This is a genomic window from Planctobacterium sp. R6 (assembly GCF_055755215.1).
Genome location: NZ_JBVTQY010000019.1, coordinates 1 through 57,671 on the forward strand (window position 1 = coordinate 1; position 57,671 = coordinate 57,671).

A 57,671-nucleotide genomic window follows, 5' to 3' on the forward strand; every position below is an offset into this window, starting at 1 on the left:
GAATCTGAGCGCAAACTAATCTGACGAGACACCTAACCAAAAACTGGTATTCGTCAGATCAGATGCCGACTTCTACATTTTACTTCCTAACTACCTAGATAAGCATAGGTTATCTTCAAACGTTCATGACCTAACTCTTGGCTAATTTGCTCACGGACTTTGGTATCGTGCTCATAATCAGTGGGCGATAGCTCTCTTCTATGCGGGCCGCCGTCGGCAGGGCATTTCCAACCTGTAAGCTCTAAATAACGCTCCCTTGCGTAATGATGACGCAGTCCGTGATTTTTATTTAATCCAACTCGAATTGTTTCGCGGTCGTACTGTTCCATTTGTGACTTATAGTTTTTGTCAGGTTCGATAAGTGCGCCTTTAGTAACAGCGGCAATATCACGAATAAGTTGTCGTTGAGATTCTTTTAAGATCGGAATTTTGCGGTATTTGCCACCCTTAGCCCATGAACCTTTTATTTGTAGAGTGTTAGCGTCTACCAAAGCATAAGATAAGCTGAATTTCATGCACTCCTCTTTTCTAAGCCCAAACTCTTGCTGCAAACGCAGGGAAAGCTTGATTAAGTCACTCTTGATCTTGGCATGCTTATCCATGTCTAACGTTTTTGACTTGCCAATGGGGTTGTTGCGAACTCTTGGAATGCCGTAATCATCATTGCTACGTGAACAGATATTAGGTTTACCTATTTTTTCGGCAATCCAACGCAGTGCGGCCATTCTGTTTTTTATTGTTTTTGGTGCTATACCTTCATCTTGCCAACGTGTAACAAGATGATTGATATGCTTGGTTTTAAGGCCGGACGGGTCTTTTAATCTATAACCATGCTTGAGTAGCTGCTTCGCGGCAAGGTTTAAAACTTTGCTACGGGTAGCTCGGGTGCTAAAGCTACTTTCGCGGTGTGTGTCGTTTACCATTTGGTGAAGACGATATCCTAATTGGCTCATTTCATGTTCCTCATAAATTTAAAAAGTAATTTTGAAAGTATTGAGAAAAACACCAAACCGAAGACCAGGGGGCGAAATGCCAAAAAAGGTAAGTTTTAAAGCCATATGAACGGTGCATAACCGAGCATATTGTCATAGGACATAAAGGCTAACTGGTCTAAAGCAACAAAGCTGAGCCGTGTGATTTCTGTTGAAATACAGCGCGAACTACTGTGGCTTATATATGTGTTGTTTATAGTAGGGTGGTCGTGTGACCCATAATGCTGCGAATGCAGCTTCTCAGGAACGTGTTGCGGGCAGTGAGAACGCCCTTTTTCTTGATGTTCATTTCGAGCTAGTTCATAAATAAAATTATCACAGTGATCAGAGATTGCAACACCTTTTTGACACGCTCAAATCTTCATCCCTCTTCTGGCCCTGTAATTTTTCAAGGCGGATGGGTGTCGAGGCATCATGAGCAGTGGCCTCGACGGGCGACTCTGCGAGTCGTCCCTACCTCTTTCGAGTAGGGACGACTCATTATTGATCCCCAAGCCTTTTAATGATTACTTTAAAGCTATTGCCATCTCGGTCATCAATAAACTCAATATCAGGATAAGCTCTAATTGCACGCTTTACTCCACTACCAAGCCCTCGATAAGGTAAAACTTTAGGGGCAAAAGACGCCAAAATTGGATTTCTAACATTAGAGTTGCCCATTTTAATGTTTTCTATCGTTAAATTATTGGGCAAGTGGCCGGGGCTTATGATTTCAATTCGATCGGCAAACACCAAAACCTTAATAGGTGCGGATACAAAGTAATCGCGATGAATAAGCGCGTTGGCAATAAGCTCTTCAAGCACTATTCGCGGAATTTCTGGTTCACCTACGGAGTTGATGCCTTGTTCATTCTGTACATAGCGAATATTAGCCAAAACAAAACCTAGTGCCTTCTGGAATACATCCGACAGTTTGCCGCTAAGATCCTGGCTGTCGATATAATGCTCATCTTCTATATCAACGCCTGGAAAGGCCACCGCTTTTACAATAAAAATTGGTAAGCGTATTTGTGGTCGTGACGCAAACAACAAAGTGCCGCAGATGTTGAGCTGCCCATTTTTTGCCAAGTTCATATTTTCAAGCAGTTGAACGCGAGGTACGTCTTGATCTTCAACTCGTTCGCCATATTCCCTCTCGAAAAAAGCATCAAAAAATTCTTGGTCTATATCTGCAACTGAACTTCCGCCTACAGGGATTTCATCAGCATGTATCAGTGCAGCTTCTTGAAACATTCTTTGGAGTTCTTCACGCGCCGTTACTCTGCGCTTATCGGACCCACTTTTAACCCAAACAAATCCTTGTGTGTCCATATACGGTTTGCTGATTCCTTGATCTACATGGACAACGATTACCAATCCATCTGGTAATTGGATGTTTTCTGTAACGGGGTTTATTGGTGGACGAACATTATTTGTCGCAGCGTTAGCTACAACTTGATTGATTCGGCCTATATCATCTCTAGTCAATCCAGACCGAGATCCATCTCCATTGTTTACGCCAATAAGGATTAGTCCTCCTGCACTGTTAGAAAATGCAACCATTTCTGCCCCCAAGGACGAGGCGTTATTCACATCTGCTTTAAACTGATGCCGGCTATCTTCATCACGTGCAATAATGGCTAAGAGTTCTTCGGTTTCCATGCTTCATATACCTGCTTACGTTTCTCGAAGGCTTCGGCACCTCCTTCCATAATACTAACAATGCGCTGCTGAACTTCAGCACAGTCAATGCTGCCCCTAACTAGTGCGATATGGTCATCTTGATACTCACAGGCAATCACCTGTTCAGCATCACCCAGCACCGGAATATTCGCGTTGTGTGTAGCGAAGATAAACTGGGTAGAAGGTTTAAGCTCTCTAATCAGCTTGATGACATCGTCATAGATGGTTTGGTTGTCCAAATCATCCTCAGGCTGATCGATAATCACCACGTCATTTTCCTGTTGACTTAAAACAAACAGCATCAATGCCGATGCCCGTTGTCCCAAAGAGTGGTGCGCCAATGCTTTGCCGTGATACTCGATGGTAAACACATTCGGCACTTGCCAAGTTAATAAGGCTTCCAGGTTGTCTTCAAAATACTGCCAGAAGGTATCAAAAGACCCGCCAAGCGTGCTTTTTAGCTTTTCAACATCTCGATAGACCGAAGCAAAATCATTGTACTCATCCACCACGCTTTGCAACGTTGCCTCTCGAATACGGCTCCCTCGAAACAAATCTTGTATGTGCTTAAGCATGGCAGCCTTATTCGCCTTAAATTGCGGAACAATTTTAAGTGGCGAATCAACCCGATTTATCTTGGTCAGCACCTGCTCAATAATTCGATATTCTTCAAGCCATAAATCGTTAAGTTGTGCTAACTCACGTTCCAACGATTGATTCAAATCCGCATATTGCTGCTCGCTTTTGGCTAAAACAGCTAACATCTGCTCCGATTGATCTAATAAGCTCTTTAGCTGCTTAAACTCCTGCGGGCTAATCGCTTGAGCACCTGCTTGCTTAAGTTCTGTAGCCAGTTTTCGCTCAATCTCAGCAAACTCTTCCTTAAGCGCCTGCTTTTGTTGTATGAAGCCTGACAACTTCTGTTGCAATTGGGCAATTGTGTTTTGGCCGCTGAGAACCGTTTGCTTGATGCCATCAAAGCCGGTAATCAACTTCTGATAGGCTGCAAAAAAATCATCAAAAAACGCCTGATTCTGTGCAGATTTATACAACGCCTGATTTTTCAGCTCATCCTCAAAGCTAGCTATAAAACTATTGAGTTCGGAAAGATAATGCTCGGCACCTTGAATGACTTGCTGTGCTTTTCGTTCATCCCGCTCAAAGTCAATTTGCTTTTGCAGCTTGGTTTCTACACCATGTTGCTGATAGAACTTGAGCTTAAATTCGGCATCTTGCTTTTTCTGCAACCATTCTTGCTTTTGCGTAGCGGCTCGGGTGAGGCGTTTAATCTGATTAATCGCATCAACCACCCGCTGACGACCCTGCTCTATTTTTTGCCTGACAGGAATCAGTGCTTCACCTAACAGCTTTTCAATTAAGTCTTTTTCAAAACCAGCGCCCGTGCTGGAAAGATCTTTCTGGCCAAAATAAATCGGCTGGTGCAACACCGTTTCACGCACAGAGACTCCAGGTTGCAGTTGGCCATTCACGTACACATCTGGACGCTCACCCAATATGCGACGAATTTGATAGGGCTGGCCACGACGGTCAATGGCATCGATCGTAATTTTTCCGCCACTACGTAGTAAATGCTTTACGAGACCTTCTTTGTATTCCACATCCGACGACTTAGCACCAAAAGGAATATTTAGCGCGTAGCGTACCCCCTCCAATACGGATGATTTGCCACTGCCTCGGATACCAATCAGGGAATTGAGCTCAGGTGAAAGGCAAATTTCCGTACCGCCCAAGGTGCCAGCACCCTCAAAGCGAATTTTCTGAATATACGAGTGCTTAAAGCTGGGCAGCGCAGCACGGACTCTGGAGGCTTTATCGCGCAGCGCAAACTTGACCGCCTCAAAGCTAAATGAGCCAAGCTTTAGGTAACTGGCTTCTTTACGAGCTGTCATATCCGCGAGATTCTTAGCGTCGCAACCTTCTACTTCAGCCGGATATAAATTACTTAACGCCTGCTGGATTTTTGCTCGCTCATCGCGGGTGCGCACTTTCTGAAAAGCCAAGGCTCTGCGTCGCACTGCCGCGTTATCAAATAGCTCTTTTATCCGCCCTGGAGTAAGACCGCCCCATAAGCCGTTTGGAGCTTCAACATGAGCAAAAATGATAAAATAATCTTTGTGAAACTTATCCAGCTCACGAACCGTTTCGACAATATCGTGATTCGAGCGCGCATTTTCATCTTCAAAGTTCGAGATGCCAGCAAAGGTTAGACTGAGAAAGGACTGAATGTGGTTCGTTTGTTCTTTGTTGCTAAACCACTCATCCGAAAATACCACTAAGGTATGCACACCGGACTGACCATCCTTGATGGATAGCTCAATGCCCGGCAACAAACCTATGCCTGTTTTTTTGGCTTTTTTGCGCAGCGCCTTAAATTCATTTATATCAAATTTATTGTGGTTGGTGATAACCCCAAGACCAATACCAGCATTAGCTAATGCCGCGACATACTGGTTTGCAAAGTCGTTATCTTCACCACTATAGGTAAACTCTTTATCGGCGCGAGTATGGAGGTGGAAGTCTGCTTTTAACCATTGGCTACCATACGAAAAAATAGAGTTATTCATTTACAACCTACCTTATTTAAAGGTGTTTTTTTTATCATTGTGTTTATTTGTGCCGGCATAGCGCTCTTCTTTATATATTTGAAACTGTGTAATGTACGCAATCAGGCTCAACTCAACTTTTTATGCATGATTTATTATTCATTAACTTTTACTTGCTCAAAAAGCTCGTGAAGCTCACAGTCAAATAAAACGCAAAGCTTATCTATTGCTATAAGATCTACCTTCTGAGCCGTTTCACGATAAAGTAATGTAATTGTATTTCTACTTAAACCAGTTTCTCTGGCAACATCAGCTATTCGCATTTTTCGCTCACCCATGAGTCTTGCGAGGTGACACTTGATCACTGTTTGCTCCAAACAAATATGTTTACTTTCACCAGAATAACACTCAGCACTTAAGAAGCAATTTTTTAAGTTGAAATAACAAAATTACACATTAACCCCTAAACCACTTCGTTCAAATCCTGTAAAGCCATAAATCGGAACCCCGCAAGCGGGGCCCCCTTGCTACGCAACCCTTCGGGCGATTTCTAGCTTGACTGGCTTTTCTCTGCGTAGTCTGTGTTGGCCATGAGGTATGGCGCGCCTTTAGGCGGCAAGCGCCTAAAACTTACCAACCTCATAGCAAAAGGGGCTTCTATGAAATCTATGGACTTTATAAACAGGGCTAAAAAAGTAGAATTTGCTAATATAGCAAGGTCGGCAAAACCGATTGAACGTACCACTCTTAAACACGTTCGGGCTAGCGATAAATGTTACCTGGTTAAAGCAGGCAGTAAATTACAATTCTGGATCATTCGTGATGATTGCTTGTTATCTGTGAATGTTTCTCTGCACTCACCATTTTGTGTTTGTACCGACGCTGATAGTTAGTTATGTTTCCCATATCCCAACTTTCCCAGTTAGAAATTGAGCATTTTTTTAATTTTTTTCATAAATTTTTTCGATTTCTTTATGGTGAGTACACTGGTGAGTAAGAGGACTTAAAAACGGGTCAAAAGCACCTTGCAGGCCTTGATATCACTGAAACAGTGAAATTTAAAACGATAAACAAATTCATAACCATCCATCAGGTGAGCCAAAGCCAAGTCAGCAAGATTTTCATTTACGGAACAAATTAAATAAGCCGCAAAGATGTTCAGTATCGATGTGCTTGACCATGTTGTTATTGGATATGAGCGTTTTGAAAGAGCTGTCAGAGATTAAGCCCTGTTAAAATCAGGGTTTCAACCAAATTCATAGTTACCAAAAAATTACACGAATTTCGTTACCAGGGGCGATCCCCAATCAAACGTGGCTACTTATTAAAATGAAATTTAGGGAAAATAGAGGTGTTGGCTATTTATCTGGTAAAACAGAAAATAGTGAGAAGTTATTCACCATCTAGCCCACGTATTTAGTGGAGATGGTGGCCCCACCTGGACTCGAACCAGGGACCTAACGATTATGAGTCGTGCGCTCTAACCAACTGAGCTATAGGGCCATTTTCTTCTTTGTCGCACTAGTGTGCGTTGTAACCATCCATGGTGAGCCATTCCAGCTCAGACTTCCTGTCTTCGCGTAAATTTCTCTCGACGTGATGTTAAATCACCTCTCGTCCTCTTCGAGGACCGAAATTTACCCAACTGAGCTATAGGGCCATTTCTGAATCGCTTATTGAGTGGGAGTGGTTCCCGTTAAGCGCTGCGCAGTATAGCAGTTTTATTTTTGTTGTCATTAGTTTGTCAACAAGTTGCTGCCAACTGCGCATTTTTACGGCAATTTAGCCGATTTTAATATTGAGCCTTCTGCTTAACATTATCAGTGTTCCGCCAATTAGGTACCACACAGGTAAACTGCCACCACCACCAGAAGATGAGGGCGGAGGTGTTGCCGGAGGTGGCGTGGTGGTTTGCGTCGCCTCTACTGATAAGGTGATTTGTTGGCTGCTTTGCACCGCAAAATCATCACTGGCGGTTACCTGAAGTTGTACTTCTTCCGCCGGCATGGTGAAAAATACATTTTGAGTGTCACTGTCGTTGAGTGTCACTGTGGGGCCGGAAATTTGTGTCCATTGCCACACCAGCACGTCACCTTCTGGGTCCACGCCATCGGCGCTGAGTTCAACTAACGCGCCCTGTTCGAAACTCAACGCTGACAATTCGTTGACCACCGGCGGCAAATTGCTGTCGTCATCGCGAATAACAATAGTGATACTGCCATTACTCCCAATAAAATCCTCATTATCTGCACTGAGTTGTAGCACATAATTTTCAGTTGTTTCTGTGTCTTCGTCGTTTACGATTTGAAACTCAATACTTTTACTTCCGGCTTCACCATCGGCCCAGGTCAGGCTGCCGGACGTTAGTTCCAAATCACTTTGTGTACTGTTGGTGAGAGCGTAGTCTACGGTAATACTTTGCTCGCTACCGTTTAATCGGTTTAGTGTGACCTGTCCGCTGCCCTGAGTTTCCAAAACTGTCAGGGTGTCACCAGAGAAGCTGATATTGCCGTAGTTGATAACCCCGGGTATTCTGATTTCACTCAGATAGGTATCACCCAAAGTGGCACCATTGGTGGGGTTCATCAGACGCAGGAACAGGCTTTCACCGGGTTCGCTGGTGTTTTCGTCATCGAGTGCGCTGATGCGAATGGTGCGACTGTCGTTTTCACCTTCGGCCCAGTTTAGGTCGTCCATATCAATCTGATAATCATTGCTGGTAGTAGTACCGGCAATTAATTCAACACTGACACTGGCAGCGCCGACAAAGTCTTTGTTAACCTGAATTTCGATACTGTTGCCTTCTTCTACTGTCACTTTACTGGTACTAAAGCTGAAACCGCCGCTGCGGGTTTGGTCCCGTAATACGTACAAGCCGCTGTTAATGTCACTAACCAAAATGAGGCCGCTTGGCAGGTAGGGGTATACGCCCCAGGCGCCGTTAAATGTGCTGCCATCTGAAATGGGGTAAGTATCAAAAAAACCGACGGTTTGCGGGTTTGTGGCATCGGTGATGTCTAAGATGGTTAAGCCACGTTCGTAATTAGACATGTAATACCGATTACCGCGCACAAAGCCGTTGTGATCGATTGCTTTGGTGGTACCTGTCCAGGTGCCAACTCGTACCGGGTTACTTAAGTCTGTGATGTCGAATACATACAGGGTTGAATTCAGGCCGCGGTTGCGTTCGTCCAGTTCATCGTGAACAAAGATATAGTTGCGATTTTCGCTCCACCAACCTGAATGCACATAACTGGCTGTGTCGTAGGTGGTGGTGGCCAGTTGTCTGGCATCATTGAGGTTGGTGTGATCCCATAAACGAAACTCCGCCTCGTTAAAATCCAACATCAGGGTACAACCGTATTGGTTGGCATTAATACATTGGGCCTGGCGTTCGTCGGTGATGTTTACTGATGAAGCGTCATGGGTATACAGCAATGCGTTCGCCATGGTTGGGGTGTATGCCGCCTGAGGCTGTGTTGGCTGCTGTAATGAATAGGTGCGCATCGCACCATTGTAATTGGGCTGACCAAGGATATGTAAGCCAGGGCTGTTGTTGAGGCCGATATTTAAGGTGTAATCCACATTACTGATATACACATTATGCGCACGGGTGTCAGTATTGGTGGTGTTGGCAACGGTCAGGCTACTGGGCAGGTCATTTAAATCTAAAATGGTCAGGCCTTCGGTGGCATTGTCTGCCGTCAGGTAGGCATAGGCCTGCCATAACCCCCGATCTGAATCGAAGTATTGGTACACCTTGACGTCGCGCCAGGTCGTGGCTTGTTGGGTAATTTTACCCACGACTTCGGGATTCTCAGGGTCGGCCAGGTTGACCACTGATACACCGTTGCGCAATCCAATGATGGCATACTCACGACCGGTATTGAGATCCACATGACCCCAGATGTCATTTGCGGCAGTATCTGGAAATTCTGACAAGGGTACATGGCTTACCAGGTCCACGTTGTTGCAGGCAAACTGATCGGCAGTGCCGTTTTCACAGGTCAGGCTTTGTTGCCTTTGTGCCAACGCTGCGAGTTGTCCGTTGGCTTTTTGTAACGCGCCGGAAAATTGCTCTGATTTGCTATCCGCAATTACCTGAAAGCCTTTTTTCTGTGCCAACGCCCGATACTCAGGCGGGACACCAAGCAGTGTGGTTTGGTTTTTGTCAGGGGCGTGTACCTGGTAATGATCGGTGGTACTGTAACCGGCAAAGACCGGGTTGATTAGGTCATCCAGATGCAATAAATCAGCCGGCGACGTTACCTGATAGCTGCCTTGCGCCACCAGAATTTTGTCGCCCTTTTTGGCCTGAAGTTGAGCATAAGCAATGCTTTGACAAGGACGAAAGCGATTGGCGCAATCGCCGCTGTCTTTACCAGACTGAGCCACAAATCGGGCTTTGTCGTGTTCAGAGTGGGCTATTGCAGAAGGGGGCACCAGACTAGTGGCGAAAAATCCAGCGACAACCCCGGTGACAACCAAAGTACGCAAGTTTACTCTGTACCTCCAGCGTCGCTGCGTCTTAGTGAATGCCGGTAAATAGGTGAATGTTGTCATAACTTTACTGTCCTTCTGAGTGCGTTAACCGCAACTGAATACCAGTCTCGTACCAAAGGCTGTGCAGTCTTACCTATGGTCTATATACTGTTCGAGTTTGTGTTAGGCTGTGGGCCGCCATCAATGCGTGTTTCGCACACCTTGTATTACTTTAAGATAGTCAATTTATCAGGAATGTCAGTGAAGGAAAAACTTTTCGCAGCAGTCATGGTTAGTTTATTACTAATGGTTTCTGCCTGTAATCGTAAACAAGACAACACACAATTGCAGGTCGCTTTGTGGTATCAGGGAGCGCAGGTTAACTGTCAGGCTATACTAATAGATAGCAACCCTTGGCAACTGGATACACTGGCATTTTACCTCAGTGATGCGAAGCTCGTCTCTGCTCAAAGCAGCTATCCGGTCAGGTTTTACAGTGACGTACCCGAGTTACAACTGATCCGATTAGATTCACACAACTGCCTGGGGCAGGTGACGTTGCGAACAGAAAAACCCTTCTCCTTCGGGGATTATCTGGCTTTTACTTTGGGCGTGCCGTTTGATGTGAATCATCGCAACCCGGTAACCCAACCTATGCCGCTGAATATCCCGGACATGTTCTGGACCTGGCGCAATGGCTACAAGTTCCTGCGCCTGGACATGCACACCGAAGGTGATAACTGGGCGTATCATTTGGGCAGTGTTGGTTGCCTCTCTGACAGTGCCGTACGCGCGCCAAAATCCGCATGTGCGCGACCTAATCGTCATCAGTTCCACCTGACAATTCCCGACGCAGAGTCATGGACATTGGTGCTGCACCTGGACAGGCTGATTGCAGATATGAGTCTTTCACAACAGAACCGCTGCGTAATGCATGGCGAGACTGAGCCGCTATGCGAGCATTTGTATCGCAATCTGAGTGCAGCAAGTCCGTCGATATTCAGTTTGGAACCGGTGCAGTGAGCTTAGGCCGGGTAATATTATTAATTTTTTTGTTTTGCTGTCTGACTGCATGCCAGAAAGCACCGACACCCTGGCAGTGGCAGATACCTGACGGGTTTCCCAGGCCGCAGGTGCCTGACGATAATCCGATGACTGCGGAAAAGGTTGAACTGGGCAGGCAACTCTTCTATGACCGCAATTTATCCGCTAATCAGGTGCAGTCCTGTGGCAATTGTCACCAGCAGCAGTTTGCGTTCAGCGAACCATTGCCTCATTCCAGTGGCAGCACCGGGCAAAAGGTACGACGCAACAGCATGCCTTTGGTTAACGTTGCCTATAATAGTCATTTAACCTGGGCCCACAGTGAGTTGACCACTTTGGAGGCACAAATTCTGATCCCCATGTTTGGCGAAGAGCCAATTGAACTGGGAATTACTGGCCATGAAAATAACGTATTAGCCCGATTTGACAATGATAAATATCGACCACTGTTTGCCGCGGCTTTTCCGGGAGAATCCCTCAGTTTCGAGCTAATTGTTAAAGCCTTAGCCAGCTTTGTGCGCAGTCTGACGTCATTTAATTCCGCCTTTGATCGCTACGCCTACTATGGCGAAGATGACGCCCTGAGCGAATCCGCTTTACGCGGGATGGAGTTGTTTTTTTCTGAACGCCTGGAGTGTCATCACTGTCATGGCGGTTTTAATTTTAGTCAGGCCAGTAAACACGCCGGACAGGCATTTGATGTAACGGCGTTTCACAATACCGGTTTGTATAATGAAGATGGCGCGGGTGCCTATCCTTCCTCTGATATGGGCTTGCTGGAGATCAGCCTTAAACCGGAACATATGGGACAATTCAGAGCACCGACGCTGCGCAATGTCGCGGTGTCAGCACCTTATATGCACGACGGCAGTGTTGCAACCTTGCAAGAGGTGATTGCGATTTATGCTGCTGGCGGCAGAGGCGAGGGCATAAACAACCCGTTGAAAAGCCCGTTTATGCACGGATTTATGCTCAATACCCAAGACTCGCAAGATTTACTGGCGTTTTTACACAGTTTAACCGACGAGGATTTTTTAACCAATCGACAGCACGCTGATCCCGGTGCAGAACCATGATTTCAGTCAGCCTTTAAACTGGCTTTCTACCCGAAAGTGTTGATCAATAGTGACATAAGGTGCGCCGGTTTCGGCGATCCATTTTTTGCCTTCTTCCTCACCTTTTAACATGGTGATGGTGGCAAGAGTACCGGCCACAATGCATTGTTCTGCCCAGACACTAACCCCGGAAAGACCGTCCACCGGCCAACCTGTGATCGGATTAATGATGTGACTGTACTTTTTATCGTTCAGCACAAAACAGCGGGCGTAATCACCACTACTGGCAAGACCACCGGAGTGCAGCGCAATTTTCGCAACAGGTTCTCCTGGGATTGCCGGATGGCTGATCCCAATTTCCCAGGGTTTGCCATCAGGGTGCGGACCGGCTGCAGCGATATCGCCGGCCAGATCTACCAGTCCGTGACGAATCCCCACTTCGCCAATAAAGTTAGCCAGTACGTCTGCAGCGTACTCTTTTACGATACCGCCAAAGTCCAGTTCCATGCCGGCAACGGGTAAGCGAAAGGCCGTTTGCTCCATTGGTAGCTTTGCAAAACCGATTTTATCCAGGGTGCGGTTTATGTCTTCCTGAGAGGGGATTTGGGGATTTTTGAAATCCCAGATTTGGCGCAACACGCCTGAGGTAATATCAAACAATCCGTTGCTTTCCCGGTGAGCAATGGTGGCGTATTGCATCAGTATCCAGGTTTCAGTGTCTAATTCAAAAAGCTGCTCACTGCCAGCCGCCTTATTGATTTTGCTAATCAGGCTATCTGGTTGGTAGCGAGAATATTTTGCTTCCAGTCGGGCCATTTCTTCTACACAGGCGTTTTTGGCCTGGTTGAATTGTTGCTCTGAATCGCAATAAAAACTGAGTGCGCAGGGGGAGCCCATAGCCTTAAACTGAAAGTCAAATAAATCCATATAATCTAAAACGTAAAATCGACACCAACGCTGATCAGGGTGAAATCCAGCAGAGCAGGGTGTTCACTGTCAGCATCTGCTAAAAAGTGACCGCCACCGCTGGTGTATTTCTCACCACTGAGCATAAGTGCCCAATTTTCAAAAGCCTTTGTTATTTTTAAACCATAGGTTACTGCACCGTATTCTGACAGTCTATAGTCGGTAGAGTAATTTCCGTCGGCTCTGACTTCAGTGTGAAAGGTTTCATAAAAAAAGGCGGCTGACTGTTCATAAAGTCGAACTGACGGCACAATTTGAATGCCATAGTCCCAATTTTGGTACCAGGCTAAATCCAGCGTGTTTGAGCGAATATCCCAGTCATCGTCGTAGAAACGGTAATCCACATGGAGGGCCGCATTAACATCATCAAAAAAGTAGCGGTTTTGCACCGCCAGGGTTCGGGATATACGTTTGTCCGGTCGGGCATCGCCAATCAGCGCCCCTTCCACAAAGACCTGTTTGTACGGATCGGACAGATAACCGCTTTTGCGCGATAATCCAAGCGCAATTTTTAACAGCCACTGCTTGTTCATGATTCTGGCATAGCTTGCCAGGTAGGAGTTGCTGTGTTTGCTTTGTTCTGATGCCGGTCGGGTTCGGTAAATCTCGGCATCTACCGGGTTAATATCGTCGTTGCTGACATCCGCAGAAAATGCCCAGGTCGTTAGCCGATCGTCAGATTCTTTTGCATAGCCAACCGAAAAACTTTGGCTTTCATAGTCATCTTCAGAAGAACGCGCTGCGCCAAGGGTCAGTACATCTCTGTCCAGGGCTATCTTAAGAGACGCAGACAGATCTCTGCGGGTATCTTCGATAGACGCGCCACTCATGACTTGTTTGGGCGCTTCTCCTGGTAACTGAAAGGTATACCAGGGCGAAGCGCCAGACATTTTCTCGTGTTGAAAATCCACATTCAGTTGGGTGTTATCGCTAAGCGGTGCCACCAGACGAAATTGATTCACTTCGATGTCGTAGCGTTCGTATTGCTGGTTTAAGACGCTTTCCACCGGGACTGCAGATTCCTGGTAATTATAGTGGCGCATACCGAGTTGAAAATCCTGAGTAATTTGCTGGGCCTTTGCCTGCAAGGCAGGCAGGCAGGCCGCCGCAGCGGACAAAGCCAATAATGCATTGTTGTTCATGCTTGTTATCTCATCTGTTTAATTGCAGCCACAGCCACCACCGCTGTTGGTTGCGCCGCCGGAAGAGGCTTCTTTGCTGAAATAAACATGGCGATGAAATGCAGCCTGCATGGCGTCTGGTTCAAAAGCCATTTCATTTTTCGCAAATCGCCCTTTTTCCCAGGGTTCTACCGTGGTGACACAGGCCGAACAGAGAAAGCATAAGATTACGCAGAGGATTTTCTTCATGGTGTTCCTATCAGGTGCTCGATTTGTTGGATTTTTTTCTGTTTTTTGCGCTCATTAAAACCAATGTGCCGGCCTCGTATGATGCCATCTTTATCAATGACGAAGGCAACGGGCAATCCGGGTAATTTTAAGCTTTCAGCAAGTTGTTTTTCGGGATCGGTATAGATAGCGAAATCAGCGGGTATTTCGGCTAAAAATCGTTTTGCGTCATCGGCAAACTCGTCCATATTGATGGCGACAACTTTAAAGTCTTCGGTGGCGTATTTTTTTTGCAATTCATTCATAAACGGGAAGGACTTTTTGCAGGGTTTGCACCAGGACGCCCAGAAATCCAGATAGACAACCTGGCCTTTCAGTTGCGCGGTAGAAATTTGTTGGCCGGTTGCAAAATCGATTAAGGTTACTTCCGGCAAGGGCGATTCAGCATGGGCCTGACAGGCCGCCAGGTAAAATAAGGCTGCACTACACAGTTGACAACAAGCCGATAAAATTCGTTTCAAAACAATACTCCGTTATTTACTTAATCGCGGTTCAGGGGTGACTTTCAGTGCGCTGCGGCATGGGATTGCCTTTTTTCTGTTTGCCCTGGTCGCGCCATACCCAGGGCGGCACCCTCAAGGCATGCGCTTGTGACCATAACCCTTTTGCAGAATTCATCGCGTCACTCTGCGCTTCACTATAGGCTAACTGTAGCTCATAAGGCATTGGTTTGGGAGGAAGCCAGGCAAATCCCGTTTTAATCATGGCAAGGTTGATATTTTCGCCATCTACGATGATTTCGCCTGCCTCAGAAATGTGCATGTATTTGTCATAGACTTTTGAATGCAGGAACATTTTGGCTTCCCGGCCGTAAGGTTGTTCTCTTTCCGGAGCATCAATAAACTGCAGTTCTAAAGATTCAGTTGCGCCTGATGCGTGCTGCACCAGCAGCGTGTCACCATCAACAACCTGAATCACTTTACTGCCAGATACTGAAACAGGGTTGCAGGCAAAGAGGCAGGCCTGAAGTGCTAAATACCATGAAAATTTGTAAAATCCTGTCATGATGTCGGGTCTGTGTGCATTGAACACAATAACTTTAGCCTTGCAAATTGTGCGGGACAACATTATTGCCACCGTTTGGTGACTGGTTCACAAAATGCTTTATTGCCACAATGGTGAAAATTCCAACAAACTTTCAGCAAAAGCCTTAAATAAGTTGCGTTTTGAAGCACTTGCAGCTAAATAATAAGTGTTAAACCTTAATTATTCTGTTATCTTTTTTAGAGTTATTTTGTTGACTACAGACTGATATAAACGACAGAGCCTTAGAATTGGAGTAGACAATGACCGAAAGGCCTTACCTTGTAAGTGGTAGAAACACCATAATTCATAAAGTCCGCAAATTGGACTTAATTATTACCAATGGCGAAGAGCAGCCGCCAATCATCGTCACTCATAAAGGTGTGAAAAAATACACCGGACGCGTGCCTGAAAACAAGCGTGAAGCCAAAATGATGGACGCCGAATTGGTGGATCTTACTTTGGGTGAATTGTTTGGTGACGAAAAAACGTTGCTGTTCGTGCAAACCATTAACGGCAAAGAATACAAAGTGGATTACAGCAAGTCTGATACGCCACTGTTTGTTAAAATTCATCAGGACAGCGTGATTTAATCTATCGCCTCTCAGTCCAGATACCCGTTTGAAACCCCTGACAAAGGGGTTTTTTATTGCCTGCAAGTTACTACTGAATGGTGTTTACCCATTGCTTCGGGCATTCGCTGGCAAATCCTTTGATGTATTTGTTTTTACCTTTGAGTTGCCGCGCTTTGCTTTGGTCAAAGATGTTTAAGCGGCAGATATCAATAGGGGTCACTTCGGAGGCATTGACCGTCGGTACAATCGTGGCTCGTTGCAGCGCCTCTGCTATCAGTTCAGAGCAAAAGAACTGGCTGAAATCTTCCCGGTTGTGCCCGATTGCCACCAGAGGACCAAACAAACGCGGAATATCAAAGGCAGACAGCAAAGCCTGTTTAACATCATAAGGTTTAAATATTTGCGTATGTAAAAATCGATACCAGTGACTTTGTTTCAGAATTAACTTGTCTCTGGCAGCCTGATTCAATGGAAACCACCACACTTCGCCCGGGTAATATTCAATACGCTCACATAACTTATTGACCATGACCCCGGATTGACCATTCAGACGGGCGGCTTCAATGATGTTCTGCACAGTTGGACGGCCTGAATGATGCAGATTTTCGACATCCAATACCATGGCCACATGAGTAATGCTGGAGCGGGTAGCCAGTTTTACAATTCTGCTGAATTCACTTTTACCACTAAAGGCGATTAAATCTCCTGGCTGGATAAATTGTTTTATCTCCTGGTAATTACGCCGTTTAAGTTGCATTGTGGTAAAAATACTTCATTTGGTTATTTATTGGGGCGTTACGATAAACAACCTGTTATTCGCGGTCAATTATCTTAATTTTCCGGTACTTTAACGATCTGTCTTATGCTCCCGCAAAACATCGAAATTTTACTGATAAGCCATCATGGTCTGCCTAAGCTGAGAACAGAGTTAAACCTGAGTTTGACTTATCGCAGAACAACAAGTGAGGGTATCATGAAAAAATTAATATTAACCGCAATTGCAGCCACTTCCGTGATGATTTCCGGTGCAAGCTTTGCCGGGGATAAACTGGTGGAATACAAACTGGAGAATCTTTGTAAGGCGGTAAAGTCGGATAATCGATTTGATTTGTACAAAGCGATTAAACGCAATAATTTGCAAGCGGATGAAGTGGTGGAGGGGTTAATGTGCAATGGTGAAGATCCTATCACTTTTGCAAAATTAAACGGTGCGGAAAAAACGGCTAATCTGCTGATTGAACGCTCCGGATTTAATGGCAAAACCGTTATTATTGAAGATTTGGCAAAGAACTAAGTGGCTGGATGTAACAATCTGTAATTAAATTACATTTTATCAGCTATTTTTGTTGTTTCATCTCAGATTGATATTTTTGTCATATTTAATCAGTAGAATTATTTTTGTTGGGCGTAGTGACCCCAACTAAACAGTATTCAGTCTCGTAAGAGCGATACATGTTTTTATCCTGGACAAAATAGAGGGCACAGCCCTCTATTTTTTTATCTGTTTTATATACCTTGCCCGAAAATCTTTTTTATACCTTAATCTTTGGCGTTGCGCAGAACCGAGATTCCTTTGTTATGAGACGTTCGCGAAAGCACTGGCAATACTTCAGTTGAGTGCCTGATTTCGCTGCATTGTGCCAATCACTGTTTGAATAACTGTTAACTGGGATCGGTCGCAAAGATGTAACCATCCATAAACAGGATTCTGTTTTTTCACAGCTTGTAACATCCCACTTTTGCTACTCCGGTGCTTTTGTCTACGCTTGATCTGGGGGAACAAATTCGGAGTTTAGTTGCAGGGGCATACACTGATGCAAAAAGCGTGTTTAAAGGTTTTAATTGCTGATGACGAGTTGTTGGCAAGACAAGGGCTAATGAGTCGCCTTTCCGGTTTTTCCCAACTGGAAATTTTACCACTTTGTGAGAATGGCAATGACGCCTTAAACAGTATCCGACAGCATCGTCCTGATGCGGTTTTCCTGGATATCGAAATGCCGGGATTAACCGGTATCGATTTACTCAATAAGTTACTTCAGGAAAAGGTACAACTGCCTTATGTGGTGTTCACCACAGCCCATCAAAATTTTGCATTGGATGCCTTTAATTTTGAATCCTGTGATTATTTATTAAAGCCCGTTGATGTTGAGCGCCTGACCATTTGTATCCAGCGAATTGAGAAAACCATAGAACAACAAAAAGCTTTTGCGCTGCAGGAAAAACTACAACAATTATTAACCCGAAAAACCGGTAAAACCCTGGACGGTTTTATAGAAAACCTGGAAAACGAGCATCATTGTCATCTCAATGATTTGCAAAACTATATTTCCTTTAAATCCGGTACTGAATGGATAAAAGTTGCCTTACAGGATATCGACTGGATTGAGGCGGTAGGGGATTATATGTGTTTGCATATTAATGGTAAGCAGCAAATTATACGCAAAACCATGAAGCAACTGGAAAGTGAACTGGATTCTGCTCATTTCCCCAGAGTGAGCCGTTCGGCGATGGTTAATGCTACCAAAATTTGTAAGCTATCGCCGAATTCCAATGGGGAATATTATGCACATTTATCTTGTCAAACTGTGGTGAAAGTAACACGGAAGTACAAATACAAACTGGAGGAAATTCGCCGTAAAAAAGCGTCTTTCCATTAAAGATTCGCTACTAAAATGTCGGTTATCTGAGCAACCGGCATTTATCGCCTGAAAAACGAACAAATTGCAGGAATATATTCATATATTCGACTAAAGTCGCATGGTAGTCTGTTCGATAAGTCCATATAAGTCTTTGGGTATTCCCAAATAAGCTGCTATCTATATGTATAGTGTCAGTTTTTTATTTCACGCATCTGCCAACAGGGACACAAGAGAAAAATTATCGGTATGTTTTCAGTATTGATTTGTGATGATTCAATGGTTGCCCGTAAGCAAGCCGCCAAATGCTTGCCCGATGACTGGGAAGTGCAGATCCATTTCGCCAAACACGGTGGCGAAGCAATCGATGCGTTGAAAGAAGGCAAAGGCCAGTTGCTGCTGCTGGATCTGAATATGCCCATCATGGATGGCTATGAAACCCTCGAAAATATCATCAAAGAAGGTATAGATACCAAGGTTGTTGTGGTATCCGGTGATATTCAACCTGAGGCCCACGAACGGGTGAAGGCACTGGGAGCCTTAGATTTTATTGAAAAGCCGGTTAGCAAACCCGTTCTCAAAAAGATTTTGCTGGCCAATGGTGTACTGGAAGAAGTCAAAGAAGAAGTTAAAAACGAACCGGCAGTGGATGCCTTAGATCCGGATATTCGGGATTGTTATCAGGAAATTACCAATATAGCGATGGGGCAGGCGGGAGATCACCTGGCGAGAATACTAAACGTGTTTGTTCGGCTACCCATTCCCAATGTAAATCTGATTGAAGTGTCTGAGCTGCACATGATGTTGCAGGACATCGAGTTAAAAGATTCGGTTTCAGGCATATGCCAGGGGTTTGTGGGCCCGGGCATCAGCGGTGAGGCCCTGTTTATTTTAAGTGATTCCAGTTTTGGCGATGTTGCCAGAATTATGGGGATCAATGGCCAAGTCGATGATCAGGTGCAATTGGAATTGCTGATGGATGCCGCCAATATTTTGATCGGGACCTGTCTTAATGGGCTGGCGTCACAACTGGATTTGTATTTTAGTCAGGGACATCCGGTCGTTTTGGGCCAGCATCGCAGCATTTCGGAATTAATTTCCAGCAACAAATTGCGCTGGAAGCGCACGTTGGCAATAGAACTGAGTTATGGTTTGGAAGGGTATAATGTGCATTGCGACCTGGTACTGTTGCTGACAGAAGAATCCATGAAAGCCATGAATTACAAGCTTTCTCACCTCCTTGAAGATTGATGATGCAATGGAAGAATTAGACGATTTAGATGATTTAGCCGAATTCCATTGGATGATGGATATGCTGCAAACGGTGGACGTTGGTATCGTTGTTCTGGATACCCAATTCCAGATACGGGTGTGGAATGCTTTCATGGAGAGTCACAGCGGATTGTTGCCCAGTCAGGTACGGGATCGAAATTTGTTCCAGTTATTTCCTGAAATTGACCAGGCCTGGTTGCGCAATAAATGTCGTCCGGTGTTTGAGCTAAAAAATAGGGCGTTTATTACCTGGGAGCAACGTCCTTATATTTACAAGTTTCCTAATTATCGTCCAATAACGGGCACAGAAGACTTTATGTACCAGAATGTCACCTTGTCCCCCCTGACGGGTGCCACCGGAAAAGTAGACCATATGTGTATGATGATTTACGATGTCACCGATGTGGCAGCCAACAAAAAGCGCGCAGAAGCCGTGGAAGTTACGCTCAATGAGCTTAAGGAAAAGACCGGGCATCGCAGCAAGTAGTCACGCCCAACACAATGTCGCAGCGCGACTTAACCCTATTGTAAATGTGCGGTCACGCAATTTGACGTGATTTTTGTTGTGCTTGTCGGAATCGAAATGCAAATATGCCACTTATCTGTGAAAATAAAATGGTCGTGGTAGCGGTTTAGAACGGATGATTAGATTAGTAATTTTATTTCTGGGTGCAATAAGTTTGTCAGCACGTGCCGACCTCAAATGTGAGGTGGATCTCAATTATGGCATGGTGGTGACAGATAAGAGTATTCGCATTATTGACGAATCCCGAACTCTGTACCAAATCAACCATGATCATCAATTGATCGTGGCGGGGAACTGGATTGAGTTAAGCGAGTCACAAGCCGAAAAACTGAAAGAACTGGCAGACGGTATTCATTACTCTGTACCTAAAATGATTATATTGGCCACCGAAGGGGTGGATTTAGCTATTGAGACTGTGGAGCATGTGTATGTTGGCCTGGTGGGCACTGACCACAAGAGTTTTGATAAACTCACCTCGGCGCTGGACAGGGTAAAAGAAAAGGTTAAAAAGAAATTTATTCACAGCCATGGCAACTATTATATTGGTCCGGGGAGCCTGGAGAATGTGGATGATCTTGTCGATCAGGAACTGGAAGCGCAAATAGAAGAAGCCATTAATACCTCATTGGGCGGCGTATTGTCAGCTATTGGTGGGTTAACTCCTGGCAATGATGAGAAAATGGAGTTGCGCATGGAAGAATTGTCCCAGCGCCTGGAAGTGATGGGAAATGAAATAGAGCGCACCGTCGGTCCTAAAGCAGATAGCCTGCGCAAAAAGGCGCAGTGGTTCTGCAATAAAATGGGCTATCTTGATCGGGTGGAAAATGAGCTCAGAAAAGAAATATCCCAGCTCAGTAAGATTGACGTTATTGTGGTGGGCCAGGGGTAGTCGTTAGTCATCTGCGTGAATACTGCTGTACGACTTGTATGGATAAAATTATGGTCTATTCTTTATACCGACTATTCTCATTAGGTAAAGGAAAACACCATGTCAAAACTCTCAGAAGCGCTCAATAACCTCAAAGATACCGCTGCAGATTTCTCCTCGCTGACGGTAACCACCTATACCGGCAATTTGTCGATAATGTTTCAAAATTCGCAAACCGTAGCTGACGGTGATACGCCCAGCCTCAGTAATATTGATTTAGACAGGTTGTTTACCTATGCCATTGGCAACGCTAATGTGACAGCCGATCCCGAAAGTAAAATCACGTTAAAAGCGATGAATGTCCATAAAATTGATGGTGATGCGGTATTGTATCGTGATGAGCAGATTAGCGACGATATTGAAAAGGCCCACAATCAGGCGGTAACCGCAGGCAGAGAGACCCGGGAAGGAATTCTGAATCTGATAAAAAAGATTGTCTCCTGAACGCCTTGTTTGCTTGTGATGCGATAAAATTGCCACTGCAGATGCAGGGGCAACCTACTTCAGACATCACATCGGCCAGATTGTTTATGCAATCCAGACTAACGGCATAGGGACTTGTATATGGATGTCAACGGATCATTCGACAGTATTGTTAAGCATCAGCAACAGGTGCAGCAGGCAATATCTGCAAAAGTTTTGGGTACACCCATTCAGGGTCAAAACAATAATCTGGCACTGTTAACTGAGCCGGTAGGTGAAGTAATATGCGAACGCTTGTACCGCCTGCAGTATCTGTCTGGCGAGCAGTGGCAAGCCTATCAACTGGCGCTGACTCAGTATCGCGCCGCTAGTATACAACCGTTACAGCAATGGCAAAGTGAATTTGCATCGGCGCTGGTCAGTTTGCAACGGGAAGCCGGATTAAAAGTCGATCGCTGGTTTGGCGCTAAGACCTTTCAGGTAATTCAGCAAGTCTTTACTTTTGAAGAACCCACACACATTGCGTTTTGGTTTAAACATCAAAACCGGGATTTTATCAACCGGGCAATCTTCCAGCGTCTTTATGCTATGGCGGTTTTACCGGGTGAAATGCCGAGACTCTTCGACAATGCCGCGCCTGAATTCGCGCATCAACAGCTTGAACAATACATTAAACAAGGGTTGCAACTGTGGTCAGCCGTATTGAGAGCCTTTGACGTACCAGCTACTACGCTAAGTTCCGACTATGAATTGGTAAACTGGTTGTTTGACGTAGAAGGTTTGACCCGGCATTTGTCGGCCCATCGTTTACAGCTAAAAAACCGTTTTGACCGGGTCTATCTTGACCCTCATTGGGAGACGTTGCCTCTACAGGCACTGCCTGATTTGAACGACACGCAACGGCAGTCATTAGCCTTGAGGGTTATGTTGGCGCAGTCCCGCGTTGAGCTTTGGTTACAGGGTTACGCATTGGGTAAGTCTGCAGATGAGGGTGTATTTATGCCGGGTGATACTATCAGGTATCATTTTTATAGCCCGGCCTTTACCCCTATGGGGGGATTTGGCACACAGCTGATTGGTCCGGGATTGCGAAGGCAGATGGCATTTTGGCGTGATAGCCATCATCTGTTTTCGGCGATTTCCGCGGATGACCTACCACCGGGCCTGCGCCTTGATCGCAAGGTAGTGACACCGCTTCGTATTGCAAAAGACATTAAACAAAAACACCTGACCCTGGCCAGTATGGCATTGCATACTATTCATTGTGCAGCTGTGTTGGGAGCGTTGCCGCAACCCGACGAGTTAGAGCAACAAAACCGGTTGCAGGAAGAATATTTGAAACTAAAACCAGAGCATAAAACGACGCAAGTCTGGCAACAGGATCGACATTTTTTTGCTACCGTTTTAGACGGAGTTAAGCGCCTGTCACGTTGGTTGTGGGACAAGGTTAAATCAATATTTCAGGCGGTCACTGAAGCCGTGCAGCGGGTTGTACGTATGGTGCAGGCAATTGCCAGCAAAGGTCTGGCTTATTTTAATCGGGTGATTGATATTTTTTGTGCGACTGCCTGGTGGGTTACACAAAAGATCTGGGTAAACGAAGAAACTTTAGTGGTGGTCAGAGACAGTGATTTTGATATTGGTTTTTTAGCAGCCCCTGACTGCACTGAGGCAACGTTGCAGCAAGCCACTGACAAAATTCAGCACAAGGTCACTATGTTTCGTGCCGGTTGCATTTTGCTCTCTTTATTAATGGAGGTTTTTAAACTGGTTCTGGCTGGTGTAGGTGGTATTGCGAAATGGAAAATCGTAGACGCGGTTTGGGCTATCGCCAATTTCTATCGCGCATTATCTGAAGAAGATATCGCCTACCTTGATAGTGCGATGGCAATGGAGCTGGTGTAAATCACTGTTCAGATTCACAAATTCTTACTAATCAGGCTCCAATTGATTTTTTATCTTGTGTTTTAATACCGACACTTTAGCAAATTGTATTTAGTGACAGGAAGGCAGCGTGAAAACAGCGATTTTAGGGGTATTTTTATGGAGTTTTTTCAGCGTTGCCAATGCGGCCAGTCTTTGTGCTCGAGATTGTGCTTTTGTGCTCAAAGAGCAGTCCGGGAAATCAATAACCATTATCAATAATGAACGTGTTAATCAGGCCTTCACGCCGTATTCAACGTTTAAAATCCCTAACACACTCATCGCATTGGAAACCGGCGTTGTAGAGGATAGCTCACAACTGCTTAGCTTTGATACCAATACCTACCCAATAAAAGACTGGTGGCCGGAAGTGTGGCACAAAACCCCTTTGAATATCCGGACTGCTTTTCAAAAGTCGGCACTGCCTGTTTATCAGGCCATCGCTACGCAAATTGGTGTGCCACGAATGCAGCACTATATAGAGCAGTTCGGTTATGGGAACCAGGATATTTCTTCCGGCCTGGATAGTTTTTGGTTGAACGGTAGTCTTAAGATTTCTGCTATGCAACAGGTAGAGTTTTTACAACGTATGTATAGCGGACAATTGCCGGTTTCGGAATCTGCCTTAGCCCTGTTTAAACAGGTGATGTTAGTGGAGCAAACAGAGAAATACACACTTTATGCTAAAACCGGTGGCGGGCCTGTCGCAAAAGACATAGTGCTGGGCTGGTATGTGGGTATCGTTGACCGGGGCGAAGAGGTGTATTACTTCGCCCTGAATATGGACGGCAAGCGCTTCAGCGAAATTCAGCAAAAGCGCATTGACGTTGCACGATATCAATTGCAAGAGGCGGGTGTACTCTAATATTTATGGCGGACTTATTGCAAAAATAAGTTCACTCTAAGAATAAACTCAGTAGTTCATTGAGATAGCGTTTACCTAATTCGGAAACCTGCCAGTGATGGGTGGTTTCCGTTAGCAATCCTTTTTGCAGTGCTACTGCCAAACGCGATGCTATGACTTTGCTGTCTGACGACAATCCGGTGCGCTGTTCTAATTCTTCTTTGGGACAAGGTTCCAGCAAGCGAAAGCGGTTCATAAAGTATTCAAAACCCAGATCATCGGCTTGTACCTGGGTTTCTTCGAATAATTTATTGCGGGTTAAATCCATATAGCCTTTTGGATGCTTTACTTTCGCAGTACGCACAATGCGATTGTCTGCTAAGGTAACCTTACCATGTGCACCGCAGCCTATACCCAGATAGTCGCCGAAGCGCCAGTAATTAAGATTATGCTGACATTGTTGACCAGCTTTACTGTAGGCGGATATTTCATATTGCTGATAGCCAGCAGCCCGCAATAAAGCATCCCCCTGTTCCTGAATATCCCAGAGAATTTCGTCTTCCGGTAAAGCCGGTGGTTTGGAGTAAAACAGCGTATTTGGCTCTATGGTAAGCTGATACCAGGACAAATGGGGAGGGTTTAATGCAATCGCTTGCTGTAGGTCACTTAACGCATCCTGCAATGACTGTTCAGGCAATCCGTGCATAATATCAATATTAAAGGAGTTCAATCCCACACTTTGGGCGATACCCGCTGCTTTCACTGCCTCCTGGCTGTCATGGATACGTCCTAGTCGGGCGAGTTTCTGATTATCAAAACTCTGTACACCAATCGAAATCCGATTGACACCAGCTTCGACGTAGCCCTTAAAACGCTCGGCTTCTACGGTACCCGGGTTGGCTTCCAGAGTAATTTCAATATCCTGAGCAAATGGGATCTGTTGTTGCACACCTTGCAGAATATCTGCAATGCCTTTTGCCGAAAATAAACTGGGCGTTCCACCGCCGATAAAAATACTGTGGATTTCCCGGGGTGTTTTATTCAGATCTAAATAAGCCGCGATATCCTGTTGCAGGTCTTGCAACAGGTGCATGATATATTCCTGTTCCGGTAAATCCGCGTGTGACTGACCCTGTTTAATGCCATGGGAATTGAAATCACAATAGGGGCATTTCTGAACACACCAGGGAATGTGAATGTAAAGTGATAATGGTGGCACGGACTGGGCTTTCTGACTAAGGTTGCTGAACTAATACACCCGCGTCAATTAACTGGGGTAATAGTAACTGAATGGCGGCACCGCGATGGCTGATTTTGTTTTTTTCCGCTTTGCTCATTTGTGCCGCACTGCGTTTTTGTTCTTCTACCCAGAATACCGGGTCATAACCAAATCCATCTTTACCGGTTGGTTGCGCTAAAATCTCGCCGCGCCAGATACCTTGTGCTATCACCGGTGTCGGATCGTCAGCGCTTCGCATAAACACCAGGCAGCAGTGAAACTGTGCACCTCGTTGCGCATCTGGGCGCTCAGCCAGGGTCTTGAGCAGCTTGTCAATGTTGTCGCTGTCGCTGGCGTTTTCACCAGCAAACCTTGCAGAGTATATGCCCGGCGCTCCGCCGAGGGCGTCTACGGCCAAACCCGAATCGTCTGCAATCGCCGCCAGACCCGTTTCTGAGGCGGCATGACGGGCTTTGATAATGGCATTTTCTACAAATGTTTTACCGGTCTCTGCAACTGACGATACATTAAAATCTGATTGTGGTCGCAGAACAATATCAAAGGGTGACAACACTTCTGCCAGTTCTTTTACTTTGCCCGGGTTCCCGGTAGCTAATACAAATTCTTGTGGCATCAATGGTCCTATTTCTTCGCTTTTGCTTTGCTGTTTTTCTTTGTTGCCGTCTTTTTCTTTTTGGGCTTTTTAGGCGCGACTTTGGCTACTTTGTGTTTTGGCTCCAGGCCTTTTACTTTCTGGGCTTTGATAATGTCACCGGTGAAGCGGCTGATCTTGCCCATCATTTCCATTTCGTGCGCTTCCACCAGGGATATCGCATTGCCTTTTTTGCCGGAACGGCCGGTACGGCCAATGCGGTGTACGTAGACATCGGCAGAGCGGGGCAAGTCATAATTGATAACGTGACTGACATCGGGTATATCAATGCCTCTGGCGGCCACATCGGTGGCTAACATAATCGGGCTGTCACCATTTTTAAAGGCGGCGATGGCTTTGATTCGTCTGTCTTGCGGCATTTCACCTTGCAAAAATACATAACGTACATTTTGTGTTTGCAACCATTCAGCCAGCTCTGCCAGACGTTCACGGGTTTTGATGAACACGACGCAACGGTTAACCTCGTCACTTTGCAAATAGTGCAACAGCAACTGACGTTTGTGCTCCAACGTATCGGCAAAATGGATCCATTGCAGAATTTTAGGGCGCTCTTTGCGCGAAGGTGTTGTTTCCACTGAAACCGGATCATTGAGTACGGTTAAAGCAAAGCGCTCGACGTCTTTGCTGTCTAACGTTGCAGAGAATAAATGGGTTTGTTTGCGCCAGCGGGCTTCAGCACAGATTTGACTGACCACTGAGCCAAAACCCATGTCGAGCATGCGATCTGCTTCATCCAGAATTATCCATTCCAGTTCCCGACAATCAAAGGCTTCACGCTCGATATGCTCAAACAGTCTGCCCGGTGTCGCTATGACGATATCAACATTACTTTCCAGTAAGTCCAGGTCTGAGCCGTAATTAATGCCACCAATAATTGTACCGGACGTAATATCGGTGTAGGTGGCTATTTTTTGCGTTTGTTCATGCACCTGCAGTGCCAGCTCACGTGTTGGCGTCAGGATCAGAATACGGGGACCGTGTGGTTTTTTCGCCGGATAATCCAGTAAATATTGGCATGCGGGCAAAACAAAAGCGGCGGTTTTCCCGGTTCCGGTAGGTGCACTGGCTAAAACGTCCTTGCCGTCCAGTGCCGCCGGAATGGCTTCCATCTGAATACTGGTGGGTTTACTAAACCCCATTTCTGCGACGGCACGGCAAAGCTCGTCGTCCAGCTGTAAATCTTCAAACATGCATTAACCCATTAAATTTTTGCCGGATTATACCTGTTTTGCAGGGCTATGTTCGATTAAAAGTGCCAGGTATAAGCGATATTCGCGAAATCCATACCAGGGTTGTTATCATTCAGACCGCCATTAGAGTAATGCATGTAACGCAAGGCGACAGATTCCCGCAAGTTTTCCCCAAATTCGAAGATGATGCCAAGTCGATCTTCAAACTGGTAATGTGAGCCAATATCTTTTCCGGCAAAACGGGTATCTTCCACCAGGGAAACGCCAATACCAAATTCCCATTTGACCGGGTACTTGTCGTAAATCCGGGCAAACTCTTTACTAAATACCGGGGAAATAGCGAAAGCAAAGTTACTTTCATGACGCACCGGATCGCCAAATTCCCAAAAATTAAGACTAAATTCCCAGTACACGTCCAGGGTGCCCAACCACCTGAAGCTGTCAATTTGGGTAACCACAGGCCGGTATCCGAGACGCAAGCCTTTTAAATTGCCTTCTCCATGAAGGTACTCAATAGAAATAGCCTGATCGTAATTGTCCTCTAAATGCCACTGTTGCGCACTTGCCGGAAAAACCGCTGCAGTAATCAACATCAGGGTTGCTAAAAAAACGTTGTGCATTGTGAAATACCATTCAAATTCATTATGTACCGAATGGTATATAAATTAAATGCAAAAGATTAGCGGTAAAAATAGATGATTAAGTTCTAAAATATTGAATTAAAATTACTTGAAATGGTATTTACGTTATTTTAACGAATGCTTTGCTCAGCCTTAACCTGTGCAACAATTTGGCAACGTCGCTCGCTGAGTTCCTGCTTTATTGCCGCACCTTTAAATCCGTCCGCAATGATATTTTGCACATTGACCTGCAGCGCCGCGTTGAGGCAAGTTAGCAGGTAAGGCGCCTGAGGATAGGGGCGATGTTCAAAGCCGGTACGTCCTTTGGCATCGGCCTCACAGGCAAGCAACATATCCTGAAAGCGGTCAGGCTTGCGCCAGGCATCGACACTATCAAACAATTTAATGATGGTTTGCGGCCTTAATTCAAAGGCTTTGTGGACTTTGCCGTGATGTTCACAGGTTAATTTTGCCAGGTCCGTTTCCAGTTTAGGGGCTTTAATACGTTGGCATAATTGTTCAACCAGTGGCAGCCCGGCTTTTTCATGTCCATGATGACTGGGCCAGAATTGTGGTCTGGTGAGCCCTTTTCCTAAATCATGCAACAATGCGGCAAAACGCACGGGAATACGCTCACTCAACATGGCAGCTTGTTGTAAAACCATCATGACATGGACACCTGTATCTACCTCAGGATGCCATTTTTCAGGGTTAGGCACGCCCCACAGCGCATCCAGTTCCGGGAACCAGTCTTGCAAGCCGTTGCAACTGCGCAGGGTCTCAAAATAAACCTCTGGGTTAGGTTCTGACAGTGCTTTGGCCGTCTCAACCCATACCCGTTCTGCAGAGAGTGTTTTCAGTTCATGGCTTTGTGTAATTTCGGTCATCAGTGCCAGGGTTTCCGGGGCTATTTTGAACCCGTACCCGGCATAACGCGCCGCAAATCGGGCCACTCTGAGCACTCTTAATGGATCTTCAATAAAGGCATCAGAGACATGGCGCAGGATTCGCTGTTCTAAATCTTTCTGACCACCATAAGGGTCGATGAGAACACCGTGCTCATCTTCAGCCATTGCGTTGACAGTTAAATCACGACGGATGAGATCATCCGCTAAGGTCACGCTGGAGGAGGTATCAGTGTCAAAGCCCGTATAGCCTTCGCCCGATTTTTTTTCTTTGCGGGCGAGGGCATACTCTTCTTTACTTTTTGGGTGTAAGAATACCGGGAAATCTTTGCCAACCTGTTGATAGCCCGCCTGTAACATCTCCCTGGAAGTCGCTCCTGTGACTACCCAGTCTCGGTCTTTTACCTGGCGACCCAGGAGTTTGTCGCGTACAGCACCGCCCACCAAATACACTTGCATTATTTTTACGTTTTCTTCATCGCAGATTCATGATTAAGGTTTATTATGCCGGAAAATGTGAATTTTTACTTTTGATGTTTTGACTTAATAAACACAAATCGTCAGGATAGCCAACCAGAATGATTTGATTCAGTGGAAACCGGACAAGCAGATATGTATCTGAATTACTTTGGGTTAAAGGATAATCCCTTTTCTATAGCACCAAACCCCGAATATTTGTTTATGAGCCCCAGACACAGAGAGGCCCTGGCACACCTGACTTTTGGGCTGAGAGAAAGTGGCGGTTTTGTGATGCTCACCGGGGAAGTGGGTACAGGTAAAACCACCGTAGCGCGTAAACTGTTGCAGGATTTACCGGCAACAACCCAGGTCGCAATGATATTAAATCCAACCTTGTCTGCCATTGAACTGCTGGCGACAATTTGTGATGAACTTGGCATTGAATACGAGCGCCAGCTTTCCAGTCTGAAGTACTTTACTGATTTGATACTAAAAAAATTAAGTGATAATCACCAAAACAATAAGAATACCATTCTTATCATTGATGAAGCGCAACACCTGATGCCGGAAGTACTTGAGCAATTGCGATTGTTAACCAACCTGGAAACCAACCGTGAAAAGCTGATGAAGGTTGTGTTAATTGGGCAACCAGAGTTGCAACAGTTGTTAAAACGCAATGAGTTACGCCAGTTGGCACAGCGCATCACTGCCCGTTATCACTTATTACCGCTGACGTCTGGCGAGGTAAAGGAGTATGTTGCCCACAGATTACAGGTAGCCAATGGTGATCGTGGGGTATTTAGCCACGGCGCATTGCAGGCAGCCTATCAAATTACAGGGGGGATCCCCCGGGTCATCAATTTATTGTGCGACAGAGCTTTGACCATTACGGCCAGCAAACAAATGCTATCGGTTAAGCGGCACATTTTGGTGGCTGCGGCTCAGCAAATCTTAGGTGAGGATGTGGTTAAACAGCGTCAGGGTAAACAGCAAACCTTAATGCTGGTGTTGCTGTTTCTGTTAAGCACGACGTTGGGTTTTGCCATGGGGAGTTGGTATGGCTAAACAAATTGGTATTCAGGCGCTGCAGCCTGGCATGTTTATCCTGGGCATTATTGAGCAAAATGGCCCGGTCAGGATCAAAAAAACAGGTCTGGTAACCAGCCAGGAAATGGTTCAGGGGCTGGCAGAAATGGGGGTTGTCTCGGTTGCGATTGATCCGGAAAAAACCGTAGAACTGGAAATCGAAGATACCCACCACGTTTCGCAAACACAGTTTGTGATGCAGGCCAATGAAGAATCGCCACGCCAGGATGCAGATAATCAGTTAACCGAGCAGTTTAATCGCAGCCTGTTTATGCCTTCTTTGCAAAAAGTTCCCTCGGCCTGGCGATATTATGGCACTCAGGTTGGGATAGCGGCATTGGTGGTCTTTGTCGGATTTTTCACCGGCTGGTTTGCCAGTGGCTTCGCGAATAAGAGCAGTAGCCCAGTTAGCGTCTTAGAACCGGTGCAGGATACTGCCACTTTGGTGGCTGATAAACCTCAGAATCCGGCACAATCCGTACCGGTAAAAGACACTGTGGCTGACAATACGGCGCAAACTCAACCTGGCAGTATTGTAGCCGCAGTTGAACCGGAAACGACGGATAAGACGCAGGAAGAGACGGCGGCGCAAAATGTCAGTGAATCTGTTTCTCGCAATCTTGCCTCTCAAAATGTGCCATCATCAGCCGATACAGAAGAGACTGTTGCGGTGACAGAGGCAGCACCAGCGGCGGCGAGTTCTGCAGTGTCACCAGAGTTGATGAAACGTTTTGAAGCGGCGATGGCGGATTTGGAAAAAGAGTCGTCGCCAACGTTAGCGGATGACGGTGAAACCCTGGAATATGGTCGTGCAGAAAACACCTATAATTCCACTGACATTCAGCGGGTTGACCAGTTGCCAGCCCGCATAATGACGCGCTTGCCCAGTATGTCTTTTTCAGCACATATGTATGCCTCTAATCCCAATGACCGTTGGGTGAAGTTAAACGGTATCGAAATGGGCGAGGGGGAATGGCTTGATGACAAGTTATTTATTGAACGCATTGAACCACAGCATGTGATCTTAGTGTTTGAAGGGCACCAGTTCAGTATGCGGGCTTTATCCGAATGGTAACATGGCGCTAATCAAAGGGGTTTTGGTTTGCAAGAGAGTGAAGCCAGAGCATATTTTTTACGGGATATGCGCAAGGCAAAAAACAACGTTGAACGCTTTTATAAAGCTCAGCACGAGTTCGGCTCTAAAAAGCACGTACAACAGTTTTTAACGGATTTTCGTCAGGCTCATGCTGGCATCACTATTTTTGAGTATCGCAAGCCCACCCGTCACCCCTGGCACTTTCACCATACGTTCTTTTATATCGAACCCAAAGCAATTGAAGAAGACGGCATCGGAAAGCTGCTATTAGTTCAGCAAACCACGCTGGATTCAAAAAAGTTAGTCAAAGGTGATCTGAGCGACATTCTTGAGGTACAGGTAACCCGCGATTTAATGCTGCATGAGCACTTTTTCACTCGTTTAATTCAACGGGCAGAGTTATCCGGGCTTAAAGCCGCACTCAACCTGACGGCACATTCTCTGGCAGAAGTGTTGGTTCAGATAAAATTTGCCCTGACTCAGTTTGAAGAGGGACAGACGCTACACCTGGTGTTTCCTGACAAAGTATTCATTGTGACCTGCGAAAAGGCACAGGCATTATTGATTTTTAAAACGGTCATTTTGGCCGAATTTATGACAGAGCGACAGTTGCGGATCTATTCAGGCGCGATTGCCCAGGCAAAAGTCTCTGAAAATGGCTTTGTATCACTGCGTGAAGATGAAGAAGCTTATGAATTATTGTTCTGAGCTTCATTTTTGCGGATTTCCTCTCAGTCATTCCTCACCTTCAACAGCTTCTGAGTGATTGTTTGAAAATTTTATTAAAGTTTTTTTAAAGGGCAGCCGATACGTCTCACAGGTAGGTTTTTATTTGTGAGTGAATCTGATGGGATCAAGAGTTGTACCCTCAAACATTTTGCGTTTATGGTTTTGGATGATCGACAGTTCTGGCTCTGTTGAGTTAGAGCAAAGCGCCACCGAATCTATTTTGAAATTTTACACCGATATGAATGTCGCCCGCAAAGAGCTGGAAATGCCCGCACACTTTTGAGCTTTCCGATAACACGGCTTGTTCTGTTCCGGAACAAGCGCTGTAGCGTTTTCTTTTTTACCTGTTCCTGATTTTTACCTTGTCTTTGCTGACCTTGCCCCAATACACTATCTGAAACGTCAAGTTTAAACCTCAGAAGGAGAAAGTAATGACGCCGATTGATATAGGTATCAGTGAGCAAAATCGTTTGAAAATTGCCGATGGCCTGAAGCGTTTACTGGCCGACTCATACACGCTGTATTTGCAAACCCATAATTTCCACTGGAATGTTACCGGACCGCAGTTTCGTGAGTTGCATTTGATGTTTGAAGAGCATTATACCGAACTGGCAGTAGCTGTAGACGATATCGCTGAACGCATTCGAACTTTGGATGTACCGGCACCTGGGACATACAAAGAATTTGCGCAACTGAGCTCGATAGACGAAGTGGATGGTGTACCGGAAGCCGGTAATATGGTGGATATTCTGACTCGGGGACATGAGCAGGTGGTGAGAACTGCCAGAGAAGTCCTGGCGCTTTCTCAGGCGGCAGATGATGAATCTACCTCGGCGTTGGTGTCTGATCGTATGCGAATTCACGAAAAAACCGCGTGGATGCTAAGAGCCACCAGAAAACAGTAATCAGCAATGTTCAGGATGTTGTCGCTAAACAGCGACTACATCCTTAAATGGCACCCAGAAAAATATCCCGGAAGAATTTGGTCAGGTTAATTTTAAATTCATTGGGTCTGACGGTGCACTCAATCTCATCTGCTACTTTTGCCAGATCGACTCGCTTTAACTCAGTATGGGCGCCACTGGTGACACTGTAAAAGCACATGACCAATGGTTTAATAGGCTCGTCTTTGTTGGCTTTGACAATGATTCCTAATTTGCCACTTTTCAGTTTGACCAATGAACCAACCGGGTGCACACCAATACATCGAATGAATTGCTGTACCAGTGATTGGTCGTATTTTCCGGAGGTATCGGATAACAACTTTTTTAGCGCTGCAGTTGGTGTATAGCCTTTGCGATAGGGACGATCACTGGTCATGGCGTCATAGCTGTCGATGATCGCGGCCATGCGGCCGTAGGTGTTTATCTGATCGCCTTTTTTACCTTCCGGATATCCCGAACCATCAAGTCGTTCATGATGATCCTGAATGACGCTCAGCACCACGTCGGAGACGTTTTCTTCCTGAGAAACCAGCTCTACCCCAAAATCCACATGCATTTTAATCATTTCCTGATCTTCAGCGTGGAATTTATCGCCTTTTTGCAATAGCTCTTCCGGAATGGTAGCCATACCAATATCCATCAGAAAACCACCCAGGCAAAGGTCTTCGGTCAGTTCTTTGTCGAATCCCAGGTGTCGGGCGAAAACCCCCATGTATATGGCGCTGTTGACGCTGTGCTCCCAGATGTAATCCGGGGCGTCTTTAATTAAAGAGACACAAGATAATGCATTGGGGTTTTCAAAAATACTGTCGATAATTTCTGACGAGACTTTGCGGATCTCTTCAATATTTGTTTGTTCGCCGTTACGCACTTTGTCGAGCAACTTACAATGAACCTGTTTTGCCTGATCGTGTAAGGTTTGCGATTGGTTTAGTGAATCTGAAAGCGACTTTTCCGGTGCTTTGTCTGCAACTGATTCCGTTTCCTGCGCTTGTTCTGGTTGATGTTTGGCGATTTCCTCAAGATTACTTTTACTGTAATCCACTTCCAGTTCCAGAATGCCTTTTTTCTTGAGCATGGCAATGAGTTCAGGGCGTTTTATCAGACCTTGAGATTTGACTTTCAGTTGACCACTTTGTTTGGTCACACGGCTGACAAACATCCCTGGCAGGAGTTGATCTATAGGAACGATAGCGATTTGATTTTGCTGCATATTATCAATTCAATCTGTCAGGTAAATGCGAATGTTCAGGTATTAATCGAGAAGTATTGCCAATATCAGGGATATTGGCAATGACACATTAGCATAATACTGAAAAAGATTGTGTTTGAATTATGCTAACCAGGCGGGAATGTGGGATTCGTAGTTGGCTATTTCGGTTTCACTTTCCATGGTTTGACCAATAGCATCAAGACCTTTGATCAGGTTTTGCTTGTGGTGGGCTTCAATGTCGAAGCTAAAGGTATTGCCATTGCATGACAGGGTTTGCTCCGGCAGGTTAAGTGAAATCGTGCAATCCGGGTCCGCCTGAACCGCAGCAAATAAACGGTCCATTTGCTCTCCTGGCAGTGCGACAGGCAGCAATTGATTGTTCATGCAATTGCCGTAAAAGATATCGGCAAAACTGGTGGCAACAACCACTTTAAAGCCGTAATCAGTCAGGGCCCATGGGGCGTGTTCCCGGCTGGAGCCACAGCCAAAATTTTCCCTGGCTAATAATACACTGGCACCCTGGTGTTCTGCTTTGTTCAGTACAAAATCTGGATTGGGTTCCTTTTCTTCCAGGTCCAGATAACGCCAGTCATGAAACAGATGTTTGCCAAATCCGGCTCGGCTGACAGAGGTCAGGAACTGCTTTGGTATAATCTGGTCGGTATCCACGTTAGCACTGTCCAGTGGCACAGCTGTACCGGTAAATTCTGTAATCCCGCTCATATTATTCTGCTCCATATTGTCTGACATCTACAAATTTGCCATTCAGGGCGGCTGCCGCAGCCATTGCCGGACTGACAAGGTGAGTTCTGGCACCTCGTCCCTGGCGGCCTTCGAAATTGCGGTTGCTGGTAGATGCACAACGGTCGCCCGGTTGTAAGATATCGTCATTCATCCCCAGACACATTGAGCAGCCGGGCAGACGCCATTCAAAACCGGCATTAATAAAGATTTCATCCAGCTTTTCGGCTTCGGCCTGCATTTTTACCTGAGCGGAGCCCGGTACCACAATGGCGGTGACATTTGCCGCTACTTTACCTTGTTTGGCGACTTTAGCCGCAGCCCGTAAATCTTCGATACGGCTGTTGGTGCAGGAGCCAATAAATACATTGTTGACGGCTAGTTCAGACAGCTTTTGGCCGGCCAGAATGCCCATGTATTTTAACGCTTTGGTGGCGGAATCTTTTTCAACCGAATCATTAAAGTCGTCGGGGCCAGGGATCGGACTGTTAATGCCGATGACCTGACCTGGGTTGGTGCCCCAGGTGACTTGTGGTTCAATCGCTTCGGCCTTTAGTATCACTACCGTATCGAAATGAGCGTCAGGATCTGATTTCAGCTCTGCCCAGTCTGCAATGGCGGCTTCCCAGTTGTCTGCTTTAGGTGCATAGTCGCGACCTTTAATGTAATCAATGGTGATCTGATCCGGTGCAATGAGTCCGGCTTTAGCGCCTGCCTCAATGCTCATGTTACAGATGGTCATGCGCTCTTCCATACTCAGCGCTTCAATGGCACTACCTGCATATTCAATAACATGACCAGTTGCCCCGGCGTGTCCAATTTTGCCGATGATGGCAAGAATAATGTCTTTGGCCGTAATGCCAGGTGGCAATTGACCCTGAACATCCACTTTCATGGTTTTGGCTTTGCTTTGTTTCAGGGTTTGCGTAGCCAGAACATGCTCAACCTGAGACGTGCCTATGCCAAACGCTAACGCACCGAAGGCGCCGTGGGTGGCGGTATGAGAATCCCCACAAACTACTGTCATACCGGGTAAGATAAGCCCTAATTCTGGCCCTATAACATGCACAATCCCTTGCTTGTGATGGCCAACAGGGTATAACTCTATGCCATTGGCTTCACAGTTGCTCATCAGTGTTTGCAATTGCAACTGGTTTGCCGGGCCACAGGCATCTATCGCTAAGGAGCGTGTAGATATACTGTGATCCATAGTGGCAAACGTTTTGTCCGGGCGTCTGACTTTGCGTCCTTTTTCCGCAAGGCCAGCAAAGGCCTGTGGTGACGTGACTTCGTGGATTAGATGACGATCAATGTACAATAAAGTGTCGTTGCCTACCTGATCAACAATGTGACGTTGCCAGATTTTTTCGTACAAGGTTTGCGCCATTAGTGACTCTCCTTAATGGTATTGGCGATGAAATCACCGACCTGGGCGGTGGTTTTGGCTTCATGGCGTTTGTCGGCAGGCAATAATTCTGCGGTTAAAACCTGTGACTGCAGAGCGGTTACTACCGCGTTGTCAATGGCGTCCGCTGCGTCGTTCTCGTTCAGGCTGTAGCGCAACAACATGGACAATGACAATATCTGAGCGATAGGGTTGGCTATACCTTTACCGGCGATATCCGGTGCGGAACCACCGGCGGGCTCGTACATGCCAAATCCGTCCGCATTGATACTGGCAGAAGGCAACAGACCCATGGAACCGGTGATCATGGCGCACTCATCAGAAATAATATCGCCGAACAGGTTAGAGCATAACAACACATCAAAATCCGAAGGGTAGCGAATTAACTGCATGGTAGCGTTGTCGATATAGATGTGCTCCAGGGAGACATCCGGATAGTCTTTAGCGACTTCCTCGGTAACTTCACGCCACAGGCGACTGCAAACTAACACGTTGGCCTTGTCTACTGAAGTAACTTTTTTACTGCGTTTCTGCGCCGCTTCAAAAGCAATTTTGGCAATGCGACGAATCTCCATTCGGCTATAGCGCATGGTGTCAAAGGCATATTGTTCTTCACCTTCGCCTTCCATACCTTTGGGTTGGCCGAAATAAATGCCACCAGTTAATTCTCTGACAACCAGTACATCAAAGCCGCTGGCAGCAATGTCGGCGCGCAGCGGTGAGAAGGATTCCAGGCCTTCATAAATACGGGCAGGGCGCAGGTTACTGAATAACCCAAAATGACTGCGCAAAGTCAGTAATGCGGCTCTTTCCGGGCGCTGTTCCAGCGGCAGGTTATCCCATTTGGGGCCGCCAATAGAGCCAAACAAAATGGCGTCAGCATTTTCACAACCTTTCAGGGTTTTGTCAGGCAGGGCATGACCGTCCTGGTCGATGGCGTATCCGCCTACATTAAATTGTTCAGTGGTTATGTTGAGATCAAACTTATGCTTGATGGTTTCCAACACTTTTAAGGCTTCGTTCATGACCTCGGGGCCAATTCCGTCTCCGGCCAATACTGCGATATGTTTTCCTGACATGGTTATACACCTGCTATTCGTTGTACTTGTTTTTTCTGTTGATCAATCTGATCCGCCAGATACGTATTGTTCATTACATAAATTAAGGCTTTGACACCGGCCTCGACGATATCGGTAGCCAAACCAATACCGCTAAAACGACGGCCGTTGTAGGTAGCAATAACACTTACCTGGGCCAGTGCATCGGCACCTTCACCTTTGGAGTCCAGCTTAAAATCAACGATTTCTATGCTGTCTCTGCCTGTGGCTTTAATGATGGCATTAAAGGCTGCATCCACCGGACCGTTGCCGGTTGAGGATTCAGTAACTTCCTGGTCGCCGAACGCCACAATAACGGTGGCACTGGGCACAATGTTTTTACCAGCGTTGGCGTGAAGATAATTTAACTGGTAGTAGGCTTCGTCCTGGCGGGTTTGATCAAAGAACACCAGTGCCTCTAAATCGTAATCGAAAACCTGACCTTTTTTGTCGGCCAGCTTCAAAAAAGACTGATACAACTTGTCTAAATCAAAATCACTGTCTTTGTAACCCAGTTCGTGCATTCTGTGTTTGATCACATGACGACCAGAACGCGAGGTCAGGTTCAGATTATTTTTGTTGATGCCCACCGATTCGGGGGTCATGATTTCGTAGGTGTTTTGCGCTTTTAATACACCATCCTGGTGGATACCAGAAGAGTGGCTGAAGGCATTGGTACCCACAATGGCTTTGTTGGGCTGTACCGGCATGTTACACAACTGACTGACCAGCTTAGAGGTTCTGGAAATCTCAGTGCTTCTGATATTGGTTTGCAGTCCTAACAATTGCTCTCTGGTTTTTAAAATCATGGCGATTTCTTCCAGAGAGGCATTACCAGCCCGCTCACCAATACCATTAATGGTACATTCGACCTGACGAGCGCCGTTTTCTACTGCAGCCAGCGAATTGGCAACGGCCAAACCTAAATCGTTGTGGCAATGCACCGAGATTGTGGCTTTGTCGATATTGGGTACCCGATTAAACAGGTTGTTAATGATGCCCCCAAACTCTGTAGGGGTGGTATAGCCAACGGTATCCGGGATGTTAACCGTTGTGGCACCTGCATTGATAGCAGCTTCAACCATACGACATAAGTAATCAATGTGTGTGCGTCCGGCGTCTTCGCAGGAAAATTCAATATCATCTGTGTATCTGCCGGCATGTTTGATAGCTGCAACGGCCATTTCTACCACTTCATCATTGGACTTTCTTAACTTTGAATCCACATGAATCGAAGATGTCGCAATAAAGGTGTGAATTCGAAAATGTTCAGCTACCCTCAGAGACTCACCACAAGCATCGATATCTTGCATTACCGCGCGAGATAAGCCACATACCGTCGCGTTTTTTATCTCCCGGGCAATGGTTTGTACCGACTGAAAGTCGCCTGGCGAAGAAACCGGAAATCCCGCTTCAATGATATCTACACCCAATCGCTCAAGGGCGAGTGCAATCTGGAGTTTATCCTTAACCGTTAGGCTGGCGGGCAACGCCTGTTCACCATCACGCAAGGTGGTATCGAAGATCTTTACCTGATTGTCCATGTTAACTCCTGATTTGCTGTGCTATATACAAAAAAACCCGTGCTGTGCACGGGTTTTTCATGAATGCTTTTGGTTGTTTACTTACAACTCACCCGTGCAGTTTTGCCTGCCATAAGGAGTAGTAGGAGTGAAGTAAACTTAATTGCCATTTTTTGGTTTGAATGTTCTCAACGTCTGTATGGATGTATTTGTAACGTTTATACCCCGTTGGGTCAAGCTTGAGAGCGATGTTTTTCTCTGGAATTAGAATGTTTTTGGTTATATGGCATGAATAAATAGTTACTTAACATGTGTTAGCCAACGTTTTCCATTAAAACTAGGATAATCATCCTAGTGTCGTATGTTGTAGTGTTAATTTGTTGAACCATCTGCTTTGAATTTGCGTTGATGCTGAGTTAATGCACTGGCATCACGATTGTGAGTTGTTTGTCGTCTTTGATTCAAAGGGACAGCCGTCGTTGCTGTAAAATGCGCATGTTGCCTGTCGTTGAATCTTGCGTCATCCTGCCGACGCAACCTCAACTGAGCGCTATCATGCTGCAGAGCAGACAATGAAAAGTTTGAGGCGTTTTGCAATCCTCGTTGTTCATTTGCTCTGGATGCCATTAATAACGTACGCTCTCTCGCTCTTTCTGTGCCGGTTAGAGTTTGATCACGAGAGCGTTGATCATGTCTGGTGGCACTGGCGCTTCTGGCTCTGGCATAAGTTCTTTCACGCTGAGCACTGGTTTCGTCCTGATTAATCCTGGCGTCATAGGCATGTTGTTGGCGCGGAGTAGGTACCGGCATTTTTAGATTCCCACGTTGTAGTTTTATTGAGTTTGGCAGAAATTTTCACAATGGCAAACAAAGTACGCTGTTGGAGACAGGTTTTCTTTTTGTAACTCCGGGAACCGAAATTTTTAGCAATGGATTGGAGTAGATGACTATAGTTGTTTAAGACAACGATTACGAGACTGAGCAAATTATAGTCGAGGAGGCAGACGCTTCTTTAAATTCCCCTGTTATTCATGGCAAATAGTACAATTTTATTGAGACTCTGCTGGTTATAGGTATGATTTTCTGCGGAAGTTTTATTGGCTACTTGGATAATTTAAAAAGGACTGTATATGAAAAGGACTACCTTGCGATTCACTTCAGCGTGTGTGCTGCTGTTACTATCCACTTCTTGTGTGACTAATTCATCGATAGATTCAGACGGTTTGTATTATTCCGAGGAGAGCGATAGTGAAGAAAACGTCGTTTTACTTCGATTTCCTATATCTAAAAGCTCGTCTGTTAAGGAAGTAAAGCGGCTCTTTCAGGACCGGGCAGTATCAATATGCGCGCATGACAGTGTTGTTGTTCGGGCGATAAGTATGAATACCAATAAACATCGAGGACTGGTTGAGGTGGGGGTTAACCTTTTACCCGCAACGTCAGAAAGTTATTATGCTCAGGGAAGCTTCTTTTGTGGCGCTGATGATGCTCAAATTGCGTGGTTTAATAACGCAGAGCAACGAATTCTGGCGGAACAACAGAGACTCGGTGTTAGCGCACTAAATTATAAACAGTCTTGTAAATTGATGCTGTCAGAGCCCAAGTCATTTTATAAAAAACGCTGGTTTACATTGCTGGAAGATAAATGTAAATCTTATCTAAATTCAGAAGGATAAAGGCCATCAGGGATGGCCTTATAAGCTCTAATTGCTATCCATGAAACTATAGTCGCCATTGGCAACCTGCCATCGAAGTATAGGTGGAGCAGTTAACGGAATATCGTATCGGTCAGTGCTGAAATGAAAATGTTGAATTTCGTTGTCAGTGGACCTCAGGATATACCACATACCATTTTCTACGCGTTTAATCGCGAAATCAGCTTTGCCATCGCCATCGTAATCAGCAGGGGCCGGGATATCATTTTCGCGACTACCAAAACGGGTTTTAACGATTTGTCCATTTGATGATTGTAATACTATCCATTCTCCGAAATAAGGGCGTCGAATGGCAATGTCATCTTTGCCGTCACCATCATAATCCGCAGGGACCTCAATATCACCGGGTTGTTTACCAAAGGTTACGCGACGAGTTTCGCCATTCGATGATTGGCGTATATACCAGGTACTATTTGACTTCCGTTTTACTGCCACATCAGTAATACCATCGCCATCATAATCAGCCGGGACGGGGATATCATCACTAAAACGTCCAAATCGAATACGGCCAATTTCGTTGTCACTGGAGCGTTTAACATACCACATGCCGGTGCGAGGTCGTCTGACCGCGATATCGCTGATCCCATCGCCATCATAGTCACCAATAACTGGAATATCGTTTACATCCAGGCCAAAACTGACGGTATCTGATTTACCGTAGCTGGAATAATCGATTCGCCAGTGCATATCATTGGTGCGCAATATGGCATCACTGATGCCATCGCCATCAAAGTCACCGTGACTGAATAATAAGGCATTCCCGGCATTGGTGATGCTGTTGCCATCATTTAATAACGTGTCGGTATCTTTATACAGCCAGCTATCAGCATAGTTTCCTCTTTGCAGTGCCGGATCGGCTTTACCATCGCAATTGAAATCAGGCATGCCAGGATTTCTTTGACTTAAGCGACAAGCTTCGCTTACAGGGAAATAGAACATATCGACAGCAGTAGGCTGGCTAATTGTAAGATTGATTTTGAGTTTGGTTGTTTTTGAGTTGTCATTACGAACGGGCAGGAAAAACAGGGTAACGCCATCACCTAAATAAACACGGTGTTGTTGCTCATCGTTGTTAAACCCCCAGTGCGTATTGTACACCGCTAATTCCACGTCTAATGCTTCATCTATCGTGTCGCTATAACTGCTAAAAATTAAATAACCATTACCTATATGACCCTGGTACTGAATTTCCTCAACTTGCACTTCATTGGCATTATTTAGTTCCAGCCAGTAACTCAGGTTACCCTGCACACTGCCCGTGGAATGTAGTTGTTCAGCTTGTGTCAGGTTTATCAATGTTGGAAGGCCGTTTTCGAAAGATTCTAAATAGCCCAACTCAATGGGGGTTTCATTACTGTCGTTTAAGGCGCTACCCACTAATGACTCAACTAAGTCGCTAAACCCATCGTAATCCGAGTCAAGGCGCAGATTGTTTGCTACTTCGGGATCAAAGCCTAAAGCTAGCTCCAAATCATCTGACAGACCGTCGTAATCCCTGTCATCCTGGCGAACATTGAAATTAAACTCGTAGGGTTCCGGGTCTGTCTCGTTGTCCAGGCCATCACCATCCACATCGGGATCGGAGTTGTCGCCGATGCCGTCACCGTCTAAATCAGTCCATTCGCTGGCATCAAGAGGGAATAGATCATCCTCATTTAAGAATCCATCATTATCGATATCTGGATCCGCGTTATTTCCCAAACCATCATTGTCAGTATCTATCCACTCACCGGAATCCAAAGGGAAAGCGTCTGCTTCATTTTGAACACCATCTCCGTCTATATCAGGATCAGAGTTATCGCCCTGACCATCTCCATCGAGATCACTCCATTCAGTCACGTCTAGCGGGAATGGATCTAGTTCATTTGGGTAACCATCATTATCGATATCGGCATCTTCGTAATCGGGAATACCGTCAGAGTCAGTGTCAACCATCTTGGCGGAAAATATAGTGCTCAGTGCTGAATCGTAACAATTGACGGTGTTACACACTTTCAGGTAAAACTGAATAGGGTCATCACTGTGTAAATTGATTTCAACAAGCTTGCTGTAAGTACCGTCCCATTCCGGAAAAAGATCTTCCAATGCTAAAGAATATAAAGTCTGCTCCTGCTGTGTGTACTCTTCACGCATTATCAACTCAATGGACTGAGCATATTGGCGTTCATAAATAAGTCTGAAGAGATAAGGGATTTCGAAACTAAATGCGTTTTGTTGGTTTTGCGTTACCCCTAACGGCTCCCACTGCGATAGCTCTATATAAGAAGGCTTTTTTAGACCATAATAAAAATCGACATCATCAGCATTGATTGCTGGGCAAGTCTCTTCCAGGCAAGTTCTGATCACATAGGTGTTAGCAACATTCTCATCCTGAGCTGTCCAGATTTCCTGTAATTGCTCAACAATATTTAGATTGTTATTATTTGGGTGAAAAACAAAATTCGTATTGTAATGAGTTATATAGTGTTGACTGTTGTAATACGGACTCAAATCTTTATCAGTAAATGCAATTGTCCATACTTTGTGACTGAACTCATCTGAAGCAGTTTGGTTAACACCAAGCCCTGCTGGGTGGGCGTAAAAATTATCAAAAAAGTTTTGTCCAATTAAATTTTTTGCTTCTTCGCCCAAATTGTTGGCCGGTGTGCTTAATCTGAATGCCGCAAGGTTACCTTGATCAAATTGCACGGCAGGGTAAGCAATTTCAAATAAGTCCATATCTAACTTTGTGTCGGAAGTGATGGCGACCTGGCTACCCTGGGAAAAGCTGATTACACCTTCATTATCAATTGCGATGCGGATTTGTGCATCTGATACCAAAAACTCTTCATTAAAATAATCCGATTTAAACCAGCAACCATCTTTATTCGCTAAATGCGTTATTTCTCCCAATAAAAAGCCGTGACCATCAATAACAAGTCGTTGTTCAATTGAGAAAATACATTTAAGGCGCACGAGGTCTAATTCAACAGTGAACCCATTTTTTAGATAATAAGGGGACGTTGTAATCAATGCTGATTCGTTATACTGAGGGTCACCCCAATCATCCTCTGAGTATGACCACACCTGAATGTATTCCACTTGTTCACTGTTCCCAAAATCAGTACTTAAAATATCGATATCTGTACCGAGTTGTTCAGCGCTGTAGGAATGTGTGGAAAACAAAAAAACTGTTGCCAGCGCCAATTGACAAAGTAGATATTTTGTCATGCTGTTGTTTTTGGGGCACTGAAACAAACAGGATTGTCTTTTCATTAGAAAACTCCATTTTCATAGATAGGTGATAAAATTTTTCTGAATTATACAGCGGTATGATGTGTTGACTATCGAATGGAAAAATTTATTCCATATGTATTGTAATAATTTAAGAACGCGTAGATCAGTAAAGTTATATGGGAAAGCATTAAACCGGAAAGCGGAAGTTTTTCCAGTGAATGGTAGTAGAAAGCAATAACTCTCTGAGACTAAGTTTACGAGGATGGGTGATGCCTTTGTGGCTCCAGCGATGGCCGCAGCAGGCAGACGTCATTGTTGCTTTAGACGGTTTTTGCGGAATAACCAACTGTTGCTGCTTGTTTTGCAATACGGGTTGGGTTTCTTCCTGTGCTTCTAACGAAATCCATTTGTTTTTGTTGAGGTGTATGCGTTTGTTGGGCAAGTCCATGATATCAATGGAGTCCAGTTCCAGGTAGATATGCTCATAATCCATCAGTAATACCGGCACAGGTAAGCCATAACAGGAATGCTTCATATACCAGTCAACGGCTTCTTGTGTAAGGTACTGCTTGCCTGGACATTTACGCGGTTGTTTTAACTGCCAACTGGCGTTATGGATATCCACCGCCATAGGGTTTTCGGTTGTGAGCAGTTTATAAGCGGCATTTTTTACGTGGTAAGACAGCCCGGCCAGCTTACGCTGAATTCGGACGGTATCGAGATTATCTTGTTTGGCGATATCCAACAGGGTTGATTCAAACAGTGCAGTACACAGCTCGGCGTATTCCAGTTGTTGCTCACTGCCATGGAATATTGAGGTTTGGATATCGTTGCTGTCAAACATGGTGTGAGTCTGTCAGAGTTGCCACCGAAGTGGCAACACCTTATCAGTTTTATTGACCTTTAATGGCCGAACGACCAGCGTATGCAACAGAACTGCCCAGTTCTTCTTCAATGCGCAATAACTGGTTGTACTTAGCAACACGGTCAGAACGACACAGTGAGCCAGTTTTGATTTGGCCTGCAGCGGTGCCCACAGCCAGGTCGGCAATGGTGGCATCTTCAGTTTCACCTGAACGGTGTGAAATAACTGCCGTGAAGCCTGCGTCTTTGGCCATTTTGATGGCTTCCAGTGTTTCAGTTAATGAACCGATTTGATTGAATTTAATCAAAATGGAGTTACCAACGCCTTGCTCGATGCCGCGAGATAAGATTTTGGTATTGGTAACAAACAGGTCGTCACCTACCAACTGAACTTTATCACCGATTTTTTGAGTTAGTTCAGCCCAGCCATCCCAGTCGCTTTCGTCCATACCGTCTTCGATGGAGACGATAGGGTACTTGTTGCTCAGTTCAGCCAGGTAGTCCGTAAAGGCTGAAGGCGTGAAGGATTTGCCTTCACCGCTTAAGTTGTAGCTGCCGTCGCTGTAGAACTCAGAAGAGGCGCAATCCAGTGCTAAAGTGATGTCTTTATTCATCACATAACCCGCGTTTTCAACAGCTTCAACGATGACTGCCAGTGCTTCTTCGTTTGAAGCCAGATTTGGAGCGAAACCACCTTCGTCACCGACTGCAGTATTCAGGCCTTTGCCACTTAATACTTTTTTCAGGCTGTGGAAGATTTCTGCGCCCATACGCAGGGCTTCTTTAAAGGTAGCAGCGCCAACAGGCTGTACCATGAATTCCTGAATATCAACGTTGTTGTCAGCGTGCTCACCACCATTGATGATGTTCATCATAGGTACTGGCATGCTGTATTGTCCTGGCGTACCGTTGATGTCAGCGATGTGCTGATAAAGTGGCACTTTCTTTTCCATTGCTGCGGCTTTAGCGGCTGCAAGCGAAACCGCCAGGATGGCATTGGCACCCAGCTTTTCTTTGTTTTCGGTGCCGTCCAGCTCAATCATGATTTTGTCCAGCGCAGCTTGCTCAAGGGCATTTTTGCCCAGCAATGCTTGTTGGATGTCATTGTTAACTGCGGCAACAGCTTTAGTTACGCCTTTACCTAAATAGCGAGATTTGTCGCCATCTCTTAATTCTAATGCTTCGCGTGAACCCGTAGAAGCACCTGAAGGTGCACAAGCGCGGCCCCAGGCTCCTGATTCGAGAAATACGTCTGCTTCAACCGTTGGGTTGCCACGTGAGTCTAAAACTTCGCGACCTACAATCTTTGTAATGTTTGCCATAAAAATATGTTCCTGAAAATGGGTTCGCAATTAATCCGCATAAACTAGCAAAAGCGTAGCAATATCGCTATGAAATATGGCTACGCCTGGCTTTAAATCTGTTACAGATTAATTATTGTCTTTGTTGTATTTTCCCGCTGCTGCGACAAATCCTTCGAATAGCGGGTGTCCGTCCCTTGGTGTAGAGTTGAATTCAGGGTGAAATTGTCCTGCCACAAACCAGGGGTGATCATCGTTTTCGATAATTTCCACCAGGCGTTTGTCGGTAGACAACCCTGTCACTTTCAGACCAGCTGCTTTTATTCGCGGTAATAAATTATTATTCACTTCGTAGCGATGTCTGTGACGCTCGAAGATTGTATCTGAACCATATAAATCATGCACTTTACTGCCTGGCTCCAGGTGGCAAAGTTGGCTGCCCAAACGCATAGTACCACCCAGGTCGGATTCTTCAGATCGTACCTCAGTGCTGCCTGCGGCATCTTGCCATTCGGTAATCAGGCCCACCACAGGGAAGGGGGTTTCGGTGTCAAACTCAGTGCTGTTGGCGTTTTCCATACCGGCCACGTTGCGGGCGAATTCAATTAACGCTACCTGCATACCCAAACAAATCCCCAGATAAGGAACTTTGTTTTCCCGGGCGTATTGTGCGGTGCGAATTTTACCTTCGATACCGCGTTCGCCAAAGCCACCTGGTACCAATATCGCATCCAGGCCGGCAAGTACGGCTTCGCCTTTGGTTTCGACATCCTGGGAGTCAATATATTTAATTGACACATTCAGGCGATTTTTTAAACCAGCGTGTTTTAAGGCTTCGTTTACTGACTTATAGGCATCGGGTAGTTCGACATATTTGCCCACCATGCCAATGACAATTTCGCCTGTAGGGTTGGATTCGGCATACAGCACCTGTTCCCACTCGCTTAAATCGGCTTCCGGGCATTCAATGCCGAAGCGATTCACTACGATATCATCCATGTTTTGTGCTTTTAACATGGCCGGGATTTTGTAAATGCTGTCGGCATCCCGCAAAGAGATGACGGCTTTTTCATTGACGTTTGTAAACAGGGCAATTTTAGAGCGTTCGTTGCTTGGAAGTGGAACTTCTGAGCGACAAACTAATAAATCAGGCTGAATACCCACAGAGCGCAGCTCTTTTACTGAGTGCTGTGTTGGTTTGGTTTTGATTTCACCAGAGGCTTTCATGTAGGGAATTAACGTCAGGTGCATATACAGCGCACGCTCGCGGCCAATTTCCGTGCCCAACTGACGAATTGCTTCAATGAAAGGTTGTGATTCGATATCACCCACGGTGCCACCGATTTCTACTATGGCGATATCAACGCCTTCAGCACCTTCAACGATGCGTCGCTTGATTTCATTGGTAATATGAGGAATCACCTGGATAGTGGCACCCAGGAAGTCGCCACGGCGTTCTCGCTTCAGTACTTCTTCGTATACTTTACCGGTGGTAAAGTTGTTGCGCTTAGTCATGCGGGTGCGAATGAATCGCTCGTAGTGACCCAAATCCAGGTCAGTCTCAGCGCCATCGTCAGTAACAAACACTTCGCCGTGCTGAATTGGGCTCATGGTGCCTGGATCAACGTTAATATAGGGATCCAGTTTCAGCATGGTCACTTTCAGGCCCCGTGCCTCTAATATCGCCGCCAGTGATGCAGCAGCAATACCTTTACCAAGTGATGATACAACACCACCAGTTACAAAAATATAATTCGTCATGTAAAACCTAAAGGATACAATTGAGCGCCAAGAGGAGGCTCAAAGAGACTGTCAGATGGCGCTACAGTATACGGAAATGCGGCTTTGCAAACAATGAGTTAAGCACATTCTTTTTTGAGAAATCGGTTAATTGCGTAATTATTATGCCGTAGGCAAAGGAATTTTGTGAAATGAAGATTTATTGCTTATCTTTAAACACAGCGATTCGCGAAACAGGTTACGGTGAAGGTGAGAGTTTGTGGCAAAGGATCAGATAGATTTTAATACTGAAATTTTGATTGTGGATGATGATGAGCAAATTCGCAGCTTTATTCGCATTATTTTAATGAAACTGGGGTTTTCGAGGGTTGAAACATCCAGCAGTTGCAACGATGCAATCGACAGATTACGCCTTAAAAAGTACGGCCTGGTGATTTTAGATATCAATATGCCTGGCGTTGATGGCATGTCGTTACTGCGTCATATCCGCGATAAATATTCAGCTACCAATGTGGTTATGTGTTCCGGAGACAGTACTGCTCAAAATGTAAAAGAGGCTATTGCCACCGGGGCCGTGAGTTTTCTTACCAAGCCGGTTTTGGCAAAAAATATTATGAACCTGTTTGATAAACTGGATGTGCCTTACAAAAATTTGCTGTCCCACTAAAACGACTCCCTCAGGAGTCGTCCAGTGATTTCAGTTTATACAGAATGTCCAGTGCTTCCCGGGGCGTTAAATCGTCGGGGTTAGTCGTTTGTAGCAGGGTCAGAGCCGGATTGGTGCTGGTGATAAAATCATTTTGCACCGGCATTGGCAGGTTTGCACCCTCATGGGTAGTGCTTTCCAATGTTTGCAGTTTTTGTTTTGCTCGACGAATAACCGAATTGGGTACGCCAGCCAGTTCTGCTACTTGCAAGCCATAACTTTTGTTGGCTGCGCCTTCCTGCACTGCGTGCATAAAGCGAATACCGCCATCGTATTCCACCGCATCAAGGTGCACATTGACGATCCCTGGCGTATCGTCTGCCAGTTGCGTTAATTCAAAGTAGTGAGTGGCAAACAAACAATAACTATTGAGCTTACTGGCTAACCATTCCGCCGTTGCCCAGGCCAGAGATAACCCATCGTAAGTACTGGTGCCCCGGCCGATTTCATCCATCAAAACCAAACTGTGTTTACTGGCATTATTTAATATATTGGCCGTTTCTGTCATTTCCACCATAAAGGTAGAGCGACCCGACGCCAGGTCGTCTGAGGCGCCAATACGGGTGAAAATGCGATCAATAATACCAATGCGCGCCTGCTCCGCCGGCACAAAACAGCCTATATGCGCCATTAATACAATGAGCGCGGTTTGCCTCATGTAAGTTGATTTACCGCCCATGTTGGGGCCTGTCACAATCAACATTTTCCGGTTTTCAGTGATGGCGATTGGATTGGCGATAAAAGGGCTGGACACCATGGTCTCTACCACGGGGTGACGACCGTGATGGAAATGTATTTCGTTGTCATCGGTCATTTCCGGTTGGTGATAACTCAATACTTCGGCCCGCTCCGCGAAGTTAACCAATACATCCAGTTGGGCGACAGATTCAGCGGTGTCCTGCAAAGCTGCCAGGTTTGGAATTACCTTGTCAAAGAGTTGATCATAAAGTTGTTTTTCCAATGCCAGTGCCAGTGCCTGGCTGGACAGTACTTTATCTTCGTATTCCTTTAATTCGGGGATAATGTACCGCTCATAATTTTTCAGGGTCTGACGGCGCACATATTCAGGTGGCACTAAATGCGACTGACCTTTACTGACTTCGATGTAGTAGCCATGCACTTTATTGAAGGCCACTTTCAGGTTAGCGATACCGGTTTCTGACTGTTCCCGTTTCTCTATTTTTTCCAGAACGTCAGTGGCGCCTGTCATCAGCGCACGGTATTCATCCAGTTGACTGTTATAGCCGGGTTTAATCACGCCGCCATCGCGGATAAGCATGGGCGGCATGTCTACGATGGCATCATCCAGTTGCTGGTGTAATTCTGAGAATAATCCAATGTTGTCTTTTAACAATAAGGCTTCCGGATTACCCAGTTCTTCCAGAAAGCTGTGTACTTCCGGTAGTTGCTGCAAAGCCTGTATTAAGCGCGAAAAATCTCTGGGTCGGGCACTTCGTAGCGCCATTCTGGACAGTATGCGTTCCAGATCGCCTACCAGTTTCAGGTTTTCCTGAACCTGAACAAAATCAACCCGCTGTATTTGTTCTACCAGATTGTGTCGTGCGCGTATCGCATTGCGGCAGCGCATTGGCTCATGTAGCCAACGGCGCAACAGGCGACTGCCCATCGGGGTTTTTGTTTGATTCAGAACCGAAAACAGCGTGTTGTGCTCACCACCGGACAGGTTTTTAGTGAGTTCCAGATTGCGAATAGTGGTGGCATCCAGTTGCAATAGGTGAGCATCTTCAGGCTTCTTCAGGGCGCGAATATGAGGTAGAGCACTGCGCTGGGTGTCTTTGACGTATTGTAAAATGGCCCCCGCTGCGGCCAATGCCATTTGCGATTTATCCTGTTCGATGCCAAAACCGGATAGTTCACGGGTGCCAAACTGTTCGTTGAGTAGTTTAACCGCTGTTGCCGGATCGAATTCCCATTCAGGCCTGCGGCGTAGTCCGGCATTTTGGTCAAACAGCCAGGTATAAGGGAAGTCATCGGGGTAGAGGATTTCAGCCGGGCGGGCTTTTTCCAGTTCGGCTTCAAGTGCTTCAGTGCTTTGCAATTGACGTATAACAAAGCGGCCACTGCTCACGTCTAGTGTAGCGAAACCAATCTCTTGTTTGTGATAAGACACCGCCGCCAGCAGGTTTTCGGCACTGTTTTCTAACAGGGCTTCATCCGTTACTGTGCCAGGTGTAATGATTCGGGTAACTTTGCGCTCAACGGGGCCTTTACTGGTTGCCGGGTCGCCAACCTGTTCGCAAATGGCCACTGATTCACCCAGTTTTACCAGCTTGGCCAGATAGCCTTCCACAGCATGGTAGGGAACTCCTGCCATCGGGATGGCATTGCCACCTGATTTACCTCTGGCTGTCAGGGAAATATCCAGTAGTTGCGCAGCGCGTTTTGCGTCATCCCAGAATAATTCATAAAAATCACCCATGCGATAAAATAACAGGATATCCTTATGTTCGACTTTGATGCGCAAATACTGCTGCATCATCGGGGTATGGTTTGCCAGAGCGGCTTCACTATAATCAGGTGACGACATATTTATTTTTTACTTATTTTTGAGAAGTTTCGATGATTTCAGATCAGATTTTGACACTTTCGGCTCAACTTGGTGAGCTACTCACAGACAAAAACTGGCAGATTACCTGTGCCGAGTCCTGTACCGGAGGAGGCATAGGATACGCCATTACCAGTGCCTCTGGAAGTTCAAATTGGTTTCACCGGGGTTTCATTACCTACAGTAATGAGGCTAAATCCGATCTCGTCGCCGTTGACCCCCAAATCATTAATAAGCATGGCGCGGTTTCACAACCGGTTGTAGAGCAAATGTCGCTCGGTGCTTTGAAAGCGGCGAACGCAAATGTGTCGGTGGCTGTGAGTGGTGTAGCAGGTCCCGGAGGGGGCACGCAGGACAAGCCGGTGGGGCTGGTATGGTTTGGTTTTATTGTCGGCGATGAACATTTTGCGTTCTCCAGAATATTTACAGGCGACAGGGCGCGGGTGCGGGAGCAAACCATAGAAGTAGCGATGCAAACGTTAACAGAACGATTGGCAAAATAAATCTCGCCAGCTAAGCTGTGCGGCTGAATCTGATTGGTATGTTATCGCTAAGGGCGCTAAAATAACGCCTGTTTTACAGGCAGTGCAACCTTGGAACCTTAAAAAAACGCCAGTTTTTAAGCACTTATAAAAAATTTATAAATAATGATTGTAACTGTATGGTTATACAGTATACTTGCTCGTAAGTACTGGTTGAGTATACAGTTGTCTGGCGGCGTACTAATCCTGCAATAGCAACATCAATCATACTTACCTAAAGCTAACGAAAAAAATACACTCTGACTGGTAAACGGTTCGGGTATCGATAATTTCAGCCTCTCGGTGATCTGAGGGCGATAATGAAAAAGGGGTTCACAATGGACGACAATAAATCACGCGCACTGTCTGCGGCACTTGGACAAATAGAAAAACAATTCGGTAAAGGTACTATTATGCGCCTTGGTGATAACCTGGCGATGGATATTGAATCTATTTCAACAGGGTCACTGTCGATTGATATTGCATTGGGTATAGGCGGATTGCCTTGTGGCCGAGTGGTGGAAATCTATGGTCCGGAATCATCCGGTAAAACCACACTAACACTGCAGGTGATTGCAGAAGCACAGAAGAAAGGTAAAACCTGTGCATTCGTAGATGCAGAACATGCGTTGGATCCGGTTTACGCTGCTAAGTTGGGTGTAAACGTTGAAGAGTTATTAGTGTCGCAGCCAGACACCGGTGAGCAAGCGCTGGAAATTTGTGACATGTTGGTTCGCTCCGGCGCCGTTGATGTGGTTATCGTGGACTCTGTGGCAGCGCTGACACCGAAAGCTGAAATTGAAGGTGAGATGGGTGACTCCCACGTTGGTTTGCAGGCGCGTTTGATGTCGCAGGCACTGCGTAAGTTAACCGCCAATATCAAAAAATCTAACACATTATGTATCTTCATTAACCAGATCCGTATGAAGATCGGGGTGATGTTTGGCAACCCAGAGACGACCACTGGTGGTAATGCATTGAAGTTCTACGCCTCTGTACGTCTGGACATTCGTCGCATCGGTTCGGTTAAAGTGGGCGATGAAGTAGTGGGTAACGAAACCCGGGTTAAAGTGGTGAAGAATAAAGTTGCACCACCATTTAAACAATGTGAATTCCAAATTATGTACGGTGAGGGGATCAGCAAAGAAGCCGAGCTGATTGATTTAGGTGTGCAGCAAAAAATGGTTGAAAAAGCGGGTTCCTGGTACAGCTACAACGGCAATCGTATCGGACAAGGTAAAGCCAACGTTGTGCAGTTTTTGAAAGACAACCTGGATATTGCCAACGAGCTTGAAACCCGTCTCCGCGAAGAGTTACTGTTGAAAAAAACAGCTAAGGCAGACGAAGCCAAAGAGGAAGCACCTGAGCTGTAAATCAGATTTACCGCTGTGATGAGGCACCGAATGCCATTGTTATAGCGAATATTCCGAACACATTTTTGTGTCTCCGTAATAAAACCCCTCGTTAGCGCAAGGGTATTTGCTGGGGCGGTTACTTTGGTAGCTGCCCCTTTTTTATGCACTTAATTAAAACTTCGGCATTTAACACTGACAGAATTTAATGTTAATGGCATTATTACGCCTCGAAATTTATCAGGTGCTTTACCGCCTGGTTAAACCAAACAAATGCGTATAAACAGGTTAAATTCATGACTGGAAAGCTAATCACTATTGAAGGTATTGATGGCAGTGGTAAGGGTACACAAAGTCAATTGTTGATTGAAAAGCTCAATCAATTGGGCAAAAAAGTAAAAATGTACAGTTTTCCGGCTTATGAACAAACTTTTTTTGGGCGTGAAGTGGGGGCTTTCCTGCGCGGCGAATTTGGCTCCATCGATCAGGTGCACCCTAAACTGGCATCGGTGTTGTTTGCCAGTGATCGACTTGAACAAAAGCCTAACCTGCTCGCTGATCTGAATGCAGGCTACTATGTGATTTGTGACCGCTATGTGGAATCAAACATGGGCCATCAGGCGGCTAAGTTTCCAGAGCATGAACGCGTAGCATTTATTGACTGGTTGGAAGAATTGGAATATCAAGTCAATGGTTTGCCAAAACCTGATATTACCTTTTTTCTCGATGTGCCGTTGTCGGTATCAAAAGAGCTGGTACTAAAGAAAAAGCAGCGCAGTTACACCGATGAAAAAGAAGATATTCATGAAGCAGCCCACGGCTATCTTGAAAAGGTTTATCAGGTGTATCAGTATCTTAATCAAAAGAATCATTGGTGTCGCATTCCATGCGTAGAGCAGGGTGCAATCAGAAGTATCGACACCATTAATCAAGAATTACTGGAAAAAGTGCAGTCTCTTTAAAATTATGTTTGCGGTTAAATAATGTGATTACGGTTAAGTCAGTCGCTTTGCCCAATTACCGTCGTGCTGTTGCTTACAATTTTCTTCTGTATCAAACAAAATATGATTTCTGAGCGGTTTAAGATTGATGTTTAACTTCTGGAGTTCAGAATGGATAAGCGACTGGATAAAATCGTTTTTGCCCGACAGTAAATAGTTATCCAGGCTTTCATTGGTATCAAAAACACAAATCACTTTCAGGCTGTTAGGGAAATCAGAATAGTTTACAAGATGTGTTAGCCATTGAAATCCGGCAATATCTTCTAATACCGCTTCGCACACCTCTGTCAATTCCGACCGAAGTTGATTATCTCGTTTTTTGTCTGATTTACGCATGGCATCTACACAAGTAGGTGAAACCTCAATAGTTTAATAAAGTACATGTATTTTAATGTGATTATTAGAGCGTATTGACCTTTGAGGTGCAATTTTACACGCAGGCGCACCCAGGGGAGCGTGAATTAGGCGCGTTACTCGTTGGCATTTTTAAGGAAAGCGGCAGCAATTTCTGCAATCGTATCAGAACACTTTATTTTCAGTACCTTCACCCGGAGTAATAAAGAGTAGCTGAGACTTTTGGACTGTTTTAGCGGTATGCCATACCCCACGAGGCACAATAACAAAGTCTCCTGAGCGACGTAAAGTAACCGCCCGGTCACCGACATTCTCCTTTAATATCATAGTAATTTCGCCTGACATTAGTACCACAATTTCGTCGCCTTTTGGGTGGATTTCCCAACTGGGCCAGTCACTTTCAAATGAGTGCATTGCAACCAGACTATGACCTTTAAACTGTTGGTATTGATTATCCAGTCGTTCGTATAACCCTGCATCGGCCAATTCAATCGTAGCCTCCTGATGAGGATTCACGACGACAAAGTTTTCAGTCAGATTGGTGGTTTTCATTGGAAGTCGGCAATAGTTTAGTCAGGGGTTAAATTATAGTTTATATCTGAATTTCCGGGTTTAAACTGTATAACCAGGCTGATACTGTTTCCCCGTTCTCCAACAACGCTGAAGTCGCTATTCTTTTGTATGCTTCACCTTCAAATTCATCAAGTGTTGGCCAGTGTTGCTGCAACTTATCAGATTGGAAAACATAGCCGTTTACAATATCACCCTCCGGATTTAATTTGACCGCCGGGTAGCCCATGGTTGCTCCCCAGCCCTGGTCGTGCAGGGTACCGCGCACAGTTGCTTTAGAAAAACTGCCGCCAATGTTTTCCAGCAAGTGGGCGTTAGGGCGGCCGGGGCATAAGGTTCCATAAACAAAAAGTCTTTCTGTCATAGCACAACTTCAATGAGTGATATTAAGCAATAGTGCTTATGGTAAACCCATAACGCTGCTTAGCAACACTAAAAACTCATCGACAGCCAGCAGGAATGTCATCTGGTAGCCTTTCAACACAGACCAGATTCATGGTTTTTTTCTCAGCGTGGTACTGAGTGAGGTTGATTGTCTCTTTTAAGCCCTCATCGGTGCTAAAAAACACTTTATGATCCAGCATAATGTCATTCAGCAATGTGACGCTACATTGCAGTGGATCTTCGTCTTTTTTTAGCGTTGGTAAGAATGCAGTACTTCCGTCAGTATTTAGCAGACCGATTCCTGATGCTCCTTCCGCTCCGGCACGCCAGGGAAAGTTGGGACACGCTGTATTGATTGGGATAGCAGTAACTCCTTGTTCAGCGCAGGAAAGAACTTCATCTTCTGACCAGTTGAAATCCACCTGTATGTGTTCAAGATAGGTGGGCATTAAAATTCGATAATCAAAGTTCACAATCTTGGCTGGTTTCATCCCGGTAAAGGTGAAACTGTCCGGCGTAACTAAGCCAATAAAGGGTTGTGCATCTTTTTTGGCTGCCGCGTTTTCAATTTGCTTTGTAGTGCGCCAGGCCGGTGGAGAGGCAATGTAGTATTTACTGACAACGTACTCTTTACCCGCATCAGACATTCTTGAGCCATAGGGTATTTCGCCCAATATCTGATTTTGCGTATTCCAAAACACCTGGGTTTCCACAACGGTATTGTTGCAGCCATACAGTGAAACAGGTTGCGGCACATCTTCAATCGTCGGTGAACGTCCTACGTTAACATTTAATAGGCCACTTTGGGACGATTCAATAATCTGGGCCTGGGTTTGGGCTGAGTGCCAAATCAGGCATGTCGTCAGCGCAAGGGTAAATAGTGTTTTAGTGGTAATTGCTACTGATTGCTGTATGGACATTAGGTTCATCTTTTTGTATTCCATCTTAATGTTGGGTTTACTGAATTGTTACACCAAGATTGTATTGCAGCCAATAACACGGGATTACAGCATAAGGAGAGAAAAGGTAAGGATCACATCGAAAGTGTAAAACCTTGCGGTTTACAGAAGTTAATAAAGTAAAAAAAGGGGCTGCATCGATAAGAATTCACCCCTTGGTGGGAACCGTTTTAATTTAAGGCTTGTTTCAGTGCTGCCAGACAAAGTTGTACGTTTTCGCTTCTGGCAGCATAACCCATAAGGCCGATGCGCCAGGCGTTACCGGCAAATGCTCCCAAGCCAGCGCCAATTTCCAGGTTGAATTCTTCCAACAGGTATTTGCGCACCTGAGCATCATCTACGCCTTGCGGGATACGCACTGTATTGAGTTGTGGCAGCCGTTCTTCTTTGGGCACGACAAACTCAAGACCTAAATCCAATAATCCGGCTTTTAACACCTCATGTTGGTCACGGTGTCGTTGCCAGGCTGATTCCAAAGATTCTTGCTGTAGTAACAATAGCGATTCGTGTAAGGCATAAATAGAGTTCACCGGGGCAGTGTGGTGATAGCTTCGTTTTCCTTCGCCAGACCAGTAGCCCATCACCAAAGTTTGATCCAGGAACCAGCTTTGTACGGGAGTCTGACGGTTTTTGATTTTAGCTACCGCCTGCTCACTTAAACTTACCGGTGATATGCCGGGCACACAGGACAGGCACTTTTGGCTACCGGAATATATCGCATCAATTCCCCAGTCATCGACTCGTAGCTCTACGCCACCCAGTGAGGTGACAGCATCCACGATAGTTAAACAACCATGTTGGTGAGCCAGCTGACACAGTGTTTTTGCATCTGACAAGGCACCTGTAGACGTCTCTGCATGAACAAAGGCCAGGAATTTCGCATCAGCATGGTTTTTCAGGCAATCCTCTACGGTTTGTGGATCAACCGCGCGCCCCCATTCCTGCTCAATGACAATGGCTTCACCACCACAGCGGATAACGTTTTCCTTCATACGCTGGCCAAAGACGCCATTAATACAAACGATCACTTTATCGCCAGGCTCCACCAAATTTACAAAACAGGTTTCCATACCCGCAGAACCCGGTGCTGAAACTGCAATGGTAAATTCGTTCTTCGTCTGAAAGGCGTATTGTAGTAACGATTTAGTTTCTTCCATTAAGCCAATAAATAGCGGATCAAGGTGGCCAATGGTGGGTT

The 57,671-nt window shown here is 45.6% G+C and carries 53 protein-coding genes and 1 tRNA gene (1 of these 54 running past the window's edge); 21 read left to right on the forward strand and 33 right to left on the reverse strand.

The genetic code is table 11. The annotated features are described in order from the left end of the window. Window positions 1-86: 86 nt before the first annotated feature. From AC0J20_RS12970 to AC0J20_RS12985, 4 genes are all read right to left on the reverse strand, one after another. Window positions 87-953: a phage integrase N-terminal domain-containing protein gene (locus AC0J20_RS12970; RefSeq protein ID WP_473021976.1), complete on the reverse strand. Its 867-nt coding sequence runs from the start codon at window positions 951-953 to the stop codon at window positions 87-89. A gap of 519 nt (window positions 954-1,472) precedes the next feature. Then, complete coding sequence (locus AC0J20_RS12975) at window positions 1,473-2,633, reverse strand: RNA-binding domain-containing protein (protein ID WP_473021977.1); 1,161 nt, start codon at window positions 2,631-2,633, stop codon at window positions 1,473-1,475. Then, window positions 2,612-5,239 (reverse strand): TrlF family AAA-like ATPase, encoded by a 2,628-nt coding sequence (locus AC0J20_RS12980; RefSeq protein ID WP_473021978.1) that lies wholly within the window; start codon window positions 5,237-5,239, stop codon window positions 2,612-2,614. The genes AC0J20_RS12975 and AC0J20_RS12980 overlap by 22 nt, the downstream gene beginning before the upstream one ends. A 134-nt stretch (window positions 5,240-5,373) precedes the next feature. Beyond that, the gene (locus AC0J20_RS12985) at window positions 5,374-5,583 is read right to left on the reverse strand and encodes a helix-turn-helix domain-containing protein (protein ID WP_473021979.1); all 210 of its coding nucleotides are present in this window, start codon (window positions 5,581-5,583) and stop codon (window positions 5,374-5,376) included. A 709-nt stretch (window positions 5,584-6,292) separates the two neighbouring features. Here AC0J20_RS12985 and AC0J20_RS12990 point away from each other — a divergent pair. Next, a complete protein-coding gene (locus tag AC0J20_RS12990; RefSeq protein WP_473022034.1) occupies window positions 6,293-6,454 on the forward strand; it encodes a JAB domain-containing protein in 162 nt (53 codons plus the stop codon). A gap of 190 nt (window positions 6,455-6,644) precedes the next feature. On the opposite strand, the gene AC0J20_RS12995 is transcribed toward AC0J20_RS12990, so the two are convergent. Next, window positions 6,645-6,721: transfer RNA gene (locus AC0J20_RS12995), tRNA-Ile, on the reverse strand. 279 nt (window positions 6,722-7,000) lie between these two features. Then, window positions 7,001-9,781 carry a choice-of-anchor B family protein gene (locus AC0J20_RS13000; protein ID WP_473021980.1) on the reverse strand — a complete coding sequence of 927 codons (2,781 nt, stop codon included), beginning with the start codon at window positions 9,779-9,781 and terminating at the stop codon, window positions 7,001-7,003. Window positions 9,782-9,961: 180 nt separating this feature from the next. Here AC0J20_RS13000 and AC0J20_RS13005 point away from each other — a divergent pair, with 180 nt between their 5' ends. Continuing rightward, on the forward strand, window positions 9,962-10,723 hold the full coding sequence (locus AC0J20_RS13005) for an MbnP family copper-binding protein (protein ID WP_473021982.1): 762 nt from the start codon (window positions 9,962-9,964) through the stop codon (window positions 10,721-10,723). Further along, the gene (locus AC0J20_RS13010) at window positions 10,654-11,820 is read left to right on the forward strand and encodes a methanobactin export MATE transporter MbnM (RefSeq protein WP_229527006.1); all 1,167 of its coding nucleotides are present in this window, start codon (window positions 10,654-10,656) and stop codon (window positions 11,818-11,820) included. Before AC0J20_RS13005 ends, AC0J20_RS13010 begins: the two co-directional genes overlap by 70 nt. Window positions 11,821-11,826: 6 nt before the next feature. Here the strand turns inward: AC0J20_RS13010 and AC0J20_RS13015 are convergent, their stop codons facing one another. From AC0J20_RS13015 to AC0J20_RS13035, 5 genes are read right to left on the reverse strand one after another with little or no spacing between them, the layout of a single operon-like run. Next, entirely contained in the window at window positions 11,827-12,726 is a 900-nt protein-coding gene (locus AC0J20_RS13015) for an FAD:protein FMN transferase (protein WP_473021983.1), read from the reverse strand. A gap of 5 nt (window positions 12,727-12,731) precedes the next feature. Beyond that, on the reverse strand, window positions 12,732-13,907 hold the full coding sequence (locus AC0J20_RS13020; protein ID WP_473021984.1) for a DUF3570 domain-containing protein: 1,176 nt from the start codon (window positions 13,905-13,907) through the stop codon (window positions 12,732-12,734). A gap of 18 nt (window positions 13,908-13,925) precedes the next feature. Next, window positions 13,926-14,135 (reverse strand): DUF4266 domain-containing protein, encoded by a 210-nt coding sequence (locus tag AC0J20_RS13025; RefSeq protein ID WP_473021985.1) that lies wholly within the window; start codon window positions 14,133-14,135, stop codon window positions 13,926-13,928. Then, window positions 14,132-14,635: a TlpA family protein disulfide reductase gene (locus tag AC0J20_RS13030; RefSeq protein ID WP_229527010.1), complete on the reverse strand. Its 504-nt coding sequence runs from the start codon at window positions 14,633-14,635 to the stop codon at window positions 14,132-14,134. The genes AC0J20_RS13025 and AC0J20_RS13030 overlap by 4 nt, the downstream gene beginning before the upstream one ends. Window positions 14,636-14,666: 31 nt before the next feature. Next, window positions 14,667-15,242: a thermonuclease family protein gene (locus tag AC0J20_RS13035; protein ID WP_473021987.1), complete on the reverse strand. Its 576-nt coding sequence runs from the start codon at window positions 15,240-15,242 to the stop codon at window positions 14,667-14,669. Window positions 15,243-15,460: 218 nt separating this feature from the next. Here AC0J20_RS13035 and AC0J20_RS13040 point away from each other — a divergent pair, with 218 nt between their 5' ends. Beyond that, a complete protein-coding gene (locus tag AC0J20_RS13040) occupies window positions 15,461-15,790 on the forward strand; it encodes a hypothetical protein (RefSeq protein ID WP_338292961.1) in 330 nt (109 codons plus the stop codon). A gap of 70 nt (window positions 15,791-15,860) precedes the next feature. On the opposite strand, the gene AC0J20_RS13045 is transcribed toward AC0J20_RS13040, so the two are convergent. After that, entirely contained in the window at window positions 15,861-16,529 is a 669-nt protein-coding gene (locus AC0J20_RS13045) for a hypothetical protein (RefSeq protein WP_473021988.1), read from the reverse strand. 216 nt (window positions 16,530-16,745) lie between these two features. On the opposite strand from AC0J20_RS13045, the gene AC0J20_RS13050 reads away from it, so the two are divergent. From AC0J20_RS13050 to AC0J20_RS13085, 8 genes are all read left to right on the forward strand, one after another. Next, on the forward strand, window positions 16,746-17,066 hold the full coding sequence (locus AC0J20_RS13050; RefSeq protein ID WP_229527014.1) for a DUF3718 domain-containing protein: 321 nt from the start codon (window positions 16,746-16,748) through the stop codon (window positions 17,064-17,066). 520 nt (window positions 17,067-17,586) lie between these two features. After that, window positions 17,587-18,429, forward strand: coding sequence for a LytR/AlgR family response regulator transcription factor (locus AC0J20_RS13055; protein WP_473021989.1), 843 nt, complete (start codon window positions 17,587-17,589; stop codon window positions 18,427-18,429). Between the two features lie 228 nt (window positions 18,430-18,657). After that, the gene (locus AC0J20_RS13060) at window positions 18,658-19,659 is read left to right on the forward strand and encodes a response regulator (RefSeq protein ID WP_473021990.1); all 1,002 of its coding nucleotides are present in this window, start codon (window positions 18,658-18,660) and stop codon (window positions 19,657-19,659) included. 7 nt (window positions 19,660-19,666) lie between these two features. Next, entirely contained in the window at window positions 19,667-20,167 is a 501-nt protein-coding gene (locus AC0J20_RS13065; protein WP_473021991.1) for a PAS domain-containing protein, read from the forward strand. A gap of 154 nt (window positions 20,168-20,321) precedes the next feature. Then, complete coding sequence (locus tag AC0J20_RS13070; RefSeq protein WP_473021992.1) at window positions 20,322-21,095, forward strand: YggN family protein; 774 nt, start codon at window positions 20,322-20,324, stop codon at window positions 21,093-21,095. Window positions 21,096-21,194: 99 nt separating this feature from the next. Then, on the forward strand, window positions 21,195-21,578 hold the full coding sequence (locus AC0J20_RS13075; protein WP_229527019.1) for a hypothetical protein: 384 nt from the start codon (window positions 21,195-21,197) through the stop codon (window positions 21,576-21,578). Window positions 21,579-21,698: 120 nt separating this feature from the next. Beyond that, window positions 21,699-23,462, forward strand: a complete 1,764-nt coding sequence (locus AC0J20_RS13080; RefSeq protein WP_473021993.1) for a hypothetical protein — start codon at window positions 21,699-21,701, stop codon at window positions 23,460-23,462. Between the two features lie 109 nt (window positions 23,463-23,571). Next, window positions 23,572-24,345: a penicillin-binding transpeptidase domain-containing protein gene (locus AC0J20_RS13085; RefSeq protein ID WP_473021994.1), complete on the forward strand. Its 774-nt coding sequence runs from the start codon at window positions 23,572-23,574 to the stop codon at window positions 24,343-24,345. A 31-nt stretch (window positions 24,346-24,376) separates the two neighbouring features. Here AC0J20_RS13085 and hemW read toward each other — a convergent pair whose 3' ends face one another. The 5 genes from hemW to AC0J20_RS13110 form a co-directional block, all read right to left on the reverse strand. Further along, window positions 24,377-25,543, reverse strand: coding sequence for a radical SAM family heme chaperone HemW (hemW, locus tag AC0J20_RS13090; RefSeq protein WP_473021995.1), 1,167 nt, complete (start codon window positions 25,541-25,543; stop codon window positions 24,377-24,379). A 16-nt stretch (window positions 25,544-25,559) separates the two neighbouring features. After that, window positions 25,560-26,177: an RdgB/HAM1 family non-canonical purine NTP pyrophosphatase gene (rdgB, locus tag AC0J20_RS13095; RefSeq protein ID WP_473021996.1), complete on the reverse strand. Its 618-nt coding sequence runs from the start codon at window positions 26,175-26,177 to the stop codon at window positions 25,560-25,562. A gap of 8 nt (window positions 26,178-26,185) precedes the next feature. Continuing rightward, the gene (gene srmB / locus AC0J20_RS13100; RefSeq protein ID WP_229527024.1) at window positions 26,186-27,406 is read right to left on the reverse strand and encodes an ATP-dependent RNA helicase SrmB; all 1,221 of its coding nucleotides are present in this window, start codon (window positions 27,404-27,406) and stop codon (window positions 26,186-26,188) included. Window positions 27,407-27,462: 56 nt separating this feature from the next. Next, complete coding sequence (locus AC0J20_RS13105; RefSeq protein ID WP_229527025.1) at window positions 27,463-28,026, reverse strand: acyloxyacyl hydrolase; 564 nt, start codon at window positions 28,024-28,026, stop codon at window positions 27,463-27,465. Window positions 28,027-28,157: 131 nt separating this feature from the next. Continuing rightward, the gene (locus tag AC0J20_RS13110) at window positions 28,158-29,390 is read right to left on the reverse strand and encodes a multifunctional CCA addition/repair protein (protein ID WP_473021997.1); all 1,233 of its coding nucleotides are present in this window, start codon (window positions 29,388-29,390) and stop codon (window positions 28,158-28,160) included. A 153-nt stretch (window positions 29,391-29,543) separates the two neighbouring features. On the opposite strand from AC0J20_RS13110, the gene AC0J20_RS13115 reads away from it, so the two are divergent. The 4 genes from AC0J20_RS13115 (at window position 29,544) to AC0J20_RS13130 (ending at window position 33,206) form a co-directional block, all read left to right on the forward strand. Next, window positions 29,544-30,455, forward strand: a complete 912-nt coding sequence (locus AC0J20_RS13115) for an ExeA family protein (RefSeq protein ID WP_229527027.1) — start codon at window positions 29,544-29,546, stop codon at window positions 30,453-30,455. Next, window positions 30,448-31,551: a general secretion pathway protein GspB gene (locus AC0J20_RS13120; protein WP_473021998.1), complete on the forward strand. Its 1,104-nt coding sequence runs from the start codon at window positions 30,448-30,450 to the stop codon at window positions 31,549-31,551. Before AC0J20_RS13115 ends, AC0J20_RS13120 begins: the two co-directional genes overlap by 8 nt. A 27-nt stretch (window positions 31,552-31,578) precedes the next feature. Continuing rightward, a complete protein-coding gene (locus AC0J20_RS13125; protein ID WP_229527029.1) occupies window positions 31,579-32,280 on the forward strand; it encodes a hypothetical protein in 702 nt (233 codons plus the stop codon). Window positions 32,281-32,732: 452 nt separating this feature from the next. Continuing rightward, entirely contained in the window at window positions 32,733-33,206 is a 474-nt protein-coding gene (locus AC0J20_RS13130) for a Dps family protein (protein ID WP_229527031.1), read from the forward strand. Between the two features lie 43 nt (window positions 33,207-33,249). On the opposite strand, the gene AC0J20_RS13135 is transcribed toward AC0J20_RS13130, so the two are convergent. From AC0J20_RS13135 to AC0J20_RS13160, 6 genes are all read right to left on the reverse strand, one after another. Then, on the reverse strand, window positions 33,250-34,458 hold the full coding sequence (locus AC0J20_RS13135; RefSeq protein ID WP_473021999.1) for an HD-GYP domain-containing protein: 1,209 nt from the start codon (window positions 34,456-34,458) through the stop codon (window positions 33,250-33,252). A 120-nt stretch (window positions 34,459-34,578) separates the two neighbouring features. After that, window positions 34,579-35,181 (reverse strand): 3-isopropylmalate dehydratase small subunit, encoded by a 603-nt coding sequence (gene leuD / locus AC0J20_RS13140; protein ID WP_473022000.1) that lies wholly within the window; start codon window positions 35,179-35,181, stop codon window positions 34,579-34,581. Window position 35,182: 1 nt separating this feature from the next. Continuing rightward, window positions 35,183-36,586, reverse strand: a complete 1,404-nt coding sequence (gene leuC, locus AC0J20_RS13145; protein ID WP_473022001.1) for a 3-isopropylmalate dehydratase large subunit — start codon at window positions 36,584-36,586, stop codon at window positions 35,183-35,185. Then, window positions 36,586-37,683, reverse strand: a complete 1,098-nt coding sequence (leuB, locus tag AC0J20_RS13150; protein ID WP_229527035.1) for a 3-isopropylmalate dehydrogenase — start codon at window positions 37,681-37,683, stop codon at window positions 36,586-36,588. The genes leuC and leuB overlap by 1 nt, the downstream gene beginning before the upstream one ends. A gap of 2 nt (window positions 37,684-37,685) precedes the next feature. Continuing rightward, window positions 37,686-39,245, reverse strand: coding sequence for a 2-isopropylmalate synthase (gene leuA, locus AC0J20_RS13155; protein ID WP_473022002.1), 1,560 nt, complete (start codon window positions 39,243-39,245; stop codon window positions 37,686-37,688). 351 nt (window positions 39,246-39,596) lie between these two features. Then, entirely contained in the window at window positions 39,597-40,034 is a 438-nt protein-coding gene (locus AC0J20_RS13160) for a hypothetical protein (RefSeq protein ID WP_229527037.1), read from the reverse strand. Window positions 40,035-40,603: 569 nt separating this feature from the next. Here AC0J20_RS13160 and AC0J20_RS13165 point away from each other — a divergent pair. Then, entirely contained in the window at window positions 40,604-40,900 is a 297-nt protein-coding gene (locus tag AC0J20_RS13165) for a hypothetical protein (RefSeq protein WP_229527038.1), read from the forward strand. A gap of 27 nt (window positions 40,901-40,927) precedes the next feature. Here AC0J20_RS13165 and AC0J20_RS13170 read toward each other — a convergent pair whose 3' ends face one another. From AC0J20_RS13170 to AC0J20_RS13185, 4 genes are all read right to left on the reverse strand, one after another. Continuing rightward, the gene (locus AC0J20_RS13170) at window positions 40,928-44,194 is read right to left on the reverse strand and encodes an FG-GAP repeat domain-containing protein (protein WP_473022003.1); all 3,267 of its coding nucleotides are present in this window, start codon (window positions 44,192-44,194) and stop codon (window positions 40,928-40,930) included. 148 nt (window positions 44,195-44,342) lie between these two features. After that, entirely contained in the window at window positions 44,343-44,999 is a 657-nt protein-coding gene (locus AC0J20_RS13175; protein WP_473022004.1) for a hypothetical protein, read from the reverse strand. A 49-nt stretch (window positions 45,000-45,048) separates the two neighbouring features. Further along, a complete protein-coding gene (gene eno / locus AC0J20_RS13180) occupies window positions 45,049-46,341 on the reverse strand; it encodes a phosphopyruvate hydratase (protein ID WP_229527041.1) in 1,293 nt (430 codons plus the stop codon). A gap of 108 nt (window positions 46,342-46,449) precedes the next feature. Further along, window positions 46,450-48,081: a CTP synthase gene (locus tag AC0J20_RS13185; RefSeq protein ID WP_473022005.1), complete on the reverse strand. Its 1,632-nt coding sequence runs from the start codon at window positions 48,079-48,081 to the stop codon at window positions 46,450-46,452. A 238-nt stretch (window positions 48,082-48,319) separates the two neighbouring features. On the opposite strand from AC0J20_RS13185, the gene AC0J20_RS13190 reads away from it, so the two are divergent. Next, window positions 48,320-48,727 (forward strand): response regulator, encoded by a 408-nt coding sequence (locus AC0J20_RS13190; protein ID WP_473022007.1) that lies wholly within the window; start codon window positions 48,320-48,322, stop codon window positions 48,725-48,727. Window positions 48,728-48,737: 10 nt separating this feature from the next. On the opposite strand, the gene mutS is transcribed toward AC0J20_RS13190, so the two are convergent. Beyond that, window positions 48,738-51,314: a DNA mismatch repair protein MutS gene (gene mutS / locus AC0J20_RS13195; protein ID WP_473022008.1), complete on the reverse strand. Its 2,577-nt coding sequence runs from the start codon at window positions 51,312-51,314 to the stop codon at window positions 48,738-48,740. Between the two features lie 32 nt (window positions 51,315-51,346). On the opposite strand from mutS, the gene AC0J20_RS13200 reads away from it, so the two are divergent. The 3 genes from AC0J20_RS13200 to tmk all read left to right on the forward strand — a co-directional run bounded on the left by AC0J20_RS13200 (window position 51,347) and on the right by tmk (window position 54,167). After that, on the forward strand, window positions 51,347-51,835 hold the full coding sequence (locus AC0J20_RS13200) for a CinA family protein (protein ID WP_229527046.1): 489 nt from the start codon (window positions 51,347-51,349) through the stop codon (window positions 51,833-51,835). 356 nt (window positions 51,836-52,191) lie between these two features. Next, complete coding sequence (recA, locus tag AC0J20_RS13205) at window positions 52,192-53,226, forward strand: recombinase RecA (protein ID WP_473022009.1); 1,035 nt, start codon at window positions 52,192-52,194, stop codon at window positions 53,224-53,226. Window positions 53,227-53,501: 275 nt separating this feature from the next. After that, complete coding sequence (gene tmk, locus AC0J20_RS13210) at window positions 53,502-54,167, forward strand: dTMP kinase (RefSeq protein ID WP_473022010.1); 666 nt, start codon at window positions 53,502-53,504, stop codon at window positions 54,165-54,167. Between the two features lie 33 nt (window positions 54,168-54,200). Here the strand turns inward: tmk and AC0J20_RS13215 are convergent, their stop codons facing one another. The 5 genes from AC0J20_RS13215 to AC0J20_RS13235 all read right to left on the reverse strand — a co-directional run. After that, on the reverse strand, window positions 54,201-54,542 hold the full coding sequence (locus AC0J20_RS13215) for a Fis family transcriptional regulator (RefSeq protein WP_229527056.1): 342 nt from the start codon (window positions 54,540-54,542) through the stop codon (window positions 54,201-54,203). Window positions 54,543-54,725: 183 nt separating this feature from the next. After that, window positions 54,726-55,112: a cupin domain-containing protein gene (locus tag AC0J20_RS13220; RefSeq protein WP_229527057.1), complete on the reverse strand. Its 387-nt coding sequence runs from the start codon at window positions 55,110-55,112 to the stop codon at window positions 54,726-54,728. Between the two features lie 40 nt (window positions 55,113-55,152). Then, entirely contained in the window at window positions 55,153-55,494 is a 342-nt protein-coding gene (locus AC0J20_RS13225) for a gamma-glutamylcyclotransferase family protein (protein WP_229527058.1), read from the reverse strand. Between the two features lie 76 nt (window positions 55,495-55,570). After that, complete coding sequence (locus AC0J20_RS13230) at window positions 55,571-56,434, reverse strand: hypothetical protein (protein ID WP_473022011.1); 864 nt, start codon at window positions 56,432-56,434, stop codon at window positions 55,571-55,573. Between the two features lie 209 nt (window positions 56,435-56,643). Next, on the reverse strand, window positions 56,644-57,671 hold the 3' portion of the coding sequence (locus tag AC0J20_RS13235) for a pyridoxal-phosphate-dependent aminotransferase family protein (protein WP_473022012.1). It continues 91 nt past the right edge of the window; 1,028 of the gene's 1,119 nt are visible here — the last part of the coding sequence; its start codon lies beyond the right edge, outside the window — the gene reads right to left on this strand; it ends in the stop codon at window positions 56,644-56,646.

Coding starts and splice junctions, on each gene's coding strand:
- AC0J20_RS12970 (WP_473021976.1), bottom strand. CDS start 953: ATGAGCCAATTAGGATATCGTCTTCACCAAATGGTAAACGACACACAC.
- AC0J20_RS12975 (WP_473021977.1), bottom strand. CDS start 2,633: ATGGAAACCGAAGAACTCTTAGCCATTATTGCACGTGATGAAGATAGC.
- AC0J20_RS12980 (WP_473021978.1), bottom strand. CDS start 5,239: ATGAATAACTCTATTTTTTCGTATGGTAGCCAATGGTTAAAAGCAGAC.
- AC0J20_RS13000 (WP_473021980.1), bottom strand. CDS start 9,781: ATGACAACATTCACCTATTTACCGGCATTCACTAAGACGCAGCGACGC.
- AC0J20_RS13010 (WP_229527006.1), top strand. CDS start 10,654: ATGCGAGCATTTGTATCGCAATCTGAGTGCAGCAAGTCCGTCGATATT.
- AC0J20_RS13015 (WP_473021983.1), bottom strand. CDS start 12,726: ATGGATTTATTTGACTTTCAGTTTAAGGCTATGGGCTCCCCCTGCGCA.
- AC0J20_RS13020 (WP_473021984.1), bottom strand. CDS start 13,907: ATGAACAACAATGCATTATTGGCTTTGTCCGCTGCGGCGGCCTGCCTG.
- AC0J20_RS13025 (WP_473021985.1), bottom strand. CDS start 14,135: ATGAAGAAAATCCTCTGCGTAATCTTATGCTTTCTCTGTTCGGCCTGT.
- AC0J20_RS13035 (WP_473021987.1), bottom strand. CDS start 15,242: ATGTTGTCCCGCACAATTTGCAAGGCTAAAGTTATTGTGTTCAATGCA.
- AC0J20_RS13040 (WP_338292961.1), top strand. CDS start 15,461: ATGACCGAAAGGCCTTACCTTGTAAGTGGTAGAAACACCATAATTCAT.
- AC0J20_RS13045 (WP_473021988.1), bottom strand. CDS start 16,529: ATGCAACTTAAACGGCGTAATTACCAGGAGATAAAACAATTTATCCAG.
- AC0J20_RS13050 (WP_229527014.1), top strand. CDS start 16,746: ATGAAAAAATTAATATTAACCGCAATTGCAGCCACTTCCGTGATGATT.
- AC0J20_RS13055 (WP_473021989.1), top strand. CDS start 17,587: ATGCAAAAAGCGTGTTTAAAGGTTTTAATTGCTGATGACGAGTTGTTG.
- AC0J20_RS13060 (WP_473021990.1), top strand. CDS start 18,658: ATGTTTTCAGTATTGATTTGTGATGATTCAATGGTTGCCCGTAAGCAA.
- AC0J20_RS13065 (WP_473021991.1), top strand. CDS start 19,667: ATGGAAGAATTAGACGATTTAGATGATTTAGCCGAATTCCATTGGATG.
- AC0J20_RS13070 (WP_473021992.1), top strand. CDS start 20,322: ATGATTAGATTAGTAATTTTATTTCTGGGTGCAATAAGTTTGTCAGCA.
- AC0J20_RS13075 (WP_229527019.1), top strand. CDS start 21,195: ATGTCAAAACTCTCAGAAGCGCTCAATAACCTCAAAGATACCGCTGCA.
- AC0J20_RS13080 (WP_473021993.1), top strand. CDS start 21,699: ATGGATGTCAACGGATCATTCGACAGTATTGTTAAGCATCAGCAACAG.
- rdgB (WP_473021996.1), bottom strand. CDS start 26,177: ATGCCACAAGAATTTGTATTAGCTACCGGGAACCCGGGCAAAGTAAAA.
- srmB (WP_229527024.1), bottom strand. CDS start 27,406: ATGTTTGAAGATTTACAGCTGGACGACGAGCTTTGCCGTGCCGTCGCA.
- AC0J20_RS13105 (WP_229527025.1), bottom strand. CDS start 28,026: ATGCACAACGTTTTTTTAGCAACCCTGATGTTGATTACTGCAGCGGTT.
- AC0J20_RS13110 (WP_473021997.1), bottom strand. CDS start 29,390: ATGCAAGTGTATTTGGTGGGCGGTGCTGTACGCGACAAACTCCTGGGT.
- AC0J20_RS13115 (WP_229527027.1), top strand. CDS start 29,544: ATGTATCTGAATTACTTTGGGTTAAAGGATAATCCCTTTTCTATAGCA.
- AC0J20_RS13120 (WP_473021998.1), top strand. CDS start 30,448: ATGGCTAAACAAATTGGTATTCAGGCGCTGCAGCCTGGCATGTTTATC.
- AC0J20_RS13130 (WP_229527031.1), top strand. CDS start 32,733: ATGACGCCGATTGATATAGGTATCAGTGAGCAAAATCGTTTGAAAATT.
- AC0J20_RS13135 (WP_473021999.1), bottom strand. CDS start 34,458: ATGCAGCAAAATCAAATCGCTATCGTTCCTATAGATCAACTCCTGCCA.
- leuD (WP_473022000.1), bottom strand. CDS start 35,181: ATGAGCGGGATTACAGAATTTACCGGTACAGCTGTGCCACTGGACAGT.
- leuC (WP_473022001.1), bottom strand. CDS start 36,586: ATGGCGCAAACCTTGTACGAAAAAATCTGGCAACGTCACATTGTTGAT.
- leuB (WP_229527035.1), bottom strand. CDS start 37,683: ATGTCAGGAAAACATATCGCAGTATTGGCCGGAGACGGAATTGGCCCC.
- leuA (WP_473022002.1), bottom strand. CDS start 39,245: ATGGACAATCAGGTAAAGATCTTCGATACCACCTTGCGTGATGGTGAA.
- AC0J20_RS13160 (WP_229527037.1), bottom strand. CDS start 40,034: ATGCCGGTACCTACTCCGCGCCAACAACATGCCTATGACGCCAGGATT.
- AC0J20_RS13165 (WP_229527038.1), top strand. CDS start 40,604: ATGAATACCAATAAACATCGAGGACTGGTTGAGGTGGGGGTTAACCTT.
- AC0J20_RS13170 (WP_473022003.1), bottom strand. CDS start 44,194: ATGAAAAGACAATCCTGTTTGTTTCAGTGCCCCAAAAACAACAGCATG.
- AC0J20_RS13175 (WP_473022004.1), bottom strand. CDS start 44,999: ATGTTTGACAGCAACGATATCCAAACCTCAATATTCCATGGCAGTGAG.
- eno (WP_229527041.1), bottom strand. CDS start 46,341: ATGGCAAACATTACAAAGATTGTAGGTCGCGAAGTTTTAGACTCACGT.
- AC0J20_RS13185 (WP_473022005.1), bottom strand. CDS start 48,081: ATGACGAATTATATTTTTGTAACTGGTGGTGTTGTATCATCACTTGGT.
- mutS (WP_473022008.1), bottom strand. CDS start 51,314: ATGTCGTCACCTGATTATAGTGAAGCCGCTCTGGCAAACCATACCCCG.
- AC0J20_RS13200 (WP_229527046.1), top strand. CDS start 51,347: ATGATTTCAGATCAGATTTTGACACTTTCGGCTCAACTTGGTGAGCTA.
- recA (WP_473022009.1), top strand. CDS start 52,192: ATGGACGACAATAAATCACGCGCACTGTCTGCGGCACTTGGACAAATA.
- tmk (WP_473022010.1), top strand. CDS start 53,502: ATGACTGGAAAGCTAATCACTATTGAAGGTATTGATGGCAGTGGTAAG.
- AC0J20_RS13215 (WP_229527056.1), bottom strand. CDS start 54,542: ATGCGTAAATCAGACAAAAAACGAGATAATCAACTTCGGTCGGAATTG.
- AC0J20_RS13220 (WP_229527057.1), bottom strand. CDS start 55,112: ATGAAAACCACCAATCTGACTGAAAACTTTGTCGTCGTGAATCCTCAT.
- AC0J20_RS13225 (WP_229527058.1), bottom strand. CDS start 55,494: ATGACAGAAAGACTTTTTGTTTATGGAACCTTATGCCCCGGCCGCCCT.
- AC0J20_RS13230 (WP_473022011.1), bottom strand. CDS start 56,434: ATGTCCATACAGCAATCAGTAGCAATTACCACTAAAACACTATTTACC.